Origin of the sequence: Microbacterium panaciterrae (genome assembly GCF_039541635.1) — a bacterium.
GTDB classification, from domain to species: Bacteria; Actinomycetota; Actinomycetes; order Actinomycetales; family Microbacteriaceae; genus Microbacterium; species Microbacterium panaciterrae.
The window spans coordinates 1-56,687 of sequence record NZ_BAABGP010000019.1; the positions used below are offsets into that span (position 1 = coordinate 1).

Consider the following 56,687-nt stretch of genomic DNA (forward strand, 5'->3'; position numbering starts at 1 on the left):
CGATACCGGAGGTCCTCACCTCATTCCATCAAGCCACGCTGCCCACAACCTCCGTGGGAAGAACACCTAGCGGTGCGCGGGACGTGCCGAGTCGAGATATTGACTGAGAGTCAATGGGCGATATACTCGCAGAGTCGCGCCGCCACAGAAGTCGGCGCCCCGGAGGAGGATCGATGAAGTTCCCGAAGTCTGACCGTGTCCGCAAGCTCGGTGCCTCGCACGCCGGGCGCATTGCGCTCGTCGCCGTTCCCGCAGGCATCGCGGCTGCCGTGCTGCTGGGCGGAGTCGCGCAGGGCGCCGTTCCGGTGTCCTTCGCCGTCTCCGGCAGCCAGTTCCAGATCGGCGCGTCGCAGCTGGAGGGCACCGGCTTCTCGCAGTACGCGGGCATCGCCAAGGACACCGAGGGCAAGGAGCACACGGTCGCCATCGCGAACATCAAGAGCGCGACCCTGACCGACCTCTGCCAGTCCGTGATCACCGACACCCCGCTCGGCAAGGTCGGCGTGCTGATCAAGGCGGGCGGCAACGGCAATCCGGCCTCGGCATCAGACCTGCAGATCGGCATGACGGGGCTCAAGGGCGACGCCTCGTTCGGCGCGATCCGCATCGGCGTCGACGCGTCCACCGTCAACACCGAGGCCAAGGGCTCCGCGGGCGACTTCGCCCAGGACGCCGACACCGTCTCGATCAAGAACCTGCAGCAGACGGCGTGGAGCACCCAGGCCTCGGTGTTCACCCTCACGGGGATGACGCTGGAGCTGACGGACGGATCCAAGGGATGCTTCTGAGGGACGACGCACCCGTGACCGAGGAGGGTATGGCGCCGGTGAGTGACGGTGCGGCAGATCAGGCGCCGGAGCGCGGGTTCCGGCACTGGCGACGGCAGCGTCCGTTCGTCGGCGGGCTGCTGGTTGCGCTCGGCGGCATCGAGATGTTCTTCTCCGGTCAGCTCGACATCGGACATCTGCACGTGCAGCTCGGCATCGAGGGGCTGCAGGCCACGATCATCCCGATCGTGCTGCTGCTGCTCGGGATCCTCTCGATCACCATGCCCGCGCATCACGTGTTCTACGGGATCCTGGCGCTGGTCGTCGCGATCTACTCCCTGATCGGCGTGAACCTCGGCGGCTTCATCGTGGGCATGCTGCTCTCCGGCGTCGGCGCCGTGCTCGTCGTCGCGTGGATGGGCGCGCGCCGGCCGGCGCCCGAGGTCGAGGCCGAGCCCGAGGAGACCGTGTCGTGAGGCCGCAGCGCCGGGTCGGCGTGGCGCTTCTGGCCGCGCTCGCCCTGATCGCCCCGATGACGCTGGGCGCCGCCGCCGCGCCCGCGACGAGGTCCGCGGCGCTGTGCATCCCGCTGATCTGGTGCCCCACGCCGAGCCCGACGCCGACGGCACCACCGGCGTCGACCACGCCCGGCGCGCCCGGCACGCCGACCATCCCGTCCGTTCCCGGCGCCCCGGCGCTCCCGGCCGCGCCCGCGGATCCTTCCGCGCCGTCACCGACGCCGAGCACCGCACCGGTTCCCGCCACCCGGGACGACAGTGCTCCGATCTTCACCAAGACGCCGGCCTCGATGGGCTCGCAGGGTCTGTCGTTCACCGGGTTGAGCGGGATCGCCATCGTGGATGTGCCCACGATCGACGGCAGCACGATCCGGGCTCTGAAGATCTCGGCCGACTCGATCACGATCTCCGGCTTCTCGCTCACGGTGCGTCCGCCCGGTGCGGCGGGGCTGGTGACCAACGCCGACACCATGACCCTCACCGGGCATGTCAGCGTGTACCTCGGTTCGATCACCGCGACGACGCAGGACGGCCGTGCGCTCACGCTCGGCACCGACACCCCGCCGCCGCTCGACGACGTCAAGCCGGGTCTGCTGCGCGTGACCATGGGCCTGGTGGGCACGATCGCCGACTCGATCCACTACACGAACACAGACCAGCGCATGGTGAACCCCTGAGTCCATCGCGAATGTCGGCGCCCGGGCGCAGACTGGGGCCATGAGCATCGAGGTGCGCGCCGCGACCGTCTTCGAAGACGTCGCGACGCTCGTGGGGCCGAAGAATCCGGCGTCGCAGTCGTGCTTCTGTCTGAGCTATCGCATCGGCGGTGCGGAGAGTCGTGCCCTGCAAGGGCCGGCGCGGGCGGATCGGATGCGCGAACTGTGCCATCAGGATCCGGCTCCGGGGATCATCGCGTATCTGGATGGCGAACCGGTGGGCTGGGCCGCGGTGCATCCGCGGCGTGACACGAGTTTCGCCACCAATCGTCTGATCCCGCACGTCGACGACCAGGACGTGTGGTCGCTGTGGTGCTTCCGGGTGCGGCCGGGGCATCGCAAGCAGGGGCTGATGCATGCGCTGATCGAGGGGGCCGTGGACCACGCGCGCGCAAGCGGCGCTCCCGCGATCGAGGGGTATCCGCTGGACAGCGCGGGCGCACGGGTGAATCAGACGATGATGTACACCGGGACGAGGGCCCTGTTCGAATCCGCGGGGTTCTCCCAGGCCGCCGACACAGGGTCGATGCTCGACGGCTTCCCCCGCGTGCTGATGCGGTTGGAGCTGCGCTGAGGCGCGAGCGTCAGCCCTTGGGCGGCCTGCCGCCGCGGAAGTGTGCCGGATCGTCCTCCGCCATCGCGAGGGCGATCTTGCGCACGTGAGCGTCGTCGACGTCGCCCATCGCCGCGAGGTCGTAGAAGCCGACCTCGGTGAGCTCGCCGTCGGCGGGGTGCGGATCGCCGGAGACCCAGGTGCAGCGGAACACCAGATCCAGGTAGTCGACCTCGTCGCCGTTCGCGTAGGTGACGCGGGGAAGCTGCTGCACCAGCGCCAGTCGTTCGACCTTCACGACGACGCCTGCCTCCTCGAGACACTCGCGCACCGCCGTGTCGGCCGGCTCCTCGTTCGGCTCCACGATCCCGGAGACAGCCTGCCAGGCGCCATTGTCGGCGCGCTTGCCGAGCAGCACCTTCTCGTCCCGGAAGACGATCGCGGTGACGCCGACGAGGTTCAGCGGGGAATGGCCGATCCGCTCACGCAGCGCGAGGACGAAGTCCGGAGTCGTCATGCGACCAGCGTATCCGGCGCTGTGCGCGCCCGTCGGGCGCTGGCAGCTCCGGGCACGTCCGTTCCCTGGGCCCGGAACGGACGTGCCCGGGTCCTGCTCGCGCTGTCAATAGCTGGCGACGCGGCTCTATCCTGGGCGGCGTCTCGCTCGCGCTGCGGAAACCTGAAGGCGCTGCACAGGTTTGCGGAGCGTTCTCAGGATTCGACAGCGCGAGCCAACGCGCTGACGAGTCGACAAGCTCAGGGACCGGATCGGCGAGGGACCGGATGAGGTCGACGGTGCCCGGCGTCGGTGCTCGATCGTAGACTCGAACCCATGGCATCCGACTCCTTCGTCCACCTCCACGTGCACAGCGAGTATTCGATGCTGGACGGGGCGGCGCGCATCCAGCCGCTCGTGCAGGAGGCCGTCGCTCAGGGCATGCCCGCCGTCGCGGTCACCGACCACGGCAACACCTTCGCCGCGTTCGAGTTCTACAAGGCCGCGACCGCCGTGGGCGTCAAGCCGATCATCGGCATCGAGGCGTACGTCACCCCTGGCACGCACCGCAGCGACAAGTCGCGGGTGCAGTGGGGCTCTCCCGAGCAGCGCCGCGACGACGTGTCCGGATCCGGTGCGTACACGCACATGACCCTGCTCTCCGAGACGACCGAGGGCATGCACAATCTGTTCCGACTCTCCTCGACCTCGAGCCTGGAGGGCTACTATTTCAAGCCGCGCATGGACCGCGAGATCCTGCAGAAGTACTCGAAGGGCCTGATCGCGACGACCGGGTGTCCCTCTGGGGAGATCCAGACCCGGCTGCGCCTCGGCCAGTACGACGCGGCGCGCGCGGCGGCCGCGGAGTTCCAGGACATCTTCGGCAAGGAGAACTACTTCGCCGAGATCATGGACCACGGCCTCGAGATCGAGCGGCGCGTCACCGGCGACCTGCTGAAGATCGCGAAAGACCTCGGGATCCCGCTCGTCGGCACGAACGACCTGCACTACACGCACCAGCACGACGCGACCAGCCATGCGGCCCTCCTCTGCGTGCAGTCCGGATCGACGCTGGACGACCCGAACCGGTTCAAGTTCGACGGCGACGGCTACTACGTGAAGTCCGCCGCCGAGATGCGCCAGGTGTTCCGCGATCACCCCGAGGCGTGCGACAACACGCTGCTGATCGCCGAGCGCTGCGAGGTCTCCTTCAACACCGGCGCCAACTTCATGCCGCGCTTCCCGGTCCCGCAGGGCGAGACCGAGGAGAGCTGGTTCATCAAGGAGGTCGAGAAGGGGCTGCAGTTCCGCTATCCGGGCGGGATCCCGGATGCGGTGCGCACGCAGGCGAACTACGAGGTCGAGGTCATCAGCTCGATGGGGTTCCCCGGCTACTTCCTCGTCGTCGCCGACTTCATCAACTGGGCCAAGAACAACGGGGTGCGCGTGGGGCCGGGCCGCGGATCCGGCGCCGGATCGATGGCCGCCTACGCGATGCGGATCACCGACCTCGACCCGCTCGAGCACGGCCTCATCTTCGAGCGCTTCCTCAACCCCGACCGCGTCTCGATGCCCGACTTCGACGTCGACTTCGACGACCGTCGCCGTGGCGAGGTGATCCAGTACGTCACCGAGAAATACGGCGACGAGCGCGTCGCGCAGATCGTCACCTACGGCACGATCAAGGCGAAGCAGGCGCTGAAGGACGCCGGGCGCGTGCTCGGCTTCCCGTTCAGCATGGGGGAGAAGCTCACCAAGGCGATGCCCCCGGCCGTGATGGGCAAGGACATGCCGCTCGACGGCATGTTCGACCCCGAGCACCCGCGGTACAAGGAGGCCAGCGAGTTCCGCGTCGTCATCGAATCGGATCCCGAGGCGAAGACGGTGTTCGATACCGCCCTGGGCCTGGAGAACCTGAAGCGCCAGTGGGGTGTGCACGCGGCGGGCGTGATCATGTCCTCGCATCCGCTGATCGACATCATCCCGATCATGAAGCGCGAGCAGGACGGCCAGATCGTCACGCAGTTCGACTACCCGTCCTGCGAGTCCCTCGGTCTCATCAAGATGGACTTCCTCGGGCTGCGCAACCTCACGATCATCTCCGACGCGCTCGCGAACATCCGGATGAACCGCGGCGAGGAGCTCGTGCTCGAGGATCTCGCGCTCGACGACCGCCCCTCGTACGATCTGCTCACCCGCGGCGACTCGCTCGGCGTCTTCCAGCTCGACGGCGGACCGATGCGCGCCCTCATGCGGCTCATGAAGCCGGACAACTTCGGTGACATCTCGGCCCTCATCGCGCTGTACCGGCCGGGCCCGATGGGCGCGAACTCGCACACGAACTACGCGCTGCGCAAGAACGGCCTGCAGGAGATCACCCCGATCCACCCGGAGTTCGCGGACTCGCTGAAAGACATCCTGGACGAGAGCTACGGCCTCATCATCTACCAGGAGCAGGTGATGGCGATCGCGCAGCGGGTGGCCGGGTTCTCCCTCGGCCAGGCCGACATCCTCCGCCGCGCGATGGGCAAGAAGAAGAAGTCCGAGCTGGACAAGCAGTTCGAGGGCTTCCAGGCGGGCATGCATGCGAACGGCTACTCGGACGGCGCCGTCAACGCGATCTGGGAGATCCTGCTGCCCTTCTCCGACTACGCCTTCAACAAGGCGCACTCCGCCGCCTACGGCGTCATCTCGTACTGGACGGCCTATCTCAAGGCGCACTATCCCGCCGAGTACATGGCGGCGCTGCTGACCAGCGTCGGCGACTCCAAGGACAAGATGGCGCTCTACCTGAACGAGTGCCGTCGCATGGGCATCAAGGTGCTTCCGCCCGACGTGCGCGAGTCGATCAATTACTTCGCGGCCGTCGGCGAGGACATCCGCTTCGGCCTCGGTGCCGTGCGCAACGTCGGGTCCAACGTCGTCGACGGGATCGTGCAGGGGCGGCAGAAGGAGAACTTCGTCTCGTTCCACGACTTCCTGAAGAAGGTGCCGCTGCACGTCGCGAACAAGCGCACCGTGGAATCCCTCATCAAGGCCGGTGCCTTCGACTCGATGGGCGACACCCGCCGTGCCCTGGTGGAGATCCACGAGGATGCGGTCGAAGCCTCGGTCGACCAGAAGCGCAATGAGGCCCAGGGTGCGATCGGCTTCGACTTCGACAGCCTGTACGACGACGTCGAGGAGGTCGCGCCGCCCAAGGTGCCGGTGCGCCCCGAATGGACGAAGAAGGACAAGCTCGCCTTCGAACGCGAGATGCTCGGGCTGTACGTGTCGGACCACCCGCTGGCAGGCCTCGAGGTGCCGCTGGCCCGGCACGCCTCGATCGCGATCAACACCCTGATCGAGTCGGAGGACCTCCAGGACGGCGACCAGGTGACGGTCGCCGGCCTGGTGACGAGCGTGCAGCACCGCGTCGCCAAGGCCAGCGGAAACCCGTACGGCATGATCACGGTCGAGGACTTCCATGGCGAGATCACGATCATGTTCATGGGCAAGACGTATCTCGAGTTCCAGGGCATCCTGCAGCAGGACTCGATCCTCGCCGTGCGCGGGCGCATCTCCCGCCGTGACGACGGCATGAACCTGCACGCGCAGTCCGCCTTCACACCCGACGTGGGCGCGTTCGACGCCGCAGGGCCGTTGTCGCTGATCGTGCCGGAGCAGCGCGCCACCGAGCGCGTGATCGAAGACCTGGCCGAGGTGCTGCGCCGCCACGCCGGCGAGACCGAGGTCATGCTGACGATGCATCGCGGCGGTCGCGCGAAGGTGTTCGAGGTGCCCCTGCCGGTGTCGGTCACGGCGGACCTGTTCGGCGACCTGAAGTCGCTGCTCGGCCCGCAGTGCCTCGGCTGAGCCGCGGCCGGATCGCGGCGACGGGCGGCGCCGATGTTCAGGACCTCTCCATGGCGGCCCGGTAGTATCGGCGCGTTCGACGGCCGAGTCCCCAGCGGCCGCACGACGAAAGGATTCACTGATGACCGGCGACCTCCCCTTCGCTGAGATCGACCTGGACGAGCAGTCCCAGAACCGCGACGACGCGCAGACAGTGGCAGACGACGACGTGCACCTTCCCGCTGTCGCTCCGCAGCAGGGACACTTCGGCTTCACCCTGCGGGAACTGATCATCATCGGCGCCTGGTTGCTCGCTTTCGTGCTCTCGTTCGTGCCCGGCGCGGGCAGCATCCTCGACATCACGTCGACCGTCTGGACGATGAACGGCGCCTGGGTGCTCATGATCGGCGTGCCGACTGCGGCGACCTTCCTGATCGTGCTGCGCCGACTGTCGCCGGACGGGATCCGCCGGGTCGGGTCCCTCGGCATCGACCAGTTCGCGTCGGTCGCGTACTCCGTCGCGGCGGTCAGCTGGGCAGTGCTGCTCTGGCAGCAGGTCGTGCTGGTCGGTGCGACCAGGCAGTCCCTTCTGATGACCTGGCCCGCCTGGGTCGAGATCATCCTGATGCTGGCGCTCGTCGCCGTCACGGTGTTCGCCGGGCTCTTCCCGGCCCTCCGGGAGGACTTCGAGGGTCGCATGGAGACCCTCGCGCACCGCAACGCGGACCCGGTGCGTCCGGTCTTCTCGAAGCCGCGTCCGGTGCGCGCGCGGGGCAGCGTGTCCGACCCGCAGTCCGACGACGACGTGGATCCCGGGCTCCTGCACGAGGGCGAGGTCGTCGCCGCAGCGCATGTGTCGGGCAGCGCCACGGGCGCACCGTCGCTCACCGCGCCCGGATACGTCCCCGAGCAGCACCGTGAGTCGTTCCTCGCGTCGGACGCGACCGATGAGGCGGGGGCCGCCCCGCACGCGGAAGCGCCGCTTCCCGATGCGACGCCCGAAGACGCGAGCACGGTGGCGATCGTCGACGCTCCGGTCGAGCCAGACGCATCGGACGAGACCGATGAGGTCGCGCACGCCCCGTCCGACACGATGACCCAGGTGCTCGGCGACCTGCTCGAGCCGACGCCCGCGGACGACGTAGCGACGCATTCGGTCGACGTGGTTCCTCCCGCCCCGGAGCGCCGCGGGGGGAAGAACTCATCCCCTGCCGAGCCCGCCCAGCCGTTCTGGGCGCTCGCGCCCGAGGTCCGGCCGGTTCATGACGCCCAGGGCGACGAGATTTTCCGGATCGGGCCCGATGCGTGGATCCTGGTACTCGAGGATCGCGGCGGCGCCTTCGTGGTGCGCCATGACGACGGCCGTGTCGGCTACCTGCACGACACCGAGAACATGACCCGAGGCTGAGGACGAATGCAGACGATCGACCTGAGGGGACGCTCCCTCTCCACCGCCGAGATGCTTGCGGCCGTGCCGCGCGCGACGGCGGCCCGGGCCGAGGCGCTCGCGACCGCGACCGCGATCGTGGAGGACGTCCGAGTGCGCGGCGAGGAGGCCCTGCGCGAGCAGGCCGAGCGGTTCGACCGGGTCAGCGGGCACGCGATCCGCGTCCCGCAGGAGCAGATCGATGAGGCGGCGGCCGCCGTGGCACCGCAGGTGCGGGCGGCGCTGGAGGCCGCGATCGACCGGGTACGGCGAGGATCCGCCGCGCAGGTGCCCGAGGACCGGGTCACCCAGATCGGTCCGGGCGCGCGCATCGTGCAGCGCTGGCAGCCGGTCGGCCGGGTCGGCGTCTACATCCCCGGCGGCAAGGCGCCGCTGGCGTCGAGCGTGGTCATGAACGTCGTGCCCGCGCAGGTCGCCGGAGTCGGCAGCATCGCGCTCGCGTCGCCGCCGCAGCAGAGCGAGGGCGGACGGATCCACCCGACGATCCTCGCGGCCGCGGCACTGCTCGGCATCGACGAGGTCTATGCGATCGGCGGCGCCGGCGCGATCGGCGCGCTCGCGCACGGCGTGGCGGGGATCGGGCTGGAGCCGGTCGATGTCATCTCCGGACCGGGCAACAACTACGTCGCCTCGGCCAAGCGCGCGGTGGCCGGCGTGGTCGGCACCGATTCCGAGGCGGGCGCGACGGAGATCCTCATCGTCGCCGACGCCGGGGCCGACGCGCGACTGATCGCCGCCGATCTGATCAGTCAGGCCGAGCATGACGAACAGGCCTCCGCCGTGTTCGTCACCGACTCGGTCGACCTCGCCGAGCGCGTCGCCGCAGCGGTAGCCGACGCCGCAGGGCGCACCAGGCACAGCGTGCGGGTGCAGGCGGCGCTCGAGGGTCCGCAGTCGGCGATCGTGCTGGTCGACGACAGAGCGGCCGCCGTCGCGTTCAGCAACGCCTACGCCCCGGAGCACCTCGAACTGCACCTGGTCGACGCGGAACAGGCGGCGGGTGCGTTCACCAGCGCAGGCGCCGTCTTCGTCGGCGATCAGACCCCGGTGAGCCTCGGCGACTATATGGCGGGGAGCAACCACGTGCTGCCCACCGGGGGACAGGCGCGCTACGCGTCCGGGCTGGGGTCGTACACCTTCCTCCGCCCGCAGCAGGTCATCACCTACGATCACGCGGCTCTGGCGCAGGCCAGGGCGGGAGTGGTGGCGCTCGCCGAGGCCGAGGTGCTGCCCGCGCACGGCGAGGCGGTCGAGGCCCGTTTTGAGCCCGCACCGGTGACGGTCGCGTAGGCTTTCCGGAATGCACTGCCCGTTCTGCCGTCATCCGGACTCCCGCGTCATCGACTCGCGCACGAGCGACGACGGCCTCTCCATCCGCAGGCGTCGCCAGTGCCCCGAATGCGGCGGCCGGTTCTCGACGACCGAGACCGCCAGTCTCAACGTCATCAAGCGGTCGGGCGTGATGGAGCCGTTCAGCCGCGAGAAGGTGATCGCCGGCGTGCGCAAGGCGTGCCAGGGGCGCCCCGTGACCGAGGCGGATCTGGCGGTCCTCGCCCAGCGAGTCGAGGAGACGGTACGCCAGACGGGCGTCTCGCAGCTCGACGCGAACGAGATCGGGCTCGCGATCCTGGGGCCGCTGCGTGATCTGGACGAGGTCGCCTACCTGCGCTTCGCGAGCGTCTACCAGGCGTTCGACTCGCTGGAGGACTTCGAGGTCTCGATCGCCGAGCTGCGCGCCGACCACCGCGGCGCGGGCGCTGTCCCGGCCGAATCCTAGGCGGCGTCGTCCGGATCCGGGCTCGCCGACCGGTAGCCTGGCAGGGATGTATGCCCTGCTCTTCCGCGTCGTCCTCGCGCGCTTCGATCCCGAGTTCGCCCACCATGCCGGCATGGTCGTGGTGCGGATCCTCGGCCTGCCCCCGTTCTCCTGGATCGCACGCGCGCTCACCCGGCCGGATCCTGCGGAACAGGTGCAGACGCTGGGGCTGACGTTCCCCACGCCGTTCGGCGTCGCCGCGGGCTTCGACAAGAACGCGGTGGGCGTGCGCGGTCTGTCGGCGCTCGGCTTCGGGCATGTCGAGGTCGGCACGATCACCGCGATCCCGCAGCCGGGCAACCCCCGGCCGCGGCTGTTCCGGCTGATCCCGGATCGTGCGGTCGTGAACCGCATGGGCTTCAACAACGCGGGAGCCGAGGCCGCCGAGAAGCGTCTGTGGAAACTCCGCCGGCGCCGCCCGAGTGCCGTCATCGGTGTCAACATCGGCAAGAGCCGCGTGGTAGCCGTCGAGGACGCCACGGCCGACTACGTCGCCTCCGCGGTGCGACTCGCCCCGCTCGCCGACTACCTGGCCATCAACGTGTCCTCGCCGAACACGCCCGGCCTGCGCGGACTGCAGGCCGTGGAGACGCTGGCGCCGCTGCTGCGCGCGGTGAAGGCCGCAGCCGGCGTCACGCCGCTGCTCGTCAAGATCGCCCCCGACCTGCCCGACGAGGAGATCGCCGCGATCGCGCGGCTCGCCGTGGCGGAGGGCCTCTCCGGCCTCATCGCCACCAACACCACGGTCTCCCGCGAGGGCCTGACGACCGACGCCGCCAAGGTCGCGGCGGCGGGGGAGGGCGGTCTCTCCGGAGCGCCGCTGAAAGCGCGCTCGCTCGCGGTGCTGCGGATCGTGCGTGCTGCGGTGCCCGCAGACTTCTGCGTCATCTCCGTCGGCGGCGTGGAGACCGGAGCCGAGGTGCGCGAGCGGCTCGAGGCCGGCGCGACGCTCGTGCAGGGCTACACCGCGTTCCTCTATCGCGGACCGCTCTGGGCGCGCGAGATCTCGAAGGGCCTGCGCCGAGGCTGAACCGGCGGCACGCACAGAAGAACCCGATGCGCGAGGCGCATCGGGTTCTGTCGTCGGGGCGGCCGATCAGGCCGGGTACTGGCCGCGCTTGACCTGGGGCTTCGGCAGGCGCATGAAGCGCATCTGCAGCGACCGCATCGCCGCGTACCAGCCGAGACCGCGCTCGCGCTTGTCCTTGCCGAACTTCGCGTCGATCTTGCGCTTCACCCGGGCGCCGAGCAGCACCATGTCCAGCACCGCGATCACGATGAAGCCCCACAGCCCCACGAACGCCCAGTACGCGACCAGCGTGTTCGGGATGAGCGAGACGACGATCACGACCACCATCAGCGCCATCACCCACTCGCTGACGTGCCAGCCGGCGTCGACGTAGTCGCGCACGTAGCGGCGCTGCGGCCCGCGATCGCGCACCGGGAGATACTTCTCCTCGCCGTTGGCCATGCCGACGCGCTGCCGGTCCTGGCGCTGCCGCAGATCCGCCCGTGCCTGCGCCTTGGCCTCCTTGGTGTCCGGCACCAGCGGGCGCCGACGTGCGGCCTCCTGCTCGGCGCGGGTCGGAGTGCGGCGCCCCTTGCCGGACGTCTCCTCGGCGGAGTCGTCGTTGGTCGAGGGGGAGGGGGTGGTCGGCACGAAGGCTCCTGTGAGTCGGGAGAGGAGGAACGGGTGTTCTCTAAGATTACTCGCATGACTTCTCCCTCCTCCTCGGTCACCGCCTCCGGCGATCGCGAAGCGGCCGTCGCTGCGGCCGTGTCCTCCGGCATCCCGTCAGCGCTGTCCGATCTCGGCGCCCTGGTGCGGATCCCCGGGATCGCCTGGCCGGCGTTCGACCAGACCCAGCTCGCACGCAGCGCCGACGCCGTCGCGGAGCTCGCGAAGGGGACCGGCGTGTTCGACAGCGTGCGGGTGCTGCGCTCCGCGATCCCCGGCACCGACGAGACGGGGCAGCCCGCGGTGCTCGCGAGCCGCGCGGCCCGCAACGGCCGGCCGACGATCCTGCTCTACGCGCACCACGATGTGCAGCCCCCCGGCGCGGACGAGCTGTGGGAGACGCCGCCGTTCGAGCCCACGGTGCGCGACGGCCGGCTGTACGGCCGTGGCGCCGCGGACGACAAGGCCGGGATCATGGCACACCTCGCCTCGATCCGCGCGGTGGCGGAAGCGGTCGGCGACGACCTCGATCTCGGCATCGCGATGTTCATCGAGGGCGAGGAGGAGTACGGCTCGCGCTCGTTCGCGCAGTTCCTGACCGACAACGAGGACGCTCTGCGCGCCGATGCCATCGTCGTCGCCGACTCCGGCAACTGGGATTCCGAGACCCCGGGCCTCACGGTCTCATTGCGCGGCGCGGTGCGCTTCACCCTGCGGATCCGCACGCTCGCCCACGCCTCGCACTCCGGCATGTTCGGCGGTGCGGTGCCCGATGCGATGCTCGCCACGATCCGCCTGCTGGACTCGCTCTGGGACGAGAACGGATCCGTCGCGGTCGAGGGACTCGCCGTCCGCGATGCCGACACACCCGAGTACAGCGAGGACACCCTGCGCGACGAGGCGGGCCTGCTTCCCGGCACCTCGCCGATCGGAGACGGCACGATCCTCAGCCGGATCTGGAACAAGCCCTCCGTCACGGTGATCGGCATCGACGCGACCACCGTCGAGGCCGCGTCGAACACGCTGGCGCCGGAGACCACGGTCGTGCTCAGCTGCCGGGTCGCGCCGGGCCAGAGCGCTGAGGACGCCTATGCGGCGCTCGAGGCGCACCTGCGCGCGCATGCCCCGTTCGGCGCGGAGCTGACCTTCTCGGATCTGGATCTCGGCGACCCGTTCCTCGTCGACACGTCCGGCTGGGCGGTGGGCCTGGTCCGAGCCGCCATGGCCGACGGCTACGGAAAGTCGCCGGTCGACCTGGGCATCGGCGGATCGATCCCGTTCATCGCCGACCTCGTCGAGACCTTCCCCGCGGCGCAGATCCTGGTCACCGGCGTCGAGGATCCGCATGCCAGGGCGCACAGCCCGAACGAGTCGCTGCATCTGGAGACGTTCCGACACGCCGTCGCCACCGAGGCGCTGCTGCTGACGCGCATGAACGAGATCTCGCTGTAACGAAACGGCGCTGTGACCCCCGGTGCGCGTCGCCGGGGGAAAGCACGGCGGTAGACTCGACAGGACGGAATCCGTGCCTGTCCACGGCCGATCCAAGGAGCGATATGAGCGACATCACCCTCACCCCCGAGACCAGCACCGCGCACGGCGTGAAGCTCTCCGACGCCGCTGCGGCCAAGGTGAAGAGCCTGCTGGAGCAGGAAGGACGCGACGACCTGCGTCTGCGCGTCGCCGTGCAGCCGGGCGGCTGCTCCGGTCTGATCTACCAGCTGTACTTCGACGAGCGCTATCTCGAGGGCGACGAGACCGTCGACTTCGACGGCGTCGAGGTCATCGTCGACAACATGAGCGTGCCGTATCTGGACGGCGCATCGATCGACTTCAAGGACACGATCTCAGAGCAGGGATTCACGATCGACAACCCCAACGCGCAGGGCTCCTGCGCGTGCGGCGACAGCTTCCACTGAGCCCAGGAATCCCCTTCTCGAACCCTCTGCCGACCACGCCGAACCTGCGTGGTTGGCGTGAAACGGGTGTGAGGTTGCCCTAGAATGGGCTTGCCCATGTCCGCGATCTGAAAGGTGCATCGTGCCCTCGAAACGCCGCCTTCGTTGGGCCGCACTCCCCCTGGGAGTCGCGGCAGCCGTGGCCCTCGCGGGATGCTCTCCCACGGAGCTCCACGGATTCCTCCCAGGCTTCGTCGCGGACGGCACGCCGGCCACCAACCAGACCGATCGCGTCGCCGCGCTCTGGGTCAACTCGTGGATCGTGCTCCTCATCGTCGGCCTCATCACCTGGGGCCTGATGGGCTGGGCGGCGATCGCGTACCGCCGCCGCAAGGGTCAGACCGGCCTGCCGGTGCAGCTGCGCTACAACATGCCGATCGAGATCTTCTACACGGTCGTGCCGCTGATCCTCGTGCTGGGCATGTTCGCCTTCACGGCCCGCGATCAGACGATCATCGAGACCCAGTACGGCCCGGGCAATGAGCCCGACGTGTCGATCACCGCGATCGGCAAGCAGTGGGCCTGGGACTTCCAGTACGACGGCAAGCAGAAGGACAACTCGGACGCGGTCTGGACCATGGGCGTCCAGGCGCAGCCCGACAAGGCCGGCAACATCGACCAGGCGGCGCTGCCGACCCTCTACCTGCCGGTGAACAAGAAGGTGCACATCACGCTGCAGTCGCGCGACGTGATCCACTCCTTCTGGATCATCGACTTCCTGTACAAGAAGGACATGTACATCGGCAAGGACAACTCGTGGTCCTTCACGCCGACCCGCGAGGGCACGTACCAGGGCAAGTGCGCCGAGCTCTGCGGTGAGTATCACTCGATGATGCTGTTCAACGTCAAGGTCGTCAGCGATGCGGACTACCAGACGTATCTGACCAAGCTGCACGACGAGGGCAACACGGGCGACATCACCGACGCCTACGACCGCCTGAGCAACCTCCCCGGCACCACCGGGAAGAACGAGACAACTCCGGAAGCGAAGTAATCAGCATGACGAGCACTCTTCCCGGCACCTCGGAGGCTGGCGCCAGGCCCACGACGATCCCGCCGCGTCAGGCGGCCCTGCTCAGCTCGACTCGCGTCGAGCAGAAGGGCAACATCGTCGTCAAGTGGGTGACCTCCACGGACCACAAGACCATCGGGTACATGTATCTGATCGCCTCCGTGCTGTTCTTCCTGCTCGGCGGTGTGATGGCGCTCATCATCCGTGCGGAGCTGTTCTCGCCGGGCATGCAGATCGTGCCGACGAAGGAGCAGTACAACCAGCTCTTCACGATGCACGGCACGATCATGCTGCTGATGTTCGCGACGCCGCTCTTCGCCGGCTTCGCGAACGCGATCCTGCCACTGCAGATCGGCGCTCCCGACGTCGCGTTCCCGCGGTTGAACGCCTTCGCATTCTGGCTGTTCCTGTTCGGCTCGACGATCGCGGTCGCCGGATTCCTCACCCCGCAGGGTGCGGCGTCGTTCGGCTGGTTCGCCTATCAGCCGCTCGCGAGCGCGTCGTTCACTCCCGGCGCGGGTGGCAACCTCTGGATGATGGGCCTCGGCATCTCGGGCTTCGGAACCATCCTCGGTGCGGTGAACTTCATCACCACGATCATCACGATGCGTGCGCCCGGCATGACGATGTGGCGCATGCCGATCTTCTCGTGGAACACGCTCATCACGAGCCTGCTCGTCCTGATGGCGTTCCCGGTGCTGGCCGCCGCGATTCTGGCCGCTGCTGCGGACCGCATCCTGGGCGCGCACATCTACGACCCCGCCAACGGCGGCGTGCTGCTGTGGCAGCACCTGTTCTGGTTCTTCGGGCACCCCGAGGTCTACATCATCGCGCTGCCGTTCTTCGGCATCGTCTCGGAGATCTTCCCGGTCTTCAGCCGCAAGCCGATCTTCGGCTACAAGACCCTCGTCTACGCGACGATCTCGATCGCGGCGCTGTCGGTGGCCGTGTGGGCGCACCACATGTACGTCACCGGATCGGTGCTGCTGCCGTTCTTCGCGCTCATGACGATGCTCATCGCGGTTCCGACCGGCGTGAAGATCTTCAACTGGATCGGCACGCTGTGGCGAGGTTCTGTCACCTTCGAGACGCCGATGGTGTTCGCGCTCGGCTTCCTGGTGTCGTTCGTGTTCGGTGGTCTCACCGGCGTGATCCTCGCCTCCCCGCCGCTGGACTTCTTCCTGTCCGACTCGTACTTCGTCGTGGCGCACTTCCACTACGTGGTGTTCGGCACGGTCGTGTTCGCGATGTTCGCGGGCTTCTACTTCTGGTGGCCGAAGTGGACGGGCCGGATGCTCAATGAGCGCCTCGGCTACGTGCACTTCTGGATGCTGTTCATCGGCTTCCACATGACGTTCCTGATCCAGCACTGGCTGGGAATCGACGGCATGCCGCGTCGTTACGCCGACTACTCGGCGTACGACAACTGGACGTGGGAGAACCAGGTCTCGACGGTCGGCGCCATCCTCCTCGGTGCCTCGATGCTGCCGTTCTTCCTGAACGTCTGGCTCACCGCGCGCAAGGCTCCCAGGGTCACCGTGAACGACCCGTGGGGGTACGGCGCCTCGCTCGAGTGGGCGACGTCGTGCCCGCCGCCGCGGCACAACTTCACGTCGATCCCGCGCATCCGCAGCGAGCGTCCGGCGTTCGACCTCAACCACCCGGAGGCTGCGGAGCACCCCGTCGCCGCTGCCGCCGATGGAAAGGCTCACTGACCCATGCGCGACAACGTCATCCTCTGGTGGGTGCTGACCGGTTTCTTCGGCGTCATGGGAGTGACCTACACGGTCTGGAACATCGTCGCTCACCCGGACCGCCCCATCGTCACGGCGATCGAGTGGGTCGGCACGGTCGCCTTCTTCTTCAGCTGCTTCATGGCCGCGATGATCGCGTTCTATCTGGACCGCACGCACCGCGCTCAGGGTGGTTCGCTGCCGGAGGACATCCTCACCAGCGACATCGACGACGGCGACCCGGAGCTCGGCGAGTTCAGCCCGTGGTCGTGGTGGCCGATCGTGCTGGCCGGATCCGCGGCTGTCGGCGCCATCGCCCTGGCCGTCGGCGAGTTCCTCTTCCCCGTGGCGCTCGCGATCTTCGTCATCGCGATCGTCGGCTGGGTCTACGAGTACTACCGCGGTCACTTCGCCCGCTGAGCGAGATCTGATCCACGAACGGCCCCGGGAGCGCAGCTCCCGGGGCCGTTCGCTGTGCGGTACTTCAGGGATGCGCGGAGGCGGAACCGGTCGCGTGTGACGGCCGTGCGGTCGGGGTGATCGCGGAGAAGAACGTGAGCCTGCCCGCGAAGACCAGGGCGATGTCCTCGTGGATGTCGTAGCCGGCCATCGCGAGTGCGGCCGCAGAGGGCTCCTTGCCGTGCCCGCACCCGGCCTTGCGGTCTGCGATTCACGGAGTTCCTCTCGAGGCCGGGACGCTTCGAGGTTAGGGGAGCGGTGCGCGGGGCCGTTGAGGGCTGTGGATAACTCCGAGCCGTGCTCAGGCGCGTGTGCGGATGCGGGCGACGCCGGTGAGCGGATCGACCGGACGGCGGTGCACGCCGTCGGCATCCTGGACGGGATAGCCCTCGCGGACCCAGTACTCGAACCCGCCGATCATGAGACGCACGTCGTAGCCGAGCTTCGCGAACTCCAGGGCGCCCTTGTCGGCGGCGTTGCATCCGGGGCTCCAGCAGTACACCACGACGGGTGTGTCCGCCGGGATCTCCTGGGGGGCGCGGGCGGCGATCTCCCGGTAGTGCATGTGGATGGCATCCACGACGCGCCCCTGCGCCCAGGCCTCGTCGGAGCGCACATCCACGACCGCGATCCGCTCGCCGGCCTTGCGCGCGGCATGCACGTCGCTGGCGTCGGTCTCGTAGGCGAGCTTGGCGGAGAAATGGTCCTGGGCGCTGGTCATGACGCCAGGCTACTCCGGGCGGAGTCGCGGCAACGACGAAGGCCCCGTCACATGACAGGGCCTTCGTCGGAACCAGGGGGAGCGGCTTATTCGCCGTCCTCCTTCTTGGGCAGAGAGTCGGACGCCAGGACTGAGCTCGGCGTGTTCGGCGTCTCGCTGACGTGCGAGGTGTCGACCGGGGCGATCTCATCCTCGCTGACGCCGGCACGCTGGTGCGACGCGACGATCTCGTCGTGAGCGGCCTCATCCGTGTCGTGCAGCACGTGACGCTGGTGGGCGTCTGCCGCCGCGATCTCGGTCTGCGTGAGCGGGGAGAGGCGGTCCTCGAAGAACCAGCGTGACATCGAGGAGCGCAGGTTCTGCGTCCACGGGATGCGGCCCTTGGCGTTCGGGCGCACCACGAGCGGCTCGTAGGTCTCCGCGTCGACGAGCTTCCAGCGGTCGTACACGTCGACCGGCTTGTGCACCTCGATGTACTCGCCGCCGGGGAGGCGGACGATGCGGCCGGACTCGTAGCCGTGCAGGACGATCTCGCGATCCTTCATCTGCAGCGCGATGCAGATGCGCTTGGCGATGAAGTAGCTCAGCACGGGACCGACGAACAGCAGCGCCTGCAGGGTGTGGATGACACCCTCCATCGTGAGCGAGAAGTGCGTCGCGATGAGGTCGGAGGAGGCCGCGGCCCACAGGACGGCGTAGAAGACCACGCCGGCCACGCCGATCGCGGTGCGCGTCGCCGACGAGCGCGGACGCTGGGCGATGTGGTGCTCGCGCTTGTCGCCGGTGATCCACGCCTCGATGAAGGGGTAGAGGGCGACGAGCACGATGAACAGGCCCAGCACGAGCACCGGGATGATGATCCCGAACGACCAGGTGTGATCCAGGAAGACGACATCGAGATCCGATGGCGCGAGACGCAGAGCGCCATCGGCGAACCCGATGTACCAGTCCGGTTGCGTGCCCGCCGAGACGGGGGACGGGTCATACGGGCCGTAGTTCCAGATCGGGTTGATCTGGAACAGCGAGGCGATCAGCACGATCACACCGAACGTGATGAACAGGAAGCCGCCCATCTTGGACATGTAGATCGGCATCATCGGGTAGCCGACGACGTTCTCGTCGGTGCGGGCGGGCCCGGCGAACTGCGTGTGCTTGTTGATGACCATGAGCATCAGGTGCAGCAGCACCAGGCCGATCACCAGCAGCGGCAGGATCAGGATGTGCAGCGTGTAGAGGCGTCCCACGATCTGGTCACCCGGGAACTCGCCGCCGAAGAGCATGAACGAGGTCCACGTGCCGATCAGCGGAAGGCCCTTGATCATGCCGTCGATGATGCGCAGGCCGTTGCCCGAGAGCAGGTCGTCCGGCAGCGAGTAGCCGGTGAAGCCCTCGGCCAGCGCCAGGATGAACAGCACGAAGCCGATCACCCAGTTCAGCTCACGCGGCTTGCGGAACGCGCCGGTGAAGAAGACCCGGAGCATGTGCACGCCGATACCGGCCACGAACGTCAGCGCCGCCCAGTGGTGGATCTGACGGACCAGCAGGCCGCCGCGCAGGTCGAACGAGATGTGCAGGGTCGAGTTCATCGCCGCGGACATCTCCACGCCGCGCATCGGGGGGTAGGCGCCGGTGTAGTGCGTCGGCACCATCGACGCCTGGAAGAAGAACGTCAGGAAGGTGCCGGACAGCAGCACGGCGACGAAGCTCCACAGGGCGATCTCGCCGAGCATGAAGGACCAGTGATCGGGGAAGATCTTCCGGCCCAGCTCCTTCACGAAGCCGGACAGGCTGGTGCGCTCGTCGATGTAGTTCGCCGCAGCGCCGACGAAGCGCCCGCCGAGGGGCTTCTCCGACGCCGTCTGCTCCGACGTCGTCTGTTCGGTAACGGTTGCGGTGCTCAATGGCGCTCCCAGAAGCTCGGGCCGACGGGTTCTTTGAAGTCGCTCCGCGCGATGAGGTAGCCCTCGTCGTCGACGGTGATGGGCAGCTGCGGCAGCGGACGGGCGGCCGGGCCGAAGATGACCTTGGCCTGCTCGGTGATGTCGAACTGGGACTGATGGCACGGGCAGAGCAGGTGGTGCGTCTGCTGCTCGTAGAGCGCGACAGGGCAGCCGACGTGCGTACAGACCTTGGAGTACGCGACGATGCCGTCGTACGCCCAGTCCTTGCGGTCCTCGGACGGGTGCAGCTGCTCCGGGAGGAGGCGCACCAGGAGCACGATCGCCTTGGCCTTCTGCTCGAGGTAGCCGTCCTCGTGGCCCAGCTTGCTGAGCGGCTCGGGGATGACGTGCACCGCGGAGCCGAGGACGATGTCCGCGGCGCGGATCGGGGTGCCGTCGGGGTCGTGCGCCAGACGCATGCCCTTGTCCCACATGGTGTGCTTGAGCAGCTGCACGGGGTCACCGGCGATGGGGTTGTCGGGCGTGCTGTGCGGAGCCAGGCCGCGGAAGAGCGCGAGACCCGGGATCACCGAGGCGACGACCGCCGCGATCAGCGAGTTGCGGATCATCACACGCCGGCCGAAGCCGGACTCCTCGTTCGCCTGCGCGAACGCCTCGATCGCGGCCTCGCGCGTCGAGTCGCGGCCACGCGTGGGGTGGCGGTACTCGATGTGCTCCTTGTCGCTCATCACGGCCTTGGACCAGTGGATCCCGCCGACGCCGAGCGCAAGCAGGGCGAGTGCGATGCCGAGGCCGATGAACAGGTTGTTGTAGCGCACATCGATGAGCGAGCCGCTCTCGATGGGGAACAGCATGTAGGCGGCGACCGCCCAGATGCTGCCCGCGAGGGAGAGGTAGAAGAGCGTGTAGACCGTGCGGGCGGCGGTCTCCATCGCCTTCGGATCCTGATCCGTGATGCGCGCGCGGTGCGGCGGCAGACCCGGGTTCTGCGCGGGGTCGCTGACGTCGACGCTCAGCCCGACCGGGGCCTGATAGGTCCGATCAAGAGCGTGCGGGTCGTCGTGTGCCATGGTTCTCCTCGTACGTTCTGCGATATGCCGGCGTCAGTTGGACTTCGCCGTGATCCACACGGTGATGGCGACCAGAGCGCCGATTCCGAAGATCCAGATGAACAGTCCCTCCGAGACGGGGCCGAGGGATCCGAGATCCATGCCTCCGACCTGGGTCTCCTTCTGCTGGAACAGCAGGGCCGAGATGATGTCGCGCTTGTCCTGGGCCGACAGGTTCATGTCGCCGAACACGGGCATGTTCTGCGGCCCGGTCACCATCGCGGCATACATGTGCAGCGCGCTGGTCTTGGTCAGCGGCGGCGCGTACTTGCCCTCGGTGAGGGCGCCTCCGGCCGCGGCGACGTTGTGGCACATCGCGCAGTTGATCCGGAACAGCTCGGCACCGTGCGCGACATCGCCCTTGCCGTCGAGGATCTTCTCGTCGGGGTAGGTCGGGCCGGGAGCGACGGACTGGACCCAGGCCGCGATGTTCTTGATCTGGTCCTCGGTGAGCTGCGGACGCTTCTGCGGCGCCTGCGGTCCCTGCATCTGCAGCGGCATGCGTCCGGTCGACACCTGGAACTCGACGGCGAGCTCGCCGACGCCGTAGAGGCTCGGCCCGGTAGCGGTGCCCTGCAGGCTCATGCCGTGGCAGGTCGCGCAGTTCGCCTGGAACAGCTTCTGGCCGTCCTCGGCGGACACCTGGGTGGTGACGGACGCAGGCTCGGACGCGGCGAACGCCGCGTTCGCACCGGCGTAGATGCCGCCGGTGATCATCAGGCCTGCGCCGATCAGTGCCGCAGCGGCCAGGGGGCTGCGACGGCCGGAACGGCGCTTCTTCTCACGTGCCATGTCGGGAATCCGCTCCGCTTCTTACTTGAGGAAATAGATGACGAGGAACAGCACGATCCAGACGACGTCGACGAAGTGCCAGTAGTAGGAAACCACGATGGCCGTCGTCGCCTCCTTGTGCGTGAAGTTCTTGACGGCGAAGGCGCGGCCCAGCGTGAGCAGGAACGCGACGAGCCCTCCGGTGACGTGCAGGGCGTGGAAGCCGGTCGTGATGTAGAACGCCGACGCGTAGGAGTCCGCCGAGATCGGCATGCCCTCGGCCACCAGCTGCGAGTACTCCCACACCTGGCCGGACACGAAGATCGCGCCCATCGCGAAGGTCAGCCAGAACCACTCGACCATGCCCCAGCGCTTGCGGCCCTTCTCGTTCACGGCGCGGAACGGCTGCATGCGCTCGGCGGCGAACACGCCCATCTGGCAGGTGAACGAGGATGCGACCAGGACCACCGTGTTGACGAAGGCGTAGGGCACGTTCAGCTGCTCGGTGCGATGCGCCCAGAGCTCCGGTGAGGTGCTGCGCAGCGTGAAGTAGATCGCGAAGAGTCCCGCGAAGAACATCACCTCACTGCCGAGCCAGACAATGGTTCCCACAGCCACCGGGTTGGGGCGTTTGATCGTTCTCGCCGCTGGGGCATACGTCGCTGAGGTCGTCACCCGTCCATTATGGCCGATCTGCGAGGTCGATTGTCGCACCGGTGGCGGCGGTTTGGCCGCGCGGCGGCTCCACGCGACCTCGGAACTGCCGGGGAATCCGCTGTGCGCCGCGGGTCCGGGGCGCCTTCTCGGCACGATCACGACTCGATTACATCGATAGGATCGCTGGCATGGCGGATGCTCTGACCTGGCCCGAAATCCTCTCCACGCTGCTCGCAGGGCGTGACCTGAGCGTGTACGAATCGACCTGGGCCATGCGTCAGGTGATGCGCGGCCAGGCCACAGAGGCGCAGCTCGCGGGCTTCCTGATCGGGCTGCGGGCGAAGGGCGAGACGATCGACGAGGTCGTCGGCTTCCGCGACGCGATCCTCGAGGCGGCCGTGCCGCTTCCGGTGTCCTCCGACGTGCTCGACATCGTGGGCACCGGCGGCGACAGGGTCGGCACGGTGAACGTCTCGACCACGGCGGCGATCATCATCGGCGCAACCGGGATCCCCGTGGTCAAGCACGGGAACAGGGCGGCGAGCTCCGCCTCGGGATCCTCGGACGTGCTGGGCGCCCTGGGCCTGCAGCTCACGCTCGATCCGCAGGCGGTCGCCGAGATCCTCGACAGGACGGGCATCACGTTCGCGTGGGCGGGCGCCTTCCATCCCGGTTTCAAGAACGCCGGCGCCGTGCGCGCCGAGCTGGGCGTGCCGACCGTCTTCAACATGCTGGGCCCGCTCTGCAACCCCGCGCGCGCCGAGGCGAACGCGGTGGGAGTGGCGCAGCTGGACCGCGTGCCGCTGATCACGGGCGTGTTCCGGACCCGCGGTGCGACGGCACTGGTGTTCCGCGGCGACGACGGCCTCGACGAGCTCACCACGACCGGGCACAGCCGGATCTGGGAGGTGACCCGCGGTGACACGCATGAGCACGATCTGGATCCTCGCGACCTCGGGCTCCCGCTCGCCGACCTCGCCGACCTGATCGGCGGCTCCCCCGAGCACAACGCGGACGTGCTGCGGCGGACGCTGGAGGGGGAGCGCGGTGCGGTGCGCGACATCGTGCTGCTGAACGCCGCGGCGGGGATCGTCGCGTATGAGCTCTCGCACGAGCCCGCGCAGGCCCAGGTCCCGATGGTGGAGCGTCTGCGCGCCGCGCTGACCGTGGCGGAGTCCGCGGTCGACGACGGGCGCGCCCTCGCCAAACTCGACGCGTGGGTCGCGGCGTCGCAGGAGCTCGCGGCGGGCTGATCACGATGGACCCGCAAGAGGCGCTGCTGGAGATCGCCCGGCTGCTGGAGCGGGAGCGTGCCTCGCGCTACCGCGCGAAGGCGTTCCGGCAGGCCGCCGCGATCTATGCGGAGCTGCCGGGCGACGCGCGCGGGGATCTGAACCGGATCCAGGCGACCAAGGGCATCGGCGACTCGACGTTCGCGGTGATCCGGCAGGCGCTGGCCGGGGAGACCCCGAACTACCTCGTGGAGCTGCGCGGCGAGGTCGAGCCGGAGATCGTCTCGGAGCTGCGCGGGCGGCTGCGGGGCGACCTGCACGCGCACACGGAGTGGTCGGACGGGACGACCTCGATCGCGGCGATGGCGGATGCCGCGCGAGCGCTCGGACATGAGTATCAGGCGATCACGGATCACTCGCCCCGGCTGCGCGTCGCCCGAGGACTCACCGCCGAGCGGCTGCGCACGCAGCTCCCGCAGGTGCGCGCCGAGAGCGGGGGCGGTCTGACGCTGCTGACCGGGATCGAGGTGGACATCCTCGAGGACGGCGGCCTGGACCAGGAGGACGCGCTGCTCGGCGAGCTGGACGTCGTGGTCGCGTCCGCGCATTCGAAACTCCGGATGGATTCCGCTCCGATGACACGGCGGCTCGTGAAGGCGGTCTCGAACCCGCATGTGAGCGTGCTCGGGCACGTCACCGGCCGGCTCGTGCAGGGCGAGCGGGGCACGCGCCCCGCGTCGCAGTTCGAGGCGCGGGCGGTGTTCGAGGCGTGCGCCGAGCACGGCGTCGCGGTGGAGATCAACTCGCGTCCTGAGCGGCAGGATCCGCCCGACGAGCTCATCGCGCTGGCGCTGGAGATCGGCTGCCTGTTCTCGATCGATTCCGACGCGCATGCCCCGGGACAGCTGTCCCTGCTCGACCACGGCGCCCAGCGCGCCGAACGCGCCGGGGTGCCGGCGGAGCGGATCGTGACCACCTGGGGGCTGGACCGGCTGAGGCGCTGGGCCGGCTGAACCGCACCGGTCGATGCGCGTGAGAATCAGGCGGTGCGGCTGAGCGCTTCCAGCGCGCGCGCCATCGACGTGCCGAGGTTCCAGCGCTCCGCGACCGACACGGCCGCCGCGGTCTCCGCAGCGTCCAGCGGACGCAGCGCCTCGGTCGGCACCGTGATGGGCAGGGCGGTCGCGACTCGGACCACGGTGGGCGCCACGTCCAGATAGTCCGCAGCCGCGAGGATCTTCTTCGCCACGGCGGCCGACATGCCCTCCGCGGCCTGGGCGGCGGTGCGGATCGCGGCGAGGTCGCCGTGCGCGGCGAGCAGCGTGGCCGCCGTCTTCTCGCCGACCCCGGCCACGCCGGGCAGGCCGTCGGAGGCATCGCCGCGCAGGGTCGCGAAGTCGGCGTACTGGCCGGGCAGCACGCCGTACTTGCGCACGACGGTCTCGTCGGTCACCTCTTCCAGGTTGCTCATGCCGCGCGCGGTGTAGACGACGCGGACGCCGCGGGCGTCGTCGACGAGCTGGAACAGGTCGCGATCGCCGGTGACGATGTCGACCGGGATGTCGGAGATCGTGGCGAGGGTGCCGATCACGTCGTCCGCCTCGTGCTCGGCCACGCCGATGATGGGGATCCGCAGCGCCCCGAGGGCCTCCCGGATGATCGGAATCTGCGCCTCGAGAGGATCCGGCACCTCCTCGACGTCCGCCCCGCACGGCACCACCTCGACGACGCGGTGCGCCTTGTAGCTCGGGATGAGGTCGACGCGCCACTGCGGACGCCAGTCGTCGTCCCAGCACGCCACGAGATGGGTCGCGCCGTACGCGGTGACCAGCTTCGCGATCATGTCGAGAAGCCCTCGGGCGGCATTGACGGAGGTGCCGTCCGGAGCCTTGACCGCATCCGGCACTCCGTAGAACGCGCGGAAGTAGAGGCTGGCGGTGTCGAGGAGGAGCAGCTTCGGCGCGGCATCGGTCATGCGGGACAGTCTGCCAGCAACGGCGAGAAGGTGTTCCCGGCAGGGTTTCCTCCTGATAGGGTGAAGTGTCACCCGCGGGGGTTCCTCGCGCGTGCGTGACGACCAATGCATATCCAATCGCCCCGGCACGATCCTGCGTCGCAGACCGCGTGCCGCGGCCCGAGTATCCATCAACAAGGACAACCCACTACATGACTACCGCAACGGCCGCCCCGGCCACCAAGCAGGTCGCGATCAACGACATCGGATCTGCCGAGGACTTCCTGGCTGCGGTCGAGAAGACCCTGAAGTTCTTCAACGACGGCGACATCATCGAGGGCACGATCGTCAAGATCGACCGCGACGAGGTTCTGCTCGACGTCGGCTACAAGACCGAGGGCGTCATCCCCTCGCGCGAGCTCTCCATCAAGCATGACGTCGACCCGAACGAGGTCGTCTCGGTCGGCGACCAGGTCGAGGCCCTCGTCCTCCAGAAGGAGGACAAGGAAGGCCGTCTGATCCTGTCCAAGAAGCGCGCGCAGTACGAGCGCGCCTGGGGCGATGTCGAGAAGATCAAGGAGAACGACGGCGTCGTCACCGGTCAGGTCATCGAGGTCGTCAAGGGTGGGCTCATCGTCGACATCGGCCTCCGCGGCTTCCTGCCGGCCTCGCTCATCGAGCTGCGCCGCGTCCGCGACCTCACGCCGTACCTCGGCCAGGAGCTCGAGGCCAAGATCCTCGAACTCGACAAGAACCGCAACAATGTGGTCCTCTCGCGCCGCGCCCTGCTCGAGCAGACGCAGTCCGAGTCGCGCACCACGTTCCTCAACAACCTGCACAAGGGTCAGGTCCGCAAGGGCGTCGTCTCGTCGATCGTCAACTTCGGTGCGTTCGTCGACCTCGGCGGCGTGGACGGCCTCGTGCACGTGTCCGAGCTGTCCTGGAAGCACATCGAGCACGCCTCCGAGGTCGTCGAGGTGGGCCAGGAGGTCACCGTCGAGATCCTCGAGGTCGACCTCGACCGCGAGCGCGTCTCCCTGTCGCTGAAGGCGACGCAGGAGGACCCGTGGCAGGTCTTCGCCCGCACGCACGCCATCGGGCAGGTCACGCCGGGCAAGGTCACCAAGCTCGTCCCGTTCGGTGCTTTCGTCCGCGTCGCGGACGGCATCGAGGGCCTCGTGCACATCTCCGAGCTCTCCAGCAAGCACGTCGAGCTGGCCGAGCAGGTCGTGTCCGTGGGCGAAGAGGTGTTCGTCAAGGTCATCGACATCGACCTCGAGCGCCGTCGCATCTCGCTGTCGCTCAAGCAGGCCAACGAGTCGGTCGACCCCTACGGCACCGAATTCGACCCCGCGCTGTACGGCATGCTCGCCGAGTACGACGAGAACGGCGAGTACAAGTACCCGGAGGGCTTCGACGCCGAGACCGGTGCGTGGAAGGACGGGTTCGACACCCAGCGCGAGGCATGGGAGCAGGAGTACGCCGCTGCCCAGACCCGCTGGGAGGCGCACAAGGCCCAGGTCATCAAGGCCGCCGAGGCCGAGGCTGCGACGGTCGACGACTTCGGCGCGAGCGCGCAGTCGTTCTCGAGCGACGCGTCCGGTGCGGGCACCCTGGCCGACGACGAGGCTCTCGCGGCTCTGCGCGAGAAGCTCTCGGGCGGCAACGCCTAAGCAGCACTCAGCATCGCTGAGCAGAACGGGCCGTCACCTCCGGGTGGCGGCCCGTTCCGCGTTCGCGGGGAGTGCGAGGATGAAGGCATGGCCGTCATCGAGCTCCGCGGATCCGGCGACGCACCCCGGCTGCGGATCCGATCCCGGTGAGCTTCACCGGCCACGCCCCCGGCTCCGGGGAGTACCGGCGTCTGATCATCGGCCTCTTCTTCGCCGGCATCGCCACGTTCGCGCAGCTCTACTCGCCGCAGGCCGTTCTGCCGCAGATCGCGACCGATCTCGCGGTGCCGCCCGCGACCGCCGCGCTGAGCGTGTCGGCGGCGACGCTCGGGCTCGCCGCGTCGGTGATCGGATGGTCGATCGTCGCCGATCGCATCGGACGCGTGCCGGCGATGGCCATCGGCGTGCTCGCGGCCACCGCCCTGGGGTTCGCCGCGCCGTTCGGTGACCGCATCGTGCCGCTGCTCGTGCTGCGCTGCGCCGAAGGTGTCGCGCTGGGGGCCGTGCCCGCGGTCGCCCTCGCCTATCTCGCTGAAGAGGTCGACGCCCGCCATGCCGCGACCGCGGCGGGGAGCTACATCGCCGGAACCACCGTCGGCGGGCTGCTGGGGCGGATCGTGTCCGGCATCGTCGCGGAGGCCGCGGACTGGCGCACGGGGGTCTGGGTGGTGGCGGCGCTCTGCGCGGCGTCCGCCGTGCTCTTCCTCAGTCTCACTCCCCGCGCACGCGGATTCGCGCCGAGCCGGTTGCGTGCGCACTCGGGACCCGCACTGGGCGAGCGACTCCTCGCCCTGCTGCGCTCGCCTCAGCAGCGCGCCCTGCACCTGCAGGCGTTCCTGCTGATGGGGGCCTTCGTCGCGGTGTACAACTATCTCGGCTTCCACCTCGCGGCCCCGCCGATCGCGCTGCCGGGCTGGCTCGTCACGCTGCTGTTCCTGGCGTATCTCGCCGGCACCGTGTCCTCGCCGTGGGCGGGCGCGCGGGCGTCACGGGTGGGACGCTATCCGGTGCTCCTCGGATCGATCGGAGTCATGGCGCTCGGCGCGATCCTGATGCTCGTGCCGGCGACGGCGGTCGTGCTGGCCGGTCTGGTGCTGTTCACGGCCGGCTTCTTCGCCGCGCACGCGATCGCGTCCGGCTGGACGCCGGTCGCGGCACCGGCGAGCAGTCGGGCGCAGGCCTCCTCGCTCTACTACTTCGCCTACTACGCGGGGTCGAGCCTGTTCGGCTGGGCACTCGGCCTGGTCTTCCTGCAGGCCGGGTGGGCCTGGTTCCTGATCGCGGTGACCGTCCTGTGCGCGGCGTCGGCGTTCGTCGCGCGAGCGGTGCTGCGCGACGCTCCGTCCGGGCGGGTCTGAGGGGTTCTCGGAGCCGCGAGCGCAGACACCGGCCGGTGCCGGGGCGCTCTGACCGACGTCATTCGCGCGTGTGCGAGACTGACGGCATGCCCCTCATCGCGCTCACCGGCGGCATCGCGTCGGGCAAGTCGACCATCGCCGCCCGGCTCGCGGAGCACGGTGCGGTCATCGTGGACGCGGACCGGATCGTGCGGGATGTGCAGTCGCCGGGTTCCGCGGTGCTGACACGCATCGCGGAAGCATTCGGCGCGGAGATGATCCAGCCCGACGGCGCGCTCGACCGCGCTCGGCTGGGTGCCAGGGTGTTCGGCGACACGGAGGCGCTCGGCCGGCTGAACGGCATCGTGCATCCGGCCGTGAAGGCCGAGTCGGAGCGCCGCTTCACGGACGCGCTCACCGCGGATCCGGGCGCCGTGGTCGTGTACGACGTGCCGCTGCTGGTCGAGGCCCGCGTGGACGATCCCTGGGACCTGGTCGTCGTCGCGGATGCTCCGGCCGCGCTCCGGGAGGATCGGCTGGTGCGGGAGCGCAGAATGGAGCGGGCCGATGCGCGGGCGCGGATCGCCTCGCAGGTGCCGGATGCGCAGCGACGGGCGATCGCCGACGTGCTGATCGACACGTCGGGGGAACTCGCGGACACCCTCCGGCAGACCGACGAGCTGTGGGCGAGGCTGCGCGCGGGGAGCACCCGGTGACCGGCCTGCTCGCCGCCTATGACGCCCAGCTGCGGGGAGACGCGGAGCTGGACGGCGCCGAGGGCGTGCGCCGGTTCGGTCCGGTGACCGTCGGCGTCTTCCCCGGCGGGAGCGGTTTCGCGAGCTACCGGGATCTCGCCGGCGCGGGGGAGCGGAGGATCCGCTCTCTGGTGCGGGACGTCGCCGCGCACTTCGCGGCGCAGCCCGATGTGCGCACGGCGGAGTGGAAGACGCGCGGGCACGACGCCGCGCCGGGTCTCGCCGCGGCCTTGCTCGAGGCGGGGTTCGCCCCGGAGGACGAGGAGTCCGTCATGCTCGGGGAGGCGTCGGCGCTCGCCGGCGACGTTCCCGTCCCGCCCGGCGTGACGCTGCGCGAGATCCGCGCGGAGCACGACATCCTGGCGATGGAGGAGATGCAGGGCCGCGTGTTCGGCGATCCCGACTGGCAGAGCCGTGCCGCGCGCACTGTCGCGCGGGTGGCCTCCGGCGCCGACATCGTGCTCTGGATCGCCGAGTCGGAGGGCCAGGTGATCAGCGCCGGACGCCTGGAGCCCGTCGCCGGCACGGAGTTCGCCGGCATCTGGGGCGGTGCGACGCTGCCCGAGTGGCGTGGACGCGGGGTCTACCGAGCGGTGACCGCACGGCGTGCGCACGCCGCGCTGCAGCGCGGGATCCGCTACCTGCACTCCGACTCGACCGAGTTCTCCCGGCCGATCCTGGAGCGCTCCGGACTGCGCAAGTACACCACGACCACCCCGTATGTCTGGACCCGCGCGAGCTGAGTCGACCGATCCCGCCGCGGACGTCTTGCCGTCTCGAGCAGATGTCCGTGAGGGTCTCCGGCGCCAGTGTCCGAGACCCCTCGTAGTGTGGAGGGATGCAACCCACACGTTCGGTCCGCCCGTTCGAGGTCGTCAGCGAGTACGTGCCGGCCGGAGACCAGCCCCAGGCGATCGCCGAGCTCGCGGCACGCATCAACGCGGGCGAGACCGACGTCGTGCTGCTGGGCGCGACGGGCACCGGAAAGTCGGCGACGACGGCCTGGCTGATCGAGCAGGTGCAACGGCCGACCCTCGTCCTCGCGCACAACAAGACGCTCGCGGCACAGCTGGCCAACGAGTTCCGCGACCTCATGCCGAACAACGCGGTCGAGTACTTCGTCTCGTACTACGACTACTACCAGCCCGAGGCGTATGTCCCGCAGACGGACACCTTCATCGAGAAGGACTCCTCGGTGAACGCCGAGGTCGAGCGCTTGCGGCACTCCACCACGAACTCTCTGCTCAGCCGGCGCGACGTCGTGGTGGTCTCCACGGTCTCCTGCATCTACGGCCTCGGAGCCCCGGAGGAGTACCTGCGTGCGATGGTCGCGCTGCAGGTGGGGGAGCGCTACGATCGCGACGCCCTGATCCGGCAGTTCATCGCGATGCAGTACAACCGCAACGACGTCGACTTCTCCCGCGGCAACTTCCGGGTGCGCGGCGACACGATCGAGATCATCCCGGTGTACGAAGAGCACGCGATCCGCATCGAGCTGTTCGGCGACGAGATCGAGGCGCTGTACTCGCTGCATCCGCTCACCGGCGAGGTCATCGCCAAGCTCGATTCGGTGCCGATCTTCCCCGCCTCGCACTATGTGGCGGGCACGGATGTCGTGCAGCGCGCGATCGGCACGATCGAGGAGGAGCTGGCGGGGCGTCTGGCCGAGCTCGAGCGGCAGGGCAAGCTGCTCGAGGCGCAGCGGCTGCGCATGCGCACCACGTTCGATCTGGAGATGCTGCAGCAGCTCGGCTTCTGCTCGGGCATCGAGAACTACTCGCGGCACATGGACGGACGCGAGGCGGGCGAGCCGCCGCACACGCTGCTCGACTTCTTCCCGGACGACTTCCTGCTGGTGATCGACGAGTCGCATGCCACAGTGCCGCAGATCGGCGCGATGTACGAGGGCGACGCCTCGCGCAAGCGGACACTGGTGGATCACGGGTTCCGTCTGCCGAGCGCGCTCGACAACCGTCCGCTGCGATGGGACGAGTTCACGAAGCGGATCGGGCAGACGGTCTACCTGTCCGCCACCCCGGGCAAGTACGAGATGGGCATCGCCGACGGCGTGGTGGAGCAGATCATCCGCCCGACCGGGCTGATCGACCCGCAGATCGTGGTGAAGCCCTCGAAGGGGCAGATCGACGACCTGCTCGAGGAGATCCGGATCCGCGTCGAACGCGACGAGCGGGTGCTGGTCACCACGCTCACGAAGAAGATGGCGGAGGAGCTCACCGACTTCCTCGGCGAGCACGGCGTCCGGGTCCGCTACCTGCATTCCGACGTCGACACCCTGAGACGCGTCGAGCTGCTCACCGAGCTGCGGGCGGGCGTCTATGACGTCCTGGTCGGCATCAACCTGCTCCGCGAGGGCCTCGACCTTCCGGAGGTCTCCCTCGTCGCAATCCTGGACGCGGACAAGGAGGGCTTCCTGCGCTCCGGGACGTCGCTGATCCAGACCATCGGCCGCGCGGCCCGCAACGTGTCCGGTCAGGTGCACATGTACGCCGACAACATGACCGACTCGATGGCCAGGGCGATCGAGGAGACCGATCGGCGCCGGGACAAGCAGATCGCCTACAACACCGCCAACGGGATCGATCCGCAGCCGCTGCGCAAGCGCATCGCGGACATCACCGATGTGCTGGCGCGCGAGGGCGCGGATACGGCGGAGCTGCTGTCCCACCGCAACAGGTCGGGACGGGGCAAGTCGCCGACCCCGAACCTGCGCCGTGAGGGCATCGCCGCCGAGGGTGCCATGCAGCTGGAGGACACGATCGCCGACCTGTCGGCGCAGATGCTCGCCGCGGCCGGCGAGCTCAAGTTCGAGCTCGCGGCGCGGCTGCGAGACGAGGTGCAGGACCTGAAGAAGGAGCTGCGCGCGATGGAGCGGGCCGGGCACGCGTAGAGGGAGCCGCAGATGGATGTCGAGATGACAGAGCTGGCCGATCGGATCCGCGCGCTGCTGGAGGGCGACCTCGCGATCGAGGAGAGGCGGATGTTCGGCAGCCGCGCGTTCCTGGTCGACGGGAAGATCCTGGTCGGCGCTCGTCGCGGCGGATCTCTGCTGGTGCGCGTGGAGATCGAGCACGGCGCCGGGTTGCTGGGCCGGCCCGGTGTGACGCACGCGGTCATGGGGGCGCGGACCATGAGCGCGAACTGGCTGGACGTCGCTGCCGAGGCCGTGGCCGACGACGAGAGGCTCATCTTCTGGCTGGATGTCGCACGCGAGGATGCGGCAGGGCGCTCCTGACCGCAGGTATGCGGGCGCGGGCGCTCCGCAGCGTCGGACGGTGCGCGTCAGGGGCAGTGCATGAGCGGCTTCGGCCCGGTCCGATCGATCTCGTGCGCGGTCATCGGGGAACCGCACAGCGGGCACGCGCGCTGGGCGCGCTCTGCGGCCGATGGCGGGGGCGTCGCCTCATAGGGCCCGACCGAGGCGGGGCCCGCCAGCCGGACCAGGTTCGTGTTGAACCAGGCGTACAGGCCGCCGGCCTCACGGATGCGCTGCCGGAGCGGTGCTCGCTCGGGCGTATCGGAGGGAGGGGTGATCATGTTCATTAGTGTACTAATCATTAGGGCAATAGGTATAATCGGGTCGTGACGCCTCCGACGACCGACGAGCTCCTGCGCCTCGACAACCAGCTCTGCTTCGCCCTGGTGACGGCCGCGCGCAACGTCGTGGCGATCTACCGGCCGATCCTGGAGCCTCTCGGGCTCACGCATCCCCAGTACCTCGTGATGCTCGCGCTGTGGGAGCAGTCGCCGCGGTCCCTGCGGGACCTCGCGACGGCGTTGGCGATGGATCCTGCGACCGCGTCGCCGCTCGTGAAGCGGCTGGAGGCGGATGGGCTGATCGAGCGCGGGCGCAGTGCGTCGGACGAGCGCCGGCTCGACATCGCCCTCACGCCCCGGGGCACTGCGCTGCGCGCGCGTGCCATCGACGTGCCGCGTCAGGTGATGGCGCGGCTGGGGATGACGATCGCGGAGGTGGAGTCCGTGCGTGACGGACTGATGCGATTCGCCGGCGCCGTCGAGCTCTGATCCGGGGTGCTGTCTGTCGCTCCGGCCGGTGCCGACGCCAGCACGTAAGGTGAGGGGCATGGTCCGCGACGACCCGCGCCCGCGCACGCTTGCGCTGACCGGCGTGCTCGCGGCCGTGACCGTCGTCGCCTGCCTTCTGATGGCGATCGCCTCACTGCAGGGCGTGCCCCGGTTCGGTGACATCGGCGGGCTCCCGCGCCGGCCGGCGACGGCCCCGGCATCCGGACCGACGCAGCTGCCGGGCATCGCGGGAGTGGATCCGCTTCCGGACAGTCCCGTGCTCGGGACGATCGTCGCCGTCATCGAGATCGTGGTCATCCTCGGCGCCGCACTGCTGGTGCTGTGGCTGTTCTGGCGAGTGGCGCGCGCACTCTGGGCCGCGCGTCCCCTGAGCCGACAGGACGGCGGCGGGGCCACGGCCGGTCTCGGCGAGGCCGCGACGGCCGGGGACGAGGCGGTCGACGCGGGCGCGATCCGCGCCGCGACGGCGAACGCGCAGCAGGCCATCGATGCCCACGCGGACCCCGGCGACGCGATCGTCGCCGCCTGGGTGCATCTGGAGGAGGCCTCCGCCCGTGCCGGACGCGCCAGGGCGCTCTCGGAGACGCCGGCCGAGTTCGCGGTGCGGATCCTGCGTCGCCGAGCCGGACTGGACGCCGAGCTGGGGACCCTGCTCGGACTGTACGAGTCGGTGCGCTTCGGCGGCGGCAGGGCGGATGAGGGCCAGCGCGCCACGGCGCGCCGATGCCTCGCAGCCATCGAGGAGGGGTGGCGATGAGAGGCAGGAGCAGGATCGCGGTGATCGTCCTGTGGATCGTGCTCGGCGTGCCGACGGCGCTGCTGCTGCAGTTCCTCGGCGTTCCGCTCCCGTTCGGGATCGCCTGGATCATCGTCTTCGCTGCCGCCCTCCTCATCGCGCAGCAGAGCTTTGTCGACGAATCCGGTCCGTGGCCCCCGCCGGCTCCCGAACAGCTCCAGCGCGGCTCGGACGTCTCGCGGCTCGCCTGGGCGGTGGACGCGCGCACCGGCGTCGTCGGGCTGGCGTTCCGGCGCCGCCTCATGGCTGTGGCGGATCGCCGGCTGCGCGCGCAGGGCGTGCGGCCGGAGGAGGCCGATGCGGCTGCGATCGACGCGATCCTCGGTCCCGGCGCGCATGCCGCGCTCGCGGCGAAGGAGCTGCGCCGGACGGAGCTCGAACGGATCCTGCACGCGCTGGAGAACCCGCCCACCCCCTCGACCCCGGAGAGAACATGAGCCTCGACGATCGCGCACACGACGACATCGCCACGATCACGACGACGGCGGCCCGCGTCCTGGAACGCGTGCGCACGGTGGTGGTCGGGATGGACGAACCCCTGACGCTCGCCCTCGCCACGCTCCTCGCCGGCGGGCACGTGCTGTTCGAGGACGTGCCGGGCCTCGGCAAGACCCTCGCCGCGCGCAGTCTCGCCGCCGCGCTCGGACTCGAGTTCCGCCGGCTGCAGTGCACGCCGGACATGCTCCCGGGCGACGTGACCGGATCGTTCGTGTACGCGCCCGCGACGGGCGAGTTCCGGTTCCGGCCGGGCCCGATCTTCACCGGGCTGCTGCTGGCCGACGAGATCAACCGGACCACGCCGAAGACCCAGTCGGCGATGCTGGAGGCGATGGCGGAGCGTCAGGTCACGGTCGAGGGGCAGCGCTATCCGCTCCCGGATCCGTTCCACGTGATCGCGACGTCGAACCCGATCGAATACGAAGGAACCTACGCGCTGCCCGAGGCCCAGCTGGACCGGTTCATGGTGCGTCTCGCGGTGGGCTACCCGACTCCCGAGCACGAGTCGGGGATCGTCGAGCAGCGGATCCGGCGGCAGCAGGAGCATACCGACGTCGCCGCGGTGATCGACACCGCGCAGCTGCGCGCGATCCAGGCGGCGGTCGAGCGGATCCATGTCGAGCCCGACCTGATCCGGTACGCCGTGGAGCTCGCGCGGGGCACGCGGACCGCGCAGAACGTGGCCGTCGGCGCCTCCCCGCGCGGATCGCAGGCGCTCATCCTGCTCGCGCGCGCGGTCGCGGCCATCGAGGGGCGCGGCTATGTGCGCCCCGACGACGTGAAGCGCATCGCGGTCCCGGTGCTCGCACACCGGCTGACGCTGACGCCCCAGGCGTGGGCGCAGGGAGTGGATCCGGCGTCCGTGGTCTCCGGGGTCGTGAGCGCGACGCCGGTCCCGCCGACGGTGGCATCGGCGGACGCGGTCCGCACATGAGCGAGCCGCGCTCGATGCTGCGCGCACCGTTGCGCTGGCAGCGCACGCCGGTGCTCGCCGCCGCGCTGGCCGGATCCGTGCTCCTGGGCGGGGCCGGTCTCGTCCTCGGCCGTCCCGACGTGATCGCGATCGGCCTTCCCCTGGCGCTCGCCGGCGCGTGGGCGCTGATCCGGCCACCGCGGAGCGCCTCGGCGGAGATCTCGCTCCGCCTCGACCTCGACGGGGGCTCGGAGTCCGTCGCCGGCCGGATCGACGTCGCCACGGGTGCGGAATGGATCCAGCTCGCCATCGATCAGGGCGGTGAGCGCACGGGCGAGGTCGAGACGATCTCGGGGGAGGCGGCGCGCACCCGCACCCGCATCCTGCACTCGGGCCCCGGCGAGGTGCTCGCCGTGACAGCGCGGGCGCTGCAGCATGACGGCGCCTGGGCGAGCACGACGACCACGCGCGTGGCGGCCGTCTGGGACGCCTCGCCTCGTGCCCGCCGCATCGTCGAGCTTCCGCTCTCACCGCGGCTGGTCGGCCTGCACGGCGGGCACGAGGGGCAGCGTGGCGGGTCAGGCGGCGATTTCCGCGACATCCATCCGTTCGCGCCCGGGGATGAGCTGCGCCGGGTGGACTGGCGCGCGACCGCGCGGCTGGCCCGCCGCCCGGGCGACCTGCTGGTGCGGCGCACGAACGCGCTGAGCGACAGCGGCGTCGTCATCGCGCTGGACACGGCGGATGATCTCGGCGCGGTCGTCGCGACTTGGGGGAGCGGCGCGTCCGCGCGCAGTGGTCCCACATCGATGGACCTGGGCCGCGAGGCCGCGCTGTCGGTCGCGGAGTCGGCGATCGGCGCGGGCGACCGGATCGCGTTCCACGCGCTCTCCCCGGGCGGCCGCTCGGTGCGGAGCGGATCGGGCTCCCGTCATCTGGAGCGACTGCGGGGCGTCATCGCGGGCACGGGCGCGGCCGGCGACGGCACGCGATATCGGCGCACTCCTCCCGTGCCGGCGGGGTCGATCGTGTTCGTGCTGTCGACGTTCTTCGACGGGGCGGCCGCGGATCTGGCGCTGCGCTGGAGCGCGAGCGGTCACGCGGTCGTGGCGATCGACGTCCTGCCGACGCCGCAGACGGAACGGCTGAGCGCGGCGCAGAATCTGGCGATGCGGCTGCTGCTGCTCGAGCGCGCAGGGGTGCTCGAGGATCTCCGCGGTGCGGGGATCGAGGTGCTCTCCTGGGACGCCGACGACGCGGTGAACGCGCTGCGCATCGCGGCTCGCAGCGCGCGGCGCGGGCGCGGGCGAGGGGCCCGGCGATGACGCGGTCGCACGAACTGCGGGTGCCGGGATCGGTGCCGGGGCCGGTGCTGCGGATCGCGAGCGCGCTGGTGATCGCGGGCGGTGCGCCGCTGCTGAACCCGTACCCGCTGTGGTGGTGGGTCGCGGGGGTCGCGGCGCTCGTGGCGGCGATCGTGCCGTGGTCGATGGCGGCGTGGATCGGCATCGCGTGCCTCGCGCTCGGGGTGATCCTGGCTGCCCCGTCGGCAGGGCGCGCGGCCCTCGCGGTGCTGCTGATCCCCGTGGCGCATGTGCTCGCGGCATGGGCCTGGGCGGTGCCGTGGCGCTCGCGGATCCGGCTGCGCGTGCTGCTGCCGGGAGTGCGCCGGCTGCTCGTGATCCAGGTGATCGCGCAATCGGTCGCGGCGGTCATGGTGATGGCCCTGCCTCCGCTGCACGGTCCGGGTTTCCCGTGGCTGGCGCCGCTCGGCGCCGCCGTGCTGGCGGGGGTGAGCGCGGTCGCGCTGAGGGTCTCGTCGCACCCGGAAGCGGGGGTGGAACCGTCGGTCGGATCCGGCGCCGGAGCCAATGTCGGTGGCCGCTCCTAGACTTGTCGGGTGCCGATCGTACCCGTAACCAGCCCCGGAAGACTCAGTGTCCGCGGAGCCCGCGTCCACAATCTTCGCAACGTCGACCTCGAGATCCCGCGCGACTCCATGGTGGTGTTCACCGGACTGAGCGGCTCCGGCAAGTCCAGCCTCGCGTTCGACACGATCTTCGCCGAAGGCCAGCGGCGGTATGTCGAGTCGCTCAGCGCGTACGCCCGGCAGTTCCTCGGCCAGGTCGACCGGCCGGACGTCGACTTCATCGAGGGCCTGAGCCCCGCGGTCTCGATCGATCAGAAGTCCACGAACCGCAACCCGCGCTCGACGGTCGGCACGATCACCGAGATCTACGACTACATGCGCCTGCTCTGGGCGCGCATCGGGATCCCGCACTGCCCGCAGTGCGGGGCGAAGATCCAGCGCCAGACGGTGCAGCAGATCGCCGACCAACTCATGGAGCTGCCGGAGCGCACCCGCTACCAGATCGTCGCTCCGGTGGTCAGCCAGAAGAAGGGCGAGTTCGTCGACCTGTTCCGCGAGCTCGGCGCGAAGGGCTACGCCCGCGCGATTGTGGACGGCGAGATGATCCAGCTCGCCGAGCCGCCGGTGCTGAAGAAGAGCTACAAGCACGACATCGGCGTGGTGGTCGACCGTCTCGTCGCGGCGCCCGACATCCTCGGCCGCGTCACGGACTCGGTGGAGACCGCGCTCGGGCTCGCCGGCGGCGTGATCCAGGTCAACTTCGTGGACGAGGAGGGCGACGACGCCTGGCAGTCGTTCTCAGAGAAGCTGGCCTGCCCGAACGGGCACGCGATCACGCTCACCGAGATCGAGCCGCGCACCTTCTCGTTCAACGCGCCGTTCGGCGCCTGCCCCGCCTGCTCCGGGCTCGGCACCCGGATGTCGGTGGACCCCGACCTCATGCTCGGGGACGAGAGCCTGTCGATCCGGGAGGGGGCGATCCTGCCCTGGACCACGCAGGGCAAGGGGCTGTTCCAGTATTACGAGCGCCTGCTCGAGGGCCTCGCGACCGACCTGGACTTCTCCCTCGACACGCCGTGGCACAAGCTGCACTCCGACGTCAAGGAGGCGGTGCTGCGCGGCGAGAACTACAAGGTCACCGTCAAGTGGAAGAACCGGTACGGCCGCGAGATGCGGTACTCGTCCGGCTTCGAAGGCGTCGTGCCGTACATCGAGCGGCAGTACCAGCAGGCCGAGAGCGACACCCAGCGCAGCCGCTGGGGCGAGTACCTGCGCGAGGTGCCATGTCCGGTCTGCGACGGCGACCGGCTCAAGCCCGAGGTGCTCGCCGTGCAGGTGCACGGGCACTCCATCGCCGAGGTCTCGCACAAGAGCCTCGCCGAGGCACGGGAGTTCATGCAGCGCCTGGAGCTCTCCCCGCGTGAGGCGAAGATCGCGGCGCAGGTGCTCCGCGAGATCCGGCTCCGGCTCGACTTCCTGCTGCAGGTGGGTCTGTCGTACCTGAACCTCAGCCGCTCGGCGGGATCGCTGTCCGGGGGCGAGGCGCAGCGGATCCGGCTCGCGACGCAGATCGGATCCGGGCTCACCGGCGTGCTGTACGTCCTCGACGAGCCGTCGATCGGCCTGCACCAGCGCGACAACCGCCGCCTCATCGAGACGCTGCTGACGCTGCGCGATCTGGGTAACACGCTGATCGTGGTCGAGCACGACGAGGAGACGATCGAGGCCGCGGACTGGGTGGTCGACATCGGCCCCGGTGCCGGAGTCGGCGGCGGCCTGGTGGTGCACTCAGGGCCGTACGAGTCGCTGCTGCACGAGCGCAACTCGATGACCGCCGACTATCTCGCAGGGCGACGCGAGATCACCACACCGGCCAAGCGCCGCAGGATCGACCGCAAGCGCATGCTCAGCGTCGTCGGCGCGAAGGCGAACAACCTGCAGAACGTGACGGCGGACTTCCCGCTGGGCGTGCTCACGGCCGTCACCGGGGTCAGCGGCTCCGGCAAGTCGTCACTGGTGAACGACATCCTGTACCGCGTGCTCGCCTCCAAGCTCAACGGCGCCCGCAAGGTCCCGGGCAAGCACACCCGGGTGACCGGACTCGACAACCTCGACAAGGTGGTGCACGTCGACCAGGCGCCGATCGGTCGCACCCCACGCTCGAACCCCGCCACCTACACCGGCGTCTTCGATCGGATCCGCACGCTGTTCAGCGAGACGCCGGAGGCGAAGGTGCGCGGCTACCAGCCGGGCCGGTTCAGCTTCAACGTCAAGGGCGGGCGCTGCGAGGCGTGCTCGGGCGACGGCACGATAAAGATCGAGATGAACTTCCTGCCCGACGTGTACGTCGACTGCGAGGTGTGCCACGGCAAGCGGTACAACCGCGACACTCTCGCTGTGCACTACAAGGGCAAGAACATCGCCGAGGTGCTGGAGATGCCGATCGAGGAGGCCGCGGAATTCTTCGAGCCGATCCAGGCGATCCACCGCTACATGAAGACGCTCGTCGACGTCGGCCTCGGCTACGTGCGACTCGGCCAGTCGGCGACCACGCTCTCCGGGGGCGAGGCGCAGCGAGTCAAGCTCGCCACCGAGCTGCAGCGCCGCAGCAACGGGCGCAGCATCTACGTGCTCGACGAGCCGACCACGGGCCTGCACTTCGAAGACGTCCGCAAGCTCCTCGAGGTGCTGAACAGCCTCGTGGACAAGGGCAACACCGTCATCGTGATCGAGCACAACCTCGACGTGATCAAGTCGGCGGACTGGGTGATCGACCTGGGGCCCGAGGGCGGATCCGGCGGCGGCGAGATCATCGCCACCGGCACGCCGGAGCAGGTCGCGCGCAACGCCGACAGCCACACCGGCGTCTTCCTCGCAGAGATCCTCGGCACGGCGCCTGCGGGTGCGCGTCCCGGGGCGCGGCGGGCGATCGAGCGCAAGGCGGGCTGATGGCGACAGAGCTGCCGTACAAGCCGCGGCAGGGGGAGATCCCGACCGACCCCGGGGTGTACCGGTTCCGTGATGCTCAGGGGCGCGTGCTGTACGTCGGCAAGGCGAAGAACCTGCGGCAGCGGCTGTCGAACTACTTCGCCCCCCTGCGCACCCTGCACGAGCGCACCCGGCGCATGGTCACCACCGCCGCCTCGGTGGAGTGGACGGTCGTGCCGACCGACGTCGACTCCCTGCAGCTCGAGTACATGTGGATCAAGGAGTTCGATCCGCCGTTCAACGTCCGCTACAAGGACGACAAGTCGTACCCGTTCATGGCGATCACGCTCGCCGACGAGGCGCCGCGGGTGATCGTGACCCGCAACCGGCGGATCCCGGGAGCGAAGTACTTCGGGCCGTATCCGAAGGTGTGGGCCGTGCACGACACGATCGACCTGATGATCAAGGTGTTCCCGATCCGCACCTGCAGCGACGCCAGCTATCGCAAGGCGATGGCGACGGGCCGTCCCTGCTTCCCCGGGCAGATCGGCAAATGCGGCGGGCCCTGCTCGATGCGGGTGACGATCGCCGAGCACCGGGCCGTGGTCGACGACTTCATCGCGTTCATGGAGGGCGGCGACGAGCGCTTCACGCGCGATCTCACCCGGCGCATGCAGGAGGCGTCGGCCGCGATGGACTACGAGAGCGCCGCGAAGCACCGCGACCAGCTGGCGTCGATCGACGCCGTGCTGGGCCGCAGCGCCCTGGTGCTGCCGCAGGACGAGGACGCCGACCTGTTCGGGATCGCCGAGGACGAGCTGTCCGCCGCGATCCAGCATTTCGTGATCCGCGGCGGCCGCGTGCGCGGCGTGCGCGCGTCCACTCTGGACAAGGAGATCGACATCTCCGGCCCGGACCTCGTGGACCAGATCCTGCAGCGCGTGTACGGCGACGCCAGCGGAGAGCAGGTTCCGCGGAGAGTGCTGGTGCCCTCGCTGCCGGAGGACTCCGCCGAGCTCGAGGAGTGGCTGCGTGAACGGCGCGGCAAGAAGGTCGAGATCGCCGTCGCGCAGCGCGGCCAGCGCGCAGAGCTCATGCGCAACGCGTCGCTGAACGCGCAGCAGGCGCTGATCCGCCACAAGACGCGGCGCTCGAGCGACTACACCACGCGCTCCCAGGCGCTCACGGATCTGCAGGAGGCGCTGGGGCTCAGCGAGGCGCCGCTGCGGATCGAGTGCTACGACATCTCGCACCTCGGCGGCACGAACGTGGTCGCCTCGATGGTGGTCTTCGAAGACGGCCTGCCGCGCAAAGACCAGTACCGCTCGTTCAACATCGCGGAGACCACCGACGACACCGACTCGATGTACCAGGTGCTCACCCGGCGGCTGGCTCATATCGACGCCCCGGATCAGGTCGAGACGCTCGCGCTCGTCGGTGCGGAGGGTGCGGAGGGCGCGGCCCTGCGAGACGCCGGTGCGGCCGTCGCAATCGATCCGGAGGGGCCGGTCGTGACCGAGCGCCGCAAGCCCCGGTTCGCCTATCGACCCCAGCTGCTCATCGTCGACGGCGGGAAGCCTCAGGTCGAGGCCGCCGCGCGTGCGCTCCGGGACGCCGGCCGCACCGACATCGGCCTGGCCGGCATCGCCAAGCGACTCGAGGAGCTCTGGCTCCCGGGCGACGACTACCCGGTGATCCTGCCGCGCACGAGCGAGGCCCTCTACCTCGTGCAGCGGCTGCGCGACGAGGCGCACCGCTTCGCGATCACCCACCAGCGCAAGCGTCGCCGTCGCGACATCACGTCGATCCTCGGCGAGGTCCCCGGTCTCGGCGCGGCGAGGATCAAGGCGCTGCTGCGCCACTTCGGATCCGTCGCCGCTTTGCGCCGCGCCGACGCCGAGGAGATCCAGGAGGTGCAGGGCATCGGCCCCGCACTCGCGGAGGCGATCTGCGCGCACCTGTCCGGCGGCGCGGCAGAGCGGGGCCAGGCGCGGCCGGCAGCGGAAACCGTGGAAACGGCGCCGCAGGATGAGCCCACGGGTATCGCGTCTCGATAGGCTGGAGCCGAGCGAGGAGGACACCACATGAGCGCCGACCAGGGTGAGTTCCTGATCGTCACCGGGATGTCGGGCGCGGGGCGCTCGACGGTCGCGAACGTTCTCGAGGATCTCGGCTGGTACGTGGTCGACAACCTGCCTCCGCAGATGCTCCGGCCGCTGCTCGATCTCGCCAACCTCGGCGGCGCGGCGCTGCCCAAGGTGGCCGCCGTGGTCGACGTGCGCGGACGGGATCTCTTCGAGGGATTCCCCGGTGTGGCCAGGGCGCTGCGCGAGCACGGATCCGTGCAGGTCGTGTTCCTGGACGCGGCCGACGACGTGCTCGTGCGCCGGTTCGAGTCGGTGCGGCGACCGCATCCGCTGCAGGGCGACGGGACGCTGCTGGACGGCATCCGCGCCGAGCGCACCAGGGTCGCGCCGCTGCGCGAAGCGGCCGACATCGTCATCGACACCTCGAACTTCAACGTGCATCAGCTCGCGACCAAGGTCACCGAAGGATTCGCCGAGGCGGGCGCCGCCCGGCACAAGCTCACGATCATGAGCTTCGGCTTCAAGTACGGCCTGCCCTCGGACGCCGATCTGGTCGCGGACATGCGGTTCCTGCCCAACCCGTTCTGGATCGACGAGCTGCGCGGGTCCACCGGGCTCGACTCCGAAGTGAGCGAGTACGTGCTCAGCAGGGATGGCGCCCAGGAGTTCCTGGACGCCTACACGGCGGCGCTCACCCCGATCCTGGACGGCTACCAGCGCGAGAACAAGAGCCACTCGATGCTCGCGATCGGCTGCACAGGCGGCAAGCATCGTTCCGTGGCGATGGCCGAGGAGCTCGCCCGTCGCCTGGCGCAGGTGCCGGGAGTCGGGGTGACCGTGCGGCACCGCGATCTCGGACGCGAGTGACGTCCGCCCGGGACGGTGCGACGCGCCGCGGCCCGGTAAGCTGATCCTTCGCGCCGTGATCCGGCTGCCCGAGAGAAGGAGACCCGTGGCACTCACCACCGACGTCAAGGCAGAGCTCGTCAGCATCCGGAATGCGCCCCCCACGGTGCGTGTCGCGGAGGTGACGGCGGTGCTGCGGTTCGCCGGCGGGCTGCACTCGATCGCCAACCGCATTGCGGTCGAGGCCGAGGTGGATGCGGAGCTGCTCGCGCGACGGGTCGCCCGCGATCTCGCGGAGCTCTTCGGCGTGCGTCCGGAGATCGCGCCGATCCAGGGCTCGAGCGGTGACGGGGCCAAGTACGCCGTGCGCGTGATCGCCGCGGGGGAGACCCTGGCCCGCCAGACCGGCCTGCTCGATCAGCGCCGGCGTCCGGTGCGGGGGCTGCCGAATCGCCTCACCACGGGGTCGCGTGAAGAGCTCGCCGGCCTCTGGCGCGGCGCCTTCCTCGCGGCGGGATCGCTCAGCGAGCCCGGGCGCTCAGCCGTCCTCGAGGTCGCGGCCCCGTCGTCCGAGGCCGCCATGGCCCTCGTCGGCGCGGCGCACCGGATCGGCATCTCGGCGAAGGCCCGTGAGGTCCGCGGCATGCCGCGCGTCGTGATCCGTGAGCCCGAGGGGATCCGCTCCCTGCTGGTCCTCATCGGCGCCACGAAGACCGCCGCCGCCTGGGAGGAGATGCGCCAGCGCCGGGAGGTGCGCGCGGGCGTGAACCGTCTCGTGAACTTCGATGACGCGAACCTGCGTCGCTCCGCGCAGGCCGCGGTCGCCGCCTGCGCGCGCGTCGAGCGTGCGCTGGAGATCCTCGGCGACGACGTGCCCGAGCATCTGCGCACGGCGGGGACGCTCCGCCTCGCACACCGGGACGCGAGCCTGGACGAGCTCGGCCACCACGCAGACCCGCCTCTCACCAAGGACGCCGTGGCGGGACGGATCCGGCGCCTGCTCGCCATGGCGGACAAGCGAGCTCACACCGACGGGATCCCGGGCACCGAGTCCGCCGTGCCCGCGGGGATCGACCTCTGATCTGACGCGTCACAACGGGAAGGATCCCCGCTCGGGGCGCGTTGCCGTCGATAGGATGGAGAACGTCCGCCCCGCGCGCACACCGCGCCGCGGGGGACCGGTGAGCGCCGCAAGCGCGGCGCGGATTGGATGACATCGACATGGCGACCTACACGCTGCCCGACCTTCCCTACGACTACGCGGCACTCGAGCCGCACATCAGCGGCAAGATCATGGAGCTGCACCATGACAAGCACCACGCCGCCTACGTCGCGGGTGCCAACGCGGCGCTGGATCAGCTCGCGGAGGCTCGCGACAGCGGCAACCTGGCCAACGTGAACCGACTCGAGAAGGATCTCGCCTTCCACCTCGGAGGCCACGTGAACCACTCGATCTTCTGGACCAACCTGTCGCCGAACGGCGGCGGCCAGCCCGAGGGCGAGCTGAAGGCGGCCATCGAGGAGTTCTTCGGATCGTTCGAGAAGTTCCAGGCGCACTTCACCGCCGCGGCGATGGGCATCCAGGGCTCCGGCTGGTCCGTGCTGAGCTGGGACCCGATCGGCGCCCGCCTGATCATCCAGCAGCTGTTCGACCAGCAGGGCAACACCGCCCAGGGCACCGTCCCCCTGTTCCAGCTGGACATGTGGGAGCACGCGTTCTACCTCGACTACCTCAACGTCAAGGCTGACTACGTGAAGGCGGCCTGGAACATCGCGAACTGGGAGAACGTCGCGCAGCGCTTCGCCCTCGCGCGCGAGAAGACGAACGGTCTGCTGGTACTGTCATGACCAACGGGCGTCCCGATGGGTCCGCCCGTCGGGACGCCGTTGTTCCATCCCCCGAAGAGCGCGTGCTCCGCGCATGACAATCAGGAGACATCTTTGTCTGTCAAGATCGGTATCAACGGCTTCGGCCGAATCGGACGCAACTACTTCCGTGCAGCCCTCGAGCAGGGTGCGGACATCGAGATCGTCGCGGTCAACGACCTCACCGACAACAAGACCCTTGCGCATCTGCTCAAGTACGACTCCGTCGGCGGCGTCCTGAAGGCCGACGTCAGCTACGACGAGTCGAGCATCACCGTCGACGGCAAGCAGATCAAGGCGTTCGCCGAGCGCGACCCCGCGAACCTGCCCTGGGGCGAGCTGGGCGTCGACATCGTCATCGAGTCGACCGGCTTCTTCACCAAGGCGGAGCTCGCCCGCAAGCACATCGACGCCGGTGCCAAGAAGGTCCTCATCTCTGCGCCCGCCACGGGCGACGACGCGACCATCGTGATGGGCGTCAACGAGGAGACCTACAACCCGGAGACGGATCACATCATCTCCAACGCCTCGTGCACCACGAACTGCCTCGCGCCGCTGGCCAAGGTGTTCAACGACGAGTTCGGCATCGTCCGCGGCTTCATGATGACCGCGCACGCCTACACCGCCGACCAGAACCTGCAGGACGGCCCGCACGGCGACCTGCGCCGCGCCCGCGCCGCAGCGATCAACATCGTCCCCGCCTCCACCGGAGCGGCCAAGGCGATCGGCCTGGTGATCCCCGAGATCAACGGCAAGCTCAGCGGATCCTCGTACCGCGTTCCGGTGCCGACCGGCTCGATCGTCGACCTGACGCTCATCACCGACCGCGAAGACCTCACGGTCGACGAGATCAACGCGGCGTACGCGAAGGCTGCGGCCGACGGCCGCCTCGCCGGCTTCCTGCAGTACAACGAGGATCAGATCGTCTCGAGCGACATCCAGGGCAACGCGCACTCGTCGATCTTCGATGCGACGCTCACCAACGTCTCCGGCAACCTGGTCAAGGTGTCCAGCTGGTACGACAACGAGTGGGGCTACTCGAACCGCCTGGTCGACCTGACCGAGTACGTCGCCGAGCGTCTCTGAGTTCGAAATATGACTCTGCGCACCCTCGACTCCCTCAAGGAATCGGTCGGGTCGCTCGACGGCACGCGCGTCATCGTCCGCTGTGATCTCAACGTCCCCCTGCGGGACGGGATCATCACGGACGATGGCCGCGTGCGCGCGTCGGTGCCGACCCTCACAGCCCTCATCGATCAGGGCGCCCGCGTGATCGTCTGCTCGCACCTGGGCCGCCCCGACGGGGCACCCGATCCGCAGTACAGCCTCGCGCCGGTCGCGGCGCGCCTCGCGGAGCTGCTCGGCCGGCCCGTCGCCTTCGCGACGGACACGGTGGGCGACTCTGCGCAGCAGACCGTGGCCGCTGCGCAGCCCGGCGACGTGGTCGTGCTGGAGAACCTCCGGTTCAACCCGGGTGAGACCGCGAAGGACGACGCGGCACGCCGTGACTTCGCGGAGCAGCTCGCGGCCCTCGGCGATGTGCTCGTCTCCGACGGCTTCGGAGTCGTGCACCGCAAGCAGGCCAGCGTCTACGAGCTCGCCGAGATCCTGCCGTCCGCGGCCGGACTGCTGATCGAGGCCGAGCTGACCGTGCTGGATCGCCTCACCGAGAACCCCGAGCGCCCCTACACGGTCGTGCTCGGCGGTTCGAAGGTGTCCGACAAGCTCGGCGTCATCTCGCACCTGCTGCCGAAGGTCGACCGCCTGCTCGTCGGCGGCGGCATGCTGTTCACGTTCCTCGCGGCCCAGGGCCACGCGGTGGCGTCCAGCCTCCTGGAGAAGGACCAGCTCGACACCGTGCGCGGCTACATCGCCGAAGCCCAGGAGCGCGGGGTCGAACTCGTGCTTCCCACCGACGTGGTCGTGGCGGCCTCGTTCTCCGCGGATGCGGCCCACGAGGACGCGGCCGCGGATGCCATCGAGGCGACGGAGTTCGGAGCCGCGGGCATCGGACTGGACATCGGGCCCGAGACGGCCGCGCGCTTCGCCGAGGCGATCCGCGGATCCAGGACGGTGTTCTGGAACGGCCCGATGGGCGTCTTCGAGTTCCCGGCGTTCGCGGCGGGCACGCAGGTCGTCGCGCAGGCGCTCACCGAGACCGACGGCCTGAGCGTCGTCGGCGGGGGGGATTCGGCGGCGGCGGTGCGCCAGCTCGGCTTCGCCGACGACCAGTTCGGTCACATCTCGACGGGCGGGGGCGCGAGCCTCGAGTTCCTCGAGGGCAAGAGACTCCCCGGCCTGGAGGTGCTCGGATGGGTATGAACAGCAGGATCCCGCTGATCGCGGGCAACTGGAAGATGAACCTCGACCACCTGCAGGCGGTCGCGTTCGTGCAGAAGCTGCACTGGACGCTGAAGGACGCCAAGCATGAGGACGGATCGGTCGAGGTGGCGGTGTTCCCGCCGTTCACCGATCTGCGCAGCGTGCAGACCCTGATCGACGCCGACCGGATCCCGTTCGCCTTCGGCGCGCAGGATCTGTCCGCGCACGACTCCGGGGCGTACACGGGCGAGATCTCGGGCGCGTTCCTGGCGAAGCTCGACGCGCGCTACGTGATCATCGGCCACTCGGAGCGGCGTGAATATCATGCCGAGTCCGACGAGGTCGTCGCGGCGAAGACCAAGGCCGCGCTGAAGCACGGGCTGGTCCCGGTGATCTGCGTCGGCGAGACGGCGGAGGACCTGGAGCGCTTCGGCGCGAGCGCTGTGCCCGCCGGGCAGCTCGAGGTCGCGCTCGCGGGTCTGAAGCCCGAGGCGGACATCGTCGTCGCGTACGAGCCGGTCTGGGCGATCGGATCCGGCCAGGCGGCCACCCCGCAGCAGGCGCAGGACGTCTGCGCCGTGCTCCGCGGCGTGATCGCGAAGGTCCTCGGCGACGAGGCGGCCGTGCGCACCCGGATCCTCTACGGCGGATCGGTGAAGTCGGGGAACATCGCCGGCTTCATGCGCGAGCCAGACGTGGACGGCGCGCTCGTGGGCGGCGCCAGTCTGGTGGTCGACGAGTTCGCGGCGATCGTCCGGTTCCAGAAGCACGTCGGGGTGTGATCCCGAGGCTCCTCTGCTCCTCGACGTATAATTGACCGTTACCCGGGATCACGCACGTCCGTGCGAGCCCGAGCGAAAGGCCGTTCCGTGGATATTCTCCAGTTCATCCTGCAGGTCCTGCTGGGCATCACCAGCGTCCTGCTGACCCTCCTGATCCTGCTCCACAAGGGGCGTGGCGGGGGACTCTCCGACATGTTCGGCGGCGGCATGTCCTCCGCCGTCGGATCCTCCGGGCTGGCGGAGCGCAACCTCAACCGGTTCACCGTCGTCCTCGCGCTTGCGTGGTTCGTGGCGATCGTGGGCCTCGGCCTCATCACGAAGTTCGAGGTGATCTGATGGCCACCGGCGGCAACGCGATCCGGGGCACCCGGGTCGGATCCGGCCCGATGGGCGAGCAGGACCACGGCTATCACGCAGATCGCATCGCGATCTCGTACTGGGACGGGCTCGGCAACGAGACCGTGCGGTACTTCGCCGCGGGGCTGCCCGAGGAGGAGATCCCGGACATCATCGATCACCCGCACTCCGGTCTCCCGGCCGGTCGCGACAAGGAGAACCCTCCCGCGATCGCCAAGCCGGAGCCGTACAAGACGCACCTCGCCTACGTGAAGGAGCGCCGTACGGACGAGGAGGCGGAGCAGCTGCTCGACGACGCGCTGCAGCAGCTGCGCGAGCGCCGCGGCCAGCGCTGACCTTTCCCGCACGCATCGAGAGCCTCCGCATCACGCGGAGGCTCTCGTCGTCTCTGCACGTCCGGGACGCGCGTCCACAGACGCGCGGCTCTCGCGGCGTCAGCGGCAGCCGGCCGCGGTCTGGATCAGCGACTCCGGGGGAGCGCCGTACGCGGAGGTGCCGTTCGCCTCGTTCGTGTAGCCCATGCTGATCGCCCACGCCGTGGCCCACGCCTCGGCGGTCTGATCGTTGGTGGTGTCGTACATGGTGCGGCAGCGCACGGTGATGGCGTGCCCGACCTCGTGCGCCACGATCGCGTGGGCGGAGTCGCTCGGCCAGCTCTCGGCGATCGAGTTCGACAGCCGGATGGTCGCATAGCCGCCCTGGTCGTACCACCACGCGGTCTCGCCGGAGAGGTAGCCGTTGGGGCCGCCCAGTCCGTTCACGAGGTCCGACCACTCGAAGTCGATCAGTACGCCGGGGGCGAGGGATCGAGCGAAGGCCTCGAGCTGCAGCCGGGAGTCCTCGAGCGGTCCGGACTCGGCGTCCAGGGTCGCGGCATGCGAGGCCTGCACCTTGTGCACGGCCAGCACGAGTGCGGGGAACGTCGTGGTGAGCTGCTCCTGGAGCGGCGAGGCGAGCGATTTGACCTGCGTCACCATCGTGCGCAGCGACAGCACGCTCTCGTTGGTCGCCGGGACGTTGGCGGCCTCCGCGCCCGCCGCCCGGTCCGCTGCGGCCGTGATCGCCGCCGACCCCGAGGCCTGGACGGCGGTGAGGGTCTCGTCGATCTTCTTCCCGGCGGAATCCAGCGACGTCGTGCTCCGCCGCGCGGCGGACGCGTCCGCCCGCAGCCGATCGGCCGCAGAGTCCGCCTCCCAGAACCAGAAGGGCTTGGCGCGCTTCGCGACGGGGCCGGACGGGATCAGGCCTGTCGCCGTGTGAGCGGCCTGCACCGCCGCGTCATCGGCCGTCGTGAGGCCGGTCCGATCTGCGGCCGAGATGAGATCGTCGCTCTGCGTGGCGAGGACGGCGCCGACCGTCTTGGTCGTGCTGTCGCTGCGGGAGAGCGCGGCGCGGACCTGCTGGACCGCGGCGTCCTGCTGGGTCGTCGCCCGATCCAGCGATCCCTGTGCGTCGTCGAAGCCCTGCGAGGCGCCGAGCTGGAGGAGGGTGAAACCCCCGGCCAGGAGCACGGCGCCGACGAGGGAGAGCGTCCACGTCAGCGCTCGCCTGCGCGGCCGGCGTGGCGGCCGCGGGGGTGCTTCATCGGACGAGAGTCCGGAGAACCGGAACGGCAGCGAGTGATCGGCGAGAACCTCGGCGGAGGGGAGGGTGAGGGGATCGCTCATCGAACTCCCGTCGATCCGCGTCGATTCGATTCAGAGAGGGGGTGACGGGAATCGAACCCGCGCAATCAGTTTGGAAGACTGAGACTCTACCATTGAGCTACACCCCCGGACCCTTCGACCAGCTCAGGGACGGGCCGGCACATCACGTCGCCGACCCGTACGAGCATACCGGACCGATGGAGGTGCTCCGTTCCGTTAGACTCTCAGGGGCCGTTCCCGCGTGCGCGGGTTCTTACCCGGGGCGTAGCTCAGTTTGGTAGAGCGCCCGCTTTGGGAGCGGGAGGTCGCAGGTTCAAATCCTGTCGCCCCGACGTCGGTCTCACGACGTCAGGTCCGCGCCACGAACCGCGCGGAACATTCACAAGGAGAACACACCAGCATGGCGAACAGCACCGTCGAGACGCTTGCCCCGACTCGGGTCAAGCTCCACATCACGGTCACCCCGGAAGACCTGAAGCCCAGCATCGAGCACGCGTACGAGCACATCGCGCAGGACGTGCAGATCCCCGGATTCCGCAAGGGCAAGGTGCCCGCGCCGATCATCGACCAGCGCGTCGGTCGCGGTGCGGTCATCGAGCATGCGGTGAACGAGGGTCTGGACACCTTCTTCCGCGAGGCTTCGCTCGAGCACAACCTCCGCATCGTGGGGCGCCCCTCGGCCGAGGTCATCGAATGGCCGAACGAGAAGGACTTCGCGGGCGACCTCAAGGTCGAGATCGAGGTCGATGTCCGCCCGGAGATCGAGCTCCCCGCACTCGACGGCATCACCGTCACGGTCGACGCCGTCGAGGCCGACGATGCCGCACTGGACGAGGAGATGGACCGCCTGCGCGCCCGCTTCGGCACCCTGGTCCCCGTCGACCGTCCTGCCGCATCGGGCGACTTCGTCGAGCTCGACCTGGTCGCCGCGATCGACGGCGCCGAGATCGACCGCGCGGAGGGCGTGTCCTACGAGGTCGGCTCCGGCGAGCTGCTCGAGGGCATCGACGACGCCATCGACTCGCTCACCGCCGGTGAGGACACCACGTTCCGCTCGAAGCTCGTCGGCGGCGACCACGCCGGCGAGGAGGCCGAGGTCTCCGTCACGCTCAAGGCCGTCAAGGAGCGCGAGCTGCCCGAGGCGGACGACGACTTCGCCCAGATCGCCAGCGAGTTCGACACCATCGCCGAGCTGCGCGAGAGCCTGCGCGAGTCCGTCTCGCAGCAGAGCGTCTTCACGCAGGCCTCCGCCGCGCGCGACAAGCTCGTCGAGGTCCTGCTCGAGCAGATCGACATCCCGGTGCCGCCGCAGCTCATCGAGGACGAGGTGCACAACCACCTCGAGGGCGAGGGCCGGCTCGAGGACGACGAGCACCGCGCCGAGGTCACCGAGGCGAGCACCAAGCAGTTCCGCACCCAGGTGCTCCTCGACACGATCGCCGAGAAGTCCGATGTGCAGGTCTCGCAGGACGAGCTCAGCCAGTACCTGATCCAGTCGGCCGCGCAGTACGGCATGGCGCCGCAGGAGTTCGTCGAGGCGCTGCAGTCGTCGAACCAGCTGCCCGTGCTCGTCGGCGAGGTCGCGCGCAACAAGGCCCTCGCGGTCGCGCTCGGCAAGGTCACCGTCGTGGACAGCAACGGCAAGCCCGTCGACCTGACCGGCTTCATCGCCGTCGAGGACGAGGCTGAGGCCGCGGACGCCGCTGAGGCTCCGGCCGAGGAGAAGCCCGCTGCGAAGAAGGCTCCCGCGAAGAAGGCTCCGGCCAAGAAGGCGCCCGCGAAGGCCGCCGACGACGCCACCGAGGCTCCGGCCGAGGAGAAGCCCGCCGCCAAGAAGCCGGCCGCGCGCAAGGCGCCGGCCAAGAAGGCCGCCGAGAAGGCGTCCGACGCCGAGTAGGCAGCGGATCCGATGATCCCCAGAGGGCGGGTGCATGGCGCACCCGCCCTCTTCGCATCGTCGCCGGCGACGCCTGATATGCCGACGGCGAACACGGCCGGGGCGCCGATCCCGCGCCGGTAGATTCGAATCACCGAACACGGAAACAGGAGCGGAAATGGCTGAACCCCTGGTCGCGACGAGCGTCTTCGACAGGCTGCTCAAGGATCGAATCATCTGGCTGGGATCCGAGGTGCGGGACGAGAACGCCAACGAGATCTGCGCCAAGATCCTCCTTCTCGCCGCAGAGGACCCCGAGAAGGACATCTACCTCTACATCAACTCACCCGGCGGATCGATCACGGCCGGCATGGCGATCTACGACACCATGCAGTTCGTGCCGAACGACATCGTGACGGTCGGCATCGGCATGGCCGCCTCGATGGGCCAGCTGCTGCTCACCAGCGGCACCAAGGGCAAGCGCTACATCACGCCGAACGCGCGGGTGCTGCTGCACCAGCCGCACGGAGGTTTCGGCGGCACGTCCAGCGACATCCAGACGCAGGCGCAGCTCATCCTGTCGATGAAGCAGCGCCTCGCCGAGATCACCGCGTCGCAGACCGGCAAGACGGTCGAGCAGATCAACGAGGACGGCGACCGGGACCGCTGGTTCACCGCCGCCGAGGCCCTCGACTACGGATTCGTCGACCACATGCGCGAGCACGCCAGTGACGTGCACGGCGGCGGCGGCACTGGCGCGGACAAGTAAGGCAGGACAGGACACACATGTACACACCCACCTTCCGTGCGGCCGGCAACCTGCCCTCGAGCCGCTACGTGCTCCCGCAGTTCGAGGAGCGCACGGCCTACGGCTTCAAGCGCCAGGATCCGTACAACAAGCTCTTCGAGGATCGCGTGATCTTCCTCGGCGTGCAGGTCGACGACGCGTCCGCCGACGACGTGATGGCGCAGCTGCTGGTCCTGGAGAGCCAGGACTCCGAGCGCGACATCACGATGTACATCAACTCGCCGGGCGGATCCTTCACCGCCATGACCGCGATCTACGACACGATGCAGTACGTCGCGCCGCAGATCCAGACCGTGGTGCTGGGCCAGGCGGCCTCGGCCGCCTCGGTGCTGCTCGCGGCCGGTGCTCCCGGCAAGCGTCTCGCCCTGCCGAACGCGCGGGTGCTCATGCACCAGCCCGCGATGGGTGAGGCCGGCCAGGGGCAGGCGTCCGACATCGAGATCCAGGCGGCGGAGATCCTCCGGATGCGCACCTGGCTCGAGGAGACCATGGCGCATCACACCGGTCAGACGGTCGAGAAGCTCCACCGCGACATCGACCGCGACAACATCCTCTCGGCCGAGCAGGCCAAGGAGTACGGCATCGTCGACCAGGTGCTGTCGAGCCGCAAGCGCCAGTCGCTGAACTGACACTCCGACGCGGCCCCCGCCGCGCATGTGAAGGGCGGCCCGGAATCACTCCGGGCCGCCCTTTCGCGTACGCCGCGGTTGCGCGGACGAGTGAACTGCTCTGCTCGTATGAGCACGGCGGTGCGCGTGCGCGTGCCGGGCGGTATTCTCGGAGCATGGCACGCTCCGGGATCGACGACGACGAGCTGCTTGCCGTCCGTGTCGCCGAGCTGTACTACGACGAGGACAAGACGCAGGACGAGATCGGCGGGTTGCTGGGCATCTCCCGGTGGAAGGTCGGCCGGCTCCTGCAGCAGGCGCGGACCGACGGGATCGTGCGGATCGAGATCGTGCACCCGCGGGCTCGCAAGCTCGGCATCGAGCGCGAGCTGCGCTCCCGATTCGGGCTCGCAGACGCCGTCGTGGTCCCGAACGCCGGAACCGACGCCGAGACGCTGGGCCGGGTCGCGCAGGGCGCCGCGGATCACCTCACCGCACTGCGCCCCGTTCCCAAGACCCTCGCCGTGAGCTGGGGGCGCACTCTCACCGCCGTCGCCGAGCGACTGCCGGACGGCTGGGCGCGCGGCGTCACCGTCGTGCAGATGAACGGCGGGGTGAGCGTCAACCGCCGCCCGGGCGGCGCCGCCTCCCTCGCGGCCACGATCGCGCAGCGGGCCTCGGGCCAGGTGGCGCTGCTGCCGAGCCCGGCGATCCTGGAGCGGCTGGAGACCAAGCAGGCGATCGAACGCGATCGCACCGTCGCCGGCGTGCTCGCCCAGGCCTCCGCGGCCGACGCGTATCTCTTCACCGCCGGCGTCTGCGATGCCGGCTCCGCGCATGTCGAGAACGGCTATCTGAGCGTTCGCGACATCGACCTGCTCGCGCGCCGTGGCGCGGTCGGCGATGTGCTGGGCCGCTACATCGACGCGGACGGCAATGTCGTGGATCCCGAGCTCGACGCCCGCACGGTCGGACTGAGCCTGGATCGCCTGCGCGCGGCGCGCACCTCTGTGTTCGTCACCGCGGGAGAGGCGAAGCACGACATCGCCCGCACCGTGGTGACGGCGAATCTGTGCACGATGGTGGTCACCGACGAGGCGACCGCCCGAACCCTCTTGGAGGAAGAGTGACGACGACTGAACTCGCACAGCGGAAGGCGGTGCAGGTGCTCGGCGGGGAACCCGACGATCTCACCCTGCGCGGCTTTCTGCACGGACTGCCCGGGGTCGACGCCGTCGGCCTGGAGCAGCGCTCCGCCGGGCTCGGCACCCGGTCGATCAAGACCACGTCGAAGGCGTGGGCGCTGGACACGATCATCCGGCTCATCGACCTGACCACGCTCGAGGGTGCGGACACCCCCGGCAAGGTGCGCTCGCTGGTGTCGAAGGCCAAGCTGCCCGACGCCTCGGATCCGACCGGCCCGTCCGTCGCCGCGGTGTGCGTGTACGGCGACATGGTCCCGTACGCGGTGGAGGCGCTGGGCGCCCGCCACGGCGACCCGGATGAGGGCGGGATCTCGGTCGCTGCTGTCGCGACGGCGTTCCCGAGCGGGCGCGCCTCGCTCGCGGTGAAGCTCGCCGACACCCGGGACGCGGTGCAGGCCGGCGCGGACGAGATCGACATGGTCATCGACCGCGGGGCCTTCCTCTCCGGCCGCTACGGGCAGGTGTTCGATCAGATCGTCGCCGTCAAGGACGCCTGCCGTCGGGAGGACGGATCCTCCGCGTCGCTGAAGATCATCCTCGAGACCGGGGAGCTGAACACCTACGACAACATCAAGCGCGCCTCCTGGCTGGGGATCCTCGCCGGCGGCGACTTCATCAAGACGTCCACCGGCAAGGTCGCTCCGGCGGCCACGCTGCCGGTGACGCTGCTGATGCTGGAGGCCGTGCGCGACTGGCACCGCCTCACCGGCGAGCGGATCGGCGTCAAGCCGGCCGGCGGGATCCGCTCCTCCAAGGACGCGGTGAAGTACCTCGTGCACGTCGCAGAGACCGTGGGGGAGGAGTGGCTGCAGCCGCACCTGTTCCGCTTCGGCGCCTCGAGCCTGCTCAACGACGTGCTGCTGCAGCGTCAGAAGCTGACAACCGGCCACTACTCCGGCCCCGACTACGTCACGATCGACTGAGAGGCCCGCCATGGGATTCCTGGAATACGCGCCCGCGCCCGAGTCGCGGAGCATCCTCGCCCTGAAGGACGAGTACGGCCTGTTCATCGACGGCGCGTTCGTCGAGGGCCGCGGGGCCTCGTTCGCGACGATCTCGCCCGCGGACGAGTCGCGCATCGCGACCGTCGCGCACGCCTCCGATGAGGACGTCGATCTCGCCGTGGCCGCCGCCCGTCGCGCCTACACGAAGGTGTGGTCGAAGATGAGCGGCCGTGACCGCGGCAAGTACCTGTTCCGCATCGCCCGCCTCGTGCTGGAGCGCGCCCGTGAGCTCGCCGTCGCGGAGAGCCTCGACAACGGCAAGCCGATCAAGGAGTCCCGCGACGTCGACGTGCCGCTCGTCGCGTCGTGGTTCTTCTACTACGCCGGCTGGGCCGACAAGCTCGACTATGCGGGCGCCGGAGTGAACCCGAAGGCGCACGGCGTGGCCGGGCAGGTCATCCCGTGGAACTTCCCGCTGCTCATGCTCGCGTGGAAGGTGGCACCGGCCCTTGCCGCCGGGAACACCGTGGTGCTCAAGCCCGCCGAGACAACGCCGCTCACGGCGCTGATCTTCGCGGAGATCCTGCAGCAGGCCGACCTGCCCGCGGGCGTCGTGAACATCGTGACCGGCGCCGGATCCACGGGCGCGGCCATTGTCCGCCACCCCGACGTCGACAAGGTGGCCTTCACCGGATCCACCGGCGTCGGGCGCGAGATCGCCCGCACCGTGGCCGGGACCGGCAAGGCGCTCACCCTCGAGCTCGGCGGCAAGGCGGCGAACATCGTCTTCGACGACGCGCCGATCGACCAGGCCGTCGAGGGCATCGTGAACGGCATCTTCTTCAACCAGGGTCACGTGTGCTGCGCGGGCAGCCGGCTGCTCGTGCAGGAGTCGATCCACGACGAGGTCATCGACCGGCTGAAGTCCCGCCTGTCGACCCTGCGTCTCGGGGATCCGCTGGACAAGAACACCGACATCGGCGCAATCAACTCGGCCGAGCAGCTGGCCCGCATCCGCGAGCTCAGCCAGATCGGCGAGGACGAGGGCGCCGTGCGCTGGACCGCGGACTGCGTCATCCCGGAGAAGGGCTTCTGGTTCGCCCCGACGATCTTCACGGGCGTGGAGGCCTCGCACCGGATCGCCCGCGAGGAGGTGTTCGGGCCGGTCCTGTC

Annotated in this window: 55 protein-coding genes and 2 tRNA genes (1 of these 57 running past the window's edge); 45 read left to right on the forward strand and 12 right to left on the reverse strand. The window is 69.5% G+C overall.

The window, feature by feature from the left end; translation table 11 throughout:
* Positions 1-173: 173 nt before the first annotated feature.
* Genes ABD882_RS14310 through ABD882_RS14325 form a run of 4 tightly spaced genes read left to right on the forward strand, consistent with a single transcriptional unit; the run spans position 174 to position 2,575 of the window.
* Positions 174-788 (forward strand): DUF6230 family protein, encoded by a 615-nt coding sequence (locus ABD882_RS14310; protein WP_345188020.1) that lies wholly within the window; start codon positions 174-176, stop codon positions 786-788.
* Positions 789-802: 14 nt separating this feature from the next.
* The gene (locus tag ABD882_RS14315; RefSeq protein ID WP_345188021.1) at positions 803-1,243 is read left to right on the forward strand and encodes a DUF6114 domain-containing protein; all 441 of its coding nucleotides are present in this window, start codon (positions 803-805) and stop codon (positions 1,241-1,243) included.
* Positions 1,240-1,962 (forward strand): hypothetical protein, encoded by a 723-nt coding sequence (locus ABD882_RS14320; RefSeq protein ID WP_345188023.1) that lies wholly within the window; start codon positions 1,240-1,242, stop codon positions 1,960-1,962. The genes ABD882_RS14315 and ABD882_RS14320 overlap by 4 nt, the downstream gene beginning before the upstream one ends.
* A 40-nt stretch (positions 1,963-2,002) precedes the next feature.
* Positions 2,003-2,575 carry a GNAT family N-acetyltransferase gene (locus tag ABD882_RS14325; protein WP_345188024.1) on the forward strand — a complete coding sequence of 191 codons (573 nt, stop codon included), beginning with the start codon at positions 2,003-2,005 and terminating at the stop codon, positions 2,573-2,575.
* Between the two features lie 10 nt (positions 2,576-2,585).
* Here ABD882_RS14325 and ABD882_RS14330 read toward each other — a convergent pair whose 3' ends face one another.
* The gene (locus ABD882_RS14330) at positions 2,586-3,071 is read right to left on the reverse strand and encodes an NUDIX hydrolase (protein ID WP_345188025.1); all 486 of its coding nucleotides are present in this window, start codon (positions 3,069-3,071) and stop codon (positions 2,586-2,588) included.
* A 315-nt stretch (positions 3,072-3,386) separates the two neighbouring features.
* On the opposite strand from ABD882_RS14330, the gene dnaE reads away from it, so the two are divergent.
* The 5 genes from dnaE (at position 3,387) to ABD882_RS14355 (ending at position 11,177) form a co-directional block, all read left to right on the forward strand.
* The gene (gene dnaE / locus ABD882_RS14335; protein WP_345188026.1) at positions 3,387-6,905 is read left to right on the forward strand and encodes a DNA polymerase III subunit alpha; all 3,519 of its coding nucleotides are present in this window, start codon (positions 3,387-3,389) and stop codon (positions 6,903-6,905) included.
* A gap of 121 nt (positions 6,906-7,026) precedes the next feature.
* Complete coding sequence (locus tag ABD882_RS14340) at positions 7,027-8,292, forward strand: hypothetical protein (RefSeq protein ID WP_345188027.1); 1,266 nt, start codon at positions 7,027-7,029, stop codon at positions 8,290-8,292.
* A gap of 6 nt (positions 8,293-8,298) precedes the next feature.
* Complete coding sequence (gene hisD / locus ABD882_RS14345; RefSeq protein WP_345188028.1) at positions 8,299-9,621, forward strand: histidinol dehydrogenase; 1,323 nt, start codon at positions 8,299-8,301, stop codon at positions 9,619-9,621.
* A 10-nt stretch (positions 9,622-9,631) separates the two neighbouring features.
* The gene (nrdR, locus tag ABD882_RS14350; RefSeq protein ID WP_345188029.1) at positions 9,632-10,108 is read left to right on the forward strand and encodes a transcriptional regulator NrdR; all 477 of its coding nucleotides are present in this window, start codon (positions 9,632-9,634) and stop codon (positions 10,106-10,108) included.
* A gap of 46 nt (positions 10,109-10,154) precedes the next feature.
* Complete coding sequence (locus ABD882_RS14355; RefSeq protein ID WP_345188030.1) at positions 10,155-11,177, forward strand: quinone-dependent dihydroorotate dehydrogenase; 1,023 nt, start codon at positions 10,155-10,157, stop codon at positions 11,175-11,177.
* A 66-nt stretch (positions 11,178-11,243) separates the two neighbouring features.
* Here ABD882_RS14355 and ABD882_RS14360 read toward each other — a convergent pair whose 3' ends face one another.
* Entirely contained in the window at positions 11,244-11,807 is a 564-nt protein-coding gene (locus tag ABD882_RS14360) for a DUF3043 domain-containing protein (RefSeq protein WP_345188031.1), read from the reverse strand.
* 54 nt (positions 11,808-11,861) lie between these two features.
* Between ABD882_RS14360 and ABD882_RS14365 the strand changes: the two genes are divergently transcribed.
* The 5 genes from ABD882_RS14365 (at position 11,862) to ABD882_RS14385 (ending at position 16,948) form a co-directional block, all read left to right on the forward strand.
* A complete protein-coding gene (locus tag ABD882_RS14365) occupies positions 11,862-13,277 on the forward strand; it encodes a dipeptidase (protein ID WP_345188032.1) in 1,416 nt (471 codons plus the stop codon).
* 104 nt (positions 13,278-13,381) lie between these two features.
* Entirely contained in the window at positions 13,382-13,744 is a 363-nt protein-coding gene (gene erpA, locus ABD882_RS14370) for an iron-sulfur cluster insertion protein ErpA (protein ID WP_345188033.1), read from the forward strand.
* A 121-nt stretch (positions 13,745-13,865) separates the two neighbouring features.
* Positions 13,866-14,777 (forward strand): aa3-type cytochrome oxidase subunit II, encoded by a 912-nt coding sequence (ctaC, locus tag ABD882_RS14375; RefSeq protein ID WP_345188035.1) that lies wholly within the window; start codon positions 13,866-13,868, stop codon positions 14,775-14,777.
* A gap of 5 nt (positions 14,778-14,782) precedes the next feature.
* Entirely contained in the window at positions 14,783-16,510 is a 1,728-nt protein-coding gene (gene ctaD, locus ABD882_RS14380; RefSeq protein ID WP_345188036.1) for an aa3-type cytochrome oxidase subunit I, read from the forward strand.
* 3 nt (positions 16,511-16,513) lie between these two features.
* Positions 16,514-16,948 (forward strand): cytochrome c oxidase subunit 4, encoded by a 435-nt coding sequence (locus ABD882_RS14385; RefSeq protein ID WP_345188038.1) that lies wholly within the window; start codon positions 16,514-16,516, stop codon positions 16,946-16,948.
* Between the two features lie 64 nt (positions 16,949-17,012).
* Here the strand turns inward: ABD882_RS14385 and ABD882_RS14390 are convergent, their stop codons facing one another.
* The 6 genes from ABD882_RS14390 to ctaE all read right to left on the reverse strand — a co-directional run bounded on the left by ABD882_RS14390 (position 17,013) and on the right by ctaE (position 22,164).
* Positions 17,013-17,138 (reverse strand): hypothetical protein, encoded by a 126-nt coding sequence (locus ABD882_RS14390; protein ID WP_345188039.1) that lies wholly within the window; start codon positions 17,136-17,138, stop codon positions 17,013-17,015.
* 150 nt (positions 17,139-17,288) lie between these two features.
* Entirely contained in the window at positions 17,289-17,708 is a 420-nt protein-coding gene (locus ABD882_RS14395) for a rhodanese-like domain-containing protein (protein ID WP_345188040.1), read from the reverse strand.
* An 86-nt stretch (positions 17,709-17,794) separates the two neighbouring features.
* Positions 17,795-19,609: a cytochrome bc1 complex cytochrome b subunit gene (gene qcrB, locus ABD882_RS14400; protein WP_345188041.1), complete on the reverse strand. Its 1,815-nt coding sequence runs from the start codon at positions 19,607-19,609 to the stop codon at positions 17,795-17,797.
* Complete coding sequence (gene qcrA / locus ABD882_RS14405) at positions 19,606-20,679, reverse strand: cytochrome bc1 complex Rieske iron-sulfur subunit (RefSeq protein WP_345188042.1); 1,074 nt, start codon at positions 20,677-20,679, stop codon at positions 19,606-19,608. The genes qcrB and qcrA overlap by 4 nt, the downstream gene beginning before the upstream one ends.
* A 33-nt stretch (positions 20,680-20,712) precedes the next feature.
* Entirely contained in the window at positions 20,713-21,510 is a 798-nt protein-coding gene (qcrC, locus tag ABD882_RS14410) for a cytochrome bc1 complex diheme cytochrome c subunit (protein WP_345188043.1), read from the reverse strand.
* Positions 21,511-21,531: 21 nt separating this feature from the next.
* Positions 21,532-22,164, reverse strand: a complete 633-nt coding sequence (gene ctaE / locus ABD882_RS14415) for an aa3-type cytochrome oxidase subunit III (RefSeq protein ID WP_486348214.1) — start codon at positions 22,162-22,164, stop codon at positions 21,532-21,534.
* A gap of 170 nt (positions 22,165-22,334) precedes the next feature.
* Here ctaE and trpD point away from each other — a divergent pair, with 170 nt between their 5' ends.
* Positions 22,335-23,399, forward strand: a complete 1,065-nt coding sequence (gene trpD, locus ABD882_RS14420; RefSeq protein ID WP_345188044.1) for an anthranilate phosphoribosyltransferase — start codon at positions 22,335-22,337, stop codon at positions 23,397-23,399.
* A gap of 5 nt (positions 23,400-23,404) precedes the next feature.
* Positions 23,405-24,391 carry a PHP domain-containing protein gene (locus tag ABD882_RS14425; RefSeq protein WP_345188140.1) on the forward strand — a complete coding sequence of 329 codons (987 nt, stop codon included), beginning with the start codon at positions 23,405-23,407 and terminating at the stop codon, positions 24,389-24,391.
* A 26-nt stretch (positions 24,392-24,417) separates the two neighbouring features.
* On the opposite strand, the gene ABD882_RS14430 is transcribed toward ABD882_RS14425, so the two are convergent.
* On the reverse strand, positions 24,418-25,353 hold the full coding sequence (locus tag ABD882_RS14430) for a 5'-3' exonuclease (protein ID WP_345188045.1): 936 nt from the start codon (positions 25,351-25,353) through the stop codon (positions 24,418-24,420).
* A 191-nt stretch (positions 25,354-25,544) separates the two neighbouring features.
* Between ABD882_RS14430 and rpsA the strand changes: the two genes are divergently transcribed.
* From rpsA to ABD882_RS14460, 6 genes are all read left to right on the forward strand, one after another.
* Entirely contained in the window at positions 25,545-27,005 is a 1,461-nt protein-coding gene (gene rpsA, locus ABD882_RS14435; protein ID WP_345188047.1) for a 30S ribosomal protein S1, read from the forward strand.
* A gap of 146 nt (positions 27,006-27,151) precedes the next feature.
* Positions 27,152-28,363: an MFS transporter gene (locus ABD882_RS14440; RefSeq protein ID WP_345188048.1), complete on the forward strand. Its 1,212-nt coding sequence runs from the start codon at positions 27,152-27,154 to the stop codon at positions 28,361-28,363.
* A gap of 86 nt (positions 28,364-28,449) precedes the next feature.
* Positions 28,450-29,058, forward strand: a complete 609-nt coding sequence (gene coaE, locus ABD882_RS14445; protein WP_345188049.1) for a dephospho-CoA kinase — start codon at positions 28,450-28,452, stop codon at positions 29,056-29,058.
* Positions 29,055-29,840 (forward strand): GNAT family N-acetyltransferase, encoded by a 786-nt coding sequence (locus tag ABD882_RS14450; protein WP_345188051.1) that lies wholly within the window; start codon positions 29,055-29,057, stop codon positions 29,838-29,840. Before coaE ends, ABD882_RS14450 begins: the two co-directional genes overlap by 4 nt.
* Positions 29,841-29,935: 95 nt before the next feature.
* A complete protein-coding gene (gene uvrB / locus ABD882_RS14455; protein ID WP_345188052.1) occupies positions 29,936-32,005 on the forward strand; it encodes an excinuclease ABC subunit UvrB in 2,070 nt (689 codons plus the stop codon).
* Between the two features lie 24 nt (positions 32,006-32,029).
* Complete coding sequence (locus ABD882_RS14460; RefSeq protein ID WP_345188053.1) at positions 32,030-32,350, forward strand: TfoX/Sxy family protein; 321 nt, start codon at positions 32,030-32,032, stop codon at positions 32,348-32,350.
* Positions 32,351-32,397: 47 nt separating this feature from the next.
* Here the strand turns inward: ABD882_RS14460 and ABD882_RS14465 are convergent, their stop codons facing one another.
* Positions 32,398-32,658 (reverse strand): hypothetical protein, encoded by a 261-nt coding sequence (locus ABD882_RS14465; protein ID WP_425563375.1) that lies wholly within the window; start codon positions 32,656-32,658, stop codon positions 32,398-32,400.
* A 39-nt stretch (positions 32,659-32,697) separates the two neighbouring features.
* On the opposite strand from ABD882_RS14465, the gene ABD882_RS14470 reads away from it, so the two are divergent.
* The 16 genes from ABD882_RS14470 to ABD882_RS14545 all read left to right on the forward strand — a co-directional run bounded on the left by ABD882_RS14470 (position 32,698) and on the right by ABD882_RS14545 (position 48,762).
* Positions 32,698-33,141, forward strand: coding sequence for a MarR family winged helix-turn-helix transcriptional regulator (locus ABD882_RS14470; protein WP_345188056.1), 444 nt, complete (start codon positions 32,698-32,700; stop codon positions 33,139-33,141).
* A 58-nt stretch (positions 33,142-33,199) separates the two neighbouring features.
* Complete coding sequence (locus ABD882_RS14475; protein ID WP_345188057.1) at positions 33,200-33,919, forward strand: DUF4129 domain-containing protein; 720 nt, start codon at positions 33,200-33,202, stop codon at positions 33,917-33,919.
* On the forward strand, positions 33,916-34,395 hold the full coding sequence (locus ABD882_RS14480; RefSeq protein WP_345188058.1) for a hypothetical protein: 480 nt from the start codon (positions 33,916-33,918) through the stop codon (positions 34,393-34,395). The genes ABD882_RS14475 and ABD882_RS14480 overlap by 4 nt, the downstream gene beginning before the upstream one ends.
* Positions 34,392-35,390, forward strand: a complete 999-nt coding sequence (locus ABD882_RS14485; protein ID WP_345188059.1) for an AAA family ATPase — start codon at positions 34,392-34,394, stop codon at positions 35,388-35,390. Before ABD882_RS14480 ends, ABD882_RS14485 begins: the two co-directional genes overlap by 4 nt.
* Entirely contained in the window at positions 35,387-36,694 is a 1,308-nt protein-coding gene (locus ABD882_RS14490) for a DUF58 domain-containing protein (protein WP_345188060.1), read from the forward strand. The genes ABD882_RS14485 and ABD882_RS14490 overlap by 4 nt, the downstream gene beginning before the upstream one ends.
* On the forward strand, positions 36,691-37,260 hold the full coding sequence (locus ABD882_RS14495; protein WP_345188061.1) for a hypothetical protein: 570 nt from the start codon (positions 36,691-36,693) through the stop codon (positions 37,258-37,260). The genes ABD882_RS14490 and ABD882_RS14495 overlap by 4 nt, the downstream gene beginning before the upstream one ends.
* 9 nt (positions 37,261-37,269) lie before the next feature.
* Positions 37,270-40,188 (forward strand): excinuclease ABC subunit UvrA, encoded by a 2,919-nt coding sequence (gene uvrA / locus ABD882_RS14500; RefSeq protein ID WP_345188062.1) that lies wholly within the window; start codon positions 37,270-37,272, stop codon positions 40,186-40,188.
* Positions 40,188-42,224: an excinuclease ABC subunit UvrC gene (gene uvrC / locus ABD882_RS14505; RefSeq protein ID WP_345188063.1), complete on the forward strand. Its 2,037-nt coding sequence runs from the start codon at positions 40,188-40,190 to the stop codon at positions 42,222-42,224. The genes uvrA and uvrC overlap by 1 nt, the downstream gene beginning before the upstream one ends.
* Before the next feature lie 27 nt (positions 42,225-42,251).
* Positions 42,252-43,121 carry an RNase adapter RapZ gene (rapZ, locus tag ABD882_RS14510; protein ID WP_345188065.1) on the forward strand — a complete coding sequence of 290 codons (870 nt, stop codon included), beginning with the start codon at positions 42,252-42,254 and terminating at the stop codon, positions 43,119-43,121.
* A gap of 85 nt (positions 43,122-43,206) precedes the next feature.
* Positions 43,207-44,181: a DNA-binding protein WhiA gene (gene whiA, locus ABD882_RS14515; protein WP_345188066.1), complete on the forward strand. Its 975-nt coding sequence runs from the start codon at positions 43,207-43,209 to the stop codon at positions 44,179-44,181.
* 140 nt (positions 44,182-44,321) lie between these two features.
* Entirely contained in the window at positions 44,322-44,948 is a 627-nt protein-coding gene (locus ABD882_RS14520) for a superoxide dismutase (RefSeq protein ID WP_345188067.1), read from the forward strand.
* Positions 44,949-45,041: 93 nt separating this feature from the next.
* Positions 45,042-46,052 carry a type I glyceraldehyde-3-phosphate dehydrogenase gene (gap, locus tag ABD882_RS14525; RefSeq protein WP_345188069.1) on the forward strand — a complete coding sequence of 337 codons (1,011 nt, stop codon included), beginning with the start codon at positions 45,042-45,044 and terminating at the stop codon, positions 46,050-46,052.
* A gap of 9 nt (positions 46,053-46,061) precedes the next feature.
* Positions 46,062-47,288, forward strand: a complete 1,227-nt coding sequence (locus tag ABD882_RS14530) for a phosphoglycerate kinase (protein WP_345188070.1) — start codon at positions 46,062-46,064, stop codon at positions 47,286-47,288.
* A complete protein-coding gene (gene tpiA / locus ABD882_RS14535; protein ID WP_345188071.1) occupies positions 47,279-48,070 on the forward strand; it encodes a triose-phosphate isomerase in 792 nt (263 codons plus the stop codon). Before ABD882_RS14530 ends, tpiA begins: the two co-directional genes overlap by 10 nt.
* Before the next feature lie 87 nt (positions 48,071-48,157).
* Complete coding sequence (secG, locus tag ABD882_RS14540) at positions 48,158-48,406, forward strand: preprotein translocase subunit SecG (RefSeq protein ID WP_345188072.1); 249 nt, start codon at positions 48,158-48,160, stop codon at positions 48,404-48,406.
* Positions 48,406-48,762, forward strand: coding sequence for an RNA polymerase-binding protein RbpA (locus ABD882_RS14545; RefSeq protein WP_345188073.1), 357 nt, complete (start codon positions 48,406-48,408; stop codon positions 48,760-48,762). The genes secG and ABD882_RS14545 overlap by 1 nt, the downstream gene beginning before the upstream one ends.
* 99 nt (positions 48,763-48,861) lie before the next feature.
* On the opposite strand, the gene ABD882_RS14550 is transcribed toward ABD882_RS14545, so the two are convergent.
* Together ABD882_RS14550 and ABD882_RS14555 are read right to left on the reverse strand one after the other, a co-directional pair.
* Positions 48,862-50,094: a hypothetical protein gene (locus ABD882_RS14550; protein WP_345188075.1), complete on the reverse strand. Its 1,233-nt coding sequence runs from the start codon at positions 50,092-50,094 to the stop codon at positions 48,862-48,864.
* Positions 50,095-50,130: 36 nt separating this feature from the next.
* Positions 50,131-50,201: transfer RNA gene (locus ABD882_RS14555), tRNA-Gly, on the reverse strand.
* A 130-nt stretch (positions 50,202-50,331) separates the two neighbouring features.
* Between ABD882_RS14555 and ABD882_RS14560 the strand changes: the two genes are divergently transcribed.
* From ABD882_RS14560 to ABD882_RS14590, 7 genes are all read left to right on the forward strand, one after another.
* Positions 50,332-50,405 (forward strand) — tRNA-Pro (locus ABD882_RS14560).
* A gap of 68 nt (positions 50,406-50,473) precedes the next feature.
* Positions 50,474-51,970, forward strand: a complete 1,497-nt coding sequence (tig, locus tag ABD882_RS14565; protein WP_345188076.1) for a trigger factor — start codon at positions 50,474-50,476, stop codon at positions 51,968-51,970.
* Between the two features lie 157 nt (positions 51,971-52,127).
* A complete protein-coding gene (locus ABD882_RS14570; protein ID WP_345188077.1) occupies positions 52,128-52,718 on the forward strand; it encodes an ATP-dependent Clp protease proteolytic subunit in 591 nt (196 codons plus the stop codon).
* A 17-nt stretch (positions 52,719-52,735) separates the two neighbouring features.
* Complete coding sequence (locus ABD882_RS14575; RefSeq protein ID WP_345188079.1) at positions 52,736-53,386, forward strand: ATP-dependent Clp protease proteolytic subunit; 651 nt, start codon at positions 52,736-52,738, stop codon at positions 53,384-53,386.
* Positions 53,387-53,541: 155 nt separating this feature from the next.
* Positions 53,542-54,495, forward strand: coding sequence for a sugar-binding transcriptional regulator (locus ABD882_RS14580; RefSeq protein ID WP_345188080.1), 954 nt, complete (start codon positions 53,542-53,544; stop codon positions 54,493-54,495).
* Positions 54,496-54,524: 29 nt separating this feature from the next.
* Positions 54,525-55,493, forward strand: coding sequence for a deoxyribose-phosphate aldolase (deoC, locus tag ABD882_RS14585; protein ID WP_425563377.1), 969 nt, complete (start codon positions 54,525-54,527; stop codon positions 55,491-55,493).
* 10 nt (positions 55,494-55,503) lie between these two features.
* Positions 55,504-56,687: the 5' portion of an aldehyde dehydrogenase family protein gene (locus tag ABD882_RS14590; RefSeq protein WP_345188082.1), read on the forward strand. It continues 259 nt past the right edge of the window; only the first 1,184 of its 1,443 coding nucleotides appear in the window; its start codon is at positions 55,504-55,506; its stop codon lies off the right edge, out of view.

Bases quoted from the DNA above. Each gene is read 5' to 3' on its own strand.
- ABD882_RS14430 (WP_345188045.1), bottom strand. From the start codon at position 25,353: ATGACCGATGCCGCGCCGAAGCTGCTCCTCCTCGACACCGCCAGCCTC.
- ABD882_RS14460 (WP_345188053.1), top strand. From the start codon at position 32,030: ATGACAGAGCTGGCCGATCGGATCCGCGCGCTGCTGGAGGGCGACCTC.
- ABD882_RS14495 (WP_345188061.1), top strand. From the start codon at position 36,691: ATGACGCGGTCGCACGAACTGCGGGTGCCGGGATCGGTGCCGGGGCCG.
- ABD882_RS14475 (WP_345188057.1), top strand. From the start codon at position 33,200: ATGGTCCGCGACGACCCGCGCCCGCGCACGCTTGCGCTGACCGGCGTG.
- ABD882_RS14520 (WP_345188067.1), top strand. From the start codon at position 44,322: ATGGCGACCTACACGCTGCCCGACCTTCCCTACGACTACGCGGCACTC.
- ABD882_RS14550 (WP_345188075.1), bottom strand. From the start codon at position 50,094: ATGAGCGATCCCCTCACCCTCCCCTCCGCCGAGGTTCTCGCCGATCAC.
- ABD882_RS14395 (WP_345188040.1), bottom strand. From the start codon at position 17,708: ATGACCAGCGCCCAGGACCATTTCTCCGCCAAGCTCGCCTACGAGACC.
- ABD882_RS14385 (WP_345188038.1), top strand. From the start codon at position 16,514: ATGCGCGACAACGTCATCCTCTGGTGGGTGCTGACCGGTTTCTTCGGC.
- rapZ (WP_345188065.1), top strand. From the start codon at position 42,252: ATGAGCGCCGACCAGGGTGAGTTCCTGATCGTCACCGGGATGTCGGGC.
- uvrB (WP_345188052.1), top strand. From the start codon at position 29,936: ATGCAACCCACACGTTCGGTCCGCCCGTTCGAGGTCGTCAGCGAGTAC.
- ABD882_RS14530 (WP_345188070.1), top strand. From the start codon at position 46,062: ATGACTCTGCGCACCCTCGACTCCCTCAAGGAATCGGTCGGGTCGCTC.
- qcrC (WP_345188043.1), bottom strand. From the start codon at position 21,510: ATGGCACGTGAGAAGAAGCGCCGTTCCGGCCGTCGCAGCCCCCTGGCC.
- ABD882_RS14580 (WP_345188080.1), top strand. From the start codon at position 53,542: ATGGCACGCTCCGGGATCGACGACGACGAGCTGCTTGCCGTCCGTGTC.
- coaE (WP_345188049.1), top strand. From the start codon at position 28,450: ATGCCCCTCATCGCGCTCACCGGCGGCATCGCGTCGGGCAAGTCGACC.
- ABD882_RS14465 (WP_425563375.1), bottom strand. From the start codon at position 32,658: ATGAACATGATCACCCCTCCCTCCGATACGCCCGAGCGAGCACCGCTC.
- ABD882_RS14570 (WP_345188077.1), top strand. From the start codon at position 52,128: ATGGCTGAACCCCTGGTCGCGACGAGCGTCTTCGACAGGCTGCTCAAG.
- ABD882_RS14425 (WP_345188140.1), top strand. From the start codon at position 23,405: ATGGACCCGCAAGAGGCGCTGCTGGAGATCGCCCGGCTGCTGGAGCGG.
- ABD882_RS14480 (WP_345188058.1), top strand. From the start codon at position 33,916: ATGAGAGGCAGGAGCAGGATCGCGGTGATCGTCCTGTGGATCGTGCTC.
- qcrA (WP_345188042.1), bottom strand. From the start codon at position 20,679: ATGGCACACGACGACCCGCACGCTCTTGATCGGACCTATCAGGCCCCG.
- trpD (WP_345188044.1), top strand. From the start codon at position 22,335: ATGGCGGATGCTCTGACCTGGCCCGAAATCCTCTCCACGCTGCTCGCA.
- ABD882_RS14310 (WP_345188020.1), top strand. From the start codon at position 174: ATGAAGTTCCCGAAGTCTGACCGTGTCCGCAAGCTCGGTGCCTCGCAC.
- ctaD (WP_345188036.1), top strand. From the start codon at position 14,783: ATGACGAGCACTCTTCCCGGCACCTCGGAGGCTGGCGCCAGGCCCACG.
- ABD882_RS14545 (WP_345188073.1), top strand. From the start codon at position 48,406: ATGGCCACCGGCGGCAACGCGATCCGGGGCACCCGGGTCGGATCCGGC.
- ABD882_RS14355 (WP_345188030.1), top strand. From the start codon at position 10,155: ATGTATGCCCTGCTCTTCCGCGTCGTCCTCGCGCGCTTCGATCCCGAG.
- hisD (WP_345188028.1), top strand. From the start codon at position 8,299: ATGCAGACGATCGACCTGAGGGGACGCTCCCTCTCCACCGCCGAGATG.
- erpA (WP_345188033.1), top strand. From the start codon at position 13,382: ATGAGCGACATCACCCTCACCCCCGAGACCAGCACCGCGCACGGCGTG.
- uvrC (WP_345188063.1), top strand. From the start codon at position 40,188: ATGGCGACAGAGCTGCCGTACAAGCCGCGGCAGGGGGAGATCCCGACC.
- dnaE (WP_345188026.1), top strand. From the start codon at position 3,387: ATGGCATCCGACTCCTTCGTCCACCTCCACGTGCACAGCGAGTATTCG.
- ABD882_RS14390 (WP_345188039.1), bottom strand. From the start codon at position 17,138: ATGGCCGGCTACGACATCCACGAGGACATCGCCCTGGTCTTCGCGGGC.
- tig (WP_345188076.1), top strand. From the start codon at position 50,474: ATGGCGAACAGCACCGTCGAGACGCTTGCCCCGACTCGGGTCAAGCTC.
- ABD882_RS14575 (WP_345188079.1), top strand. From the start codon at position 52,736: ATGTACACACCCACCTTCCGTGCGGCCGGCAACCTGCCCTCGAGCCGC.
- ABD882_RS14485 (WP_345188059.1), top strand. From the start codon at position 34,392: ATGAGCCTCGACGATCGCGCACACGACGACATCGCCACGATCACGACG.
- tpiA (WP_345188071.1), top strand. From the start codon at position 47,279: ATGGGTATGAACAGCAGGATCCCGCTGATCGCGGGCAACTGGAAGATG.
- ABD882_RS14340 (WP_345188027.1), top strand. From the start codon at position 7,027: ATGACCGGCGACCTCCCCTTCGCTGAGATCGACCTGGACGAGCAGTCC.
- nrdR (WP_345188029.1), top strand. From the start codon at position 9,632: ATGCACTGCCCGTTCTGCCGTCATCCGGACTCCCGCGTCATCGACTCG.
- ABD882_RS14365 (WP_345188032.1), top strand. From the start codon at position 11,862: ATGACTTCTCCCTCCTCCTCGGTCACCGCCTCCGGCGATCGCGAAGCG.
- ABD882_RS14490 (WP_345188060.1), top strand. From the start codon at position 35,387: ATGAGCGAGCCGCGCTCGATGCTGCGCGCACCGTTGCGCTGGCAGCGC.
- ABD882_RS14330 (WP_345188025.1), bottom strand. From the start codon at position 3,071: ATGACGACTCCGGACTTCGTCCTCGCGCTGCGTGAGCGGATCGGCCAT.
- rpsA (WP_345188047.1), top strand. From the start codon at position 25,545: ATGACTACCGCAACGGCCGCCCCGGCCACCAAGCAGGTCGCGATCAAC.
- ABD882_RS14325 (WP_345188024.1), top strand. From the start codon at position 2,003: ATGAGCATCGAGGTGCGCGCCGCGACCGTCTTCGAAGACGTCGCGACG.